This window comes from Microbulbifer mixtoriginis (SeqCode) (assembly GCF_052468275.1).
Genome location: NZ_CP174341.1, coordinates 1,779,724 through 1,837,394 on the forward strand (window position 1 = coordinate 1,779,724; position 57,671 = coordinate 1,837,394).

Annotated in this window: 48 protein-coding genes and 3 tRNA genes (2 of these 51 only partly in view); 25 read left to right on the forward strand and 26 right to left on the reverse strand. The window is 51.6% G+C overall.

Features of this window, described 5'->3' with window-relative positions:
- The 4 genes from ACJJIC_RS07730 to ACJJIC_RS07745 form a co-directional block, all read left to right on the forward strand.
- On the forward strand, positions 1-4,556 hold the 3' portion of the coding sequence (locus ACJJIC_RS07730; RefSeq protein WP_444910316.1) for an RHS repeat-associated core domain-containing protein. 439 nt of this gene lie to the left of the window's left edge; only the last 4,556 of its 4,995 coding nucleotides appear in the window; its start codon lies off the left edge, out of view; it ends in the stop codon at positions 4,554-4,556.
- A complete protein-coding gene (locus ACJJIC_RS07735; protein WP_444910315.1) occupies positions 4,546-4,947 on the forward strand; it encodes a hypothetical protein in 402 nt (133 codons plus the stop codon). The genes ACJJIC_RS07730 and ACJJIC_RS07735 overlap by 11 nt, the downstream gene beginning before the upstream one ends.
- 139 nt (positions 4,948-5,086) lie before the next feature.
- Entirely contained in the window at positions 5,087-5,737 is a 651-nt protein-coding gene (locus ACJJIC_RS07740) for a hypothetical protein (RefSeq protein ID WP_507012347.1), read from the forward strand.
- Between the two features lie 855 nt (positions 5,738-6,592).
- On the forward strand, positions 6,593-7,249 hold the full coding sequence (locus ACJJIC_RS07745; protein WP_444900030.1) for a hypothetical protein: 657 nt from the start codon (positions 6,593-6,595) through the stop codon (positions 7,247-7,249).
- A 495-nt stretch (positions 7,250-7,744) separates the two neighbouring features.
- Here ACJJIC_RS07745 and ACJJIC_RS07750 read toward each other — a convergent pair whose 3' ends face one another.
- Together ACJJIC_RS07750 and ACJJIC_RS07755 are read right to left on the reverse strand one after the other, a co-directional pair.
- On the reverse strand, positions 7,745-8,308 hold the full coding sequence (locus tag ACJJIC_RS07750; RefSeq protein WP_444900032.1) for an MAPEG family protein: 564 nt from the start codon (positions 8,306-8,308) through the stop codon (positions 7,745-7,747).
- Between the two features lie 454 nt (positions 8,309-8,762).
- Positions 8,763-8,909 (reverse strand): hypothetical protein, encoded by a 147-nt coding sequence (locus ACJJIC_RS07755; RefSeq protein WP_252083045.1) that lies wholly within the window; start codon positions 8,907-8,909, stop codon positions 8,763-8,765.
- A gap of 28 nt (positions 8,910-8,937) precedes the next feature.
- On the opposite strand from ACJJIC_RS07755, the gene ACJJIC_RS07760 reads away from it, so the two are divergent.
- Positions 8,938-9,687 carry a zinc metalloprotease gene (locus ACJJIC_RS07760; protein WP_252083044.1) on the forward strand — a complete coding sequence of 250 codons (750 nt, stop codon included), beginning with the start codon at positions 8,938-8,940 and terminating at the stop codon, positions 9,685-9,687.
- Between the two features lie 989 nt (positions 9,688-10,676).
- Here the strand turns inward: ACJJIC_RS07760 and ACJJIC_RS07765 are convergent.
- Positions 10,677-11,696, reverse strand: coding sequence for a Vgb family protein (locus ACJJIC_RS07765; protein ID WP_444900033.1), 1,020 nt, complete (start codon positions 11,694-11,696; stop codon positions 10,677-10,679).
- 406 nt (positions 11,697-12,102) lie between these two features.
- Between ACJJIC_RS07765 and ACJJIC_RS07770 the strand changes: the two genes are divergently transcribed.
- The 5 genes from ACJJIC_RS07770 to ACJJIC_RS07790 all read left to right on the forward strand — a co-directional run bounded on the left by ACJJIC_RS07770 (position 12,103) and on the right by ACJJIC_RS07790 (position 18,003).
- The gene (locus ACJJIC_RS07770) at positions 12,103-13,284 is read left to right on the forward strand and encodes an MFS transporter (RefSeq protein WP_444886992.1); all 1,182 of its coding nucleotides are present in this window, start codon (positions 12,103-12,105) and stop codon (positions 13,282-13,284) included.
- 53 nt (positions 13,285-13,337) lie between these two features.
- The gene (locus ACJJIC_RS07775; protein WP_445359707.1) at positions 13,338-14,150 is read left to right on the forward strand and encodes an alpha/beta fold hydrolase; all 813 of its coding nucleotides are present in this window, start codon (positions 13,338-13,340) and stop codon (positions 14,148-14,150) included.
- A gap of 126 nt (positions 14,151-14,276) precedes the next feature.
- Positions 14,277-15,659 (forward strand): S41 family peptidase, encoded by a 1,383-nt coding sequence (locus ACJJIC_RS07780; RefSeq protein WP_445356717.1) that lies wholly within the window; start codon positions 14,277-14,279, stop codon positions 15,657-15,659.
- Positions 15,660-16,073: 414 nt separating this feature from the next.
- On the forward strand, positions 16,074-16,781 hold the full coding sequence (locus ACJJIC_RS07785) for a SapC family protein (protein WP_444900037.1): 708 nt from the start codon (positions 16,074-16,076) through the stop codon (positions 16,779-16,781).
- 151 nt (positions 16,782-16,932) lie between these two features.
- Entirely contained in the window at positions 16,933-18,003 is a 1,071-nt protein-coding gene (locus ACJJIC_RS07790) for a sulfite exporter TauE/SafE family protein (protein ID WP_445356718.1), read from the forward strand.
- A gap of 151 nt (positions 18,004-18,154) precedes the next feature.
- On the opposite strand, the gene ACJJIC_RS07795 is transcribed toward ACJJIC_RS07790, so the two are convergent.
- The 11 genes from ACJJIC_RS07795 to ACJJIC_RS07845 form a co-directional block, all read right to left on the reverse strand.
- A tRNA-Gln gene (locus ACJJIC_RS07795) sits at positions 18,155-18,229 on the reverse strand.
- Positions 18,230-18,268: 39 nt separating this feature from the next.
- Positions 18,269-18,345: transfer RNA gene (locus ACJJIC_RS07800), tRNA-Met, on the reverse strand.
- 91 nt (positions 18,346-18,436) lie between these two features.
- Positions 18,437-19,390, reverse strand: coding sequence for a DMT family transporter (locus ACJJIC_RS07805; protein WP_445356719.1), 954 nt, complete (start codon positions 19,388-19,390; stop codon positions 18,437-18,439).
- Positions 19,391-19,453: 63 nt separating this feature from the next.
- Positions 19,454-20,545 carry a redox-regulated ATPase YchF gene (gene ychF / locus ACJJIC_RS07810; protein ID WP_252083035.1) on the reverse strand — a complete coding sequence of 364 codons (1,092 nt, stop codon included), beginning with the start codon at positions 20,543-20,545 and terminating at the stop codon, positions 19,454-19,456.
- Positions 20,546-20,750: 205 nt separating this feature from the next.
- Complete coding sequence (gene pth, locus ACJJIC_RS07815) at positions 20,751-21,347, reverse strand: aminoacyl-tRNA hydrolase (RefSeq protein WP_444900039.1); 597 nt, start codon at positions 21,345-21,347, stop codon at positions 20,751-20,753.
- A gap of 5 nt (positions 21,348-21,352) precedes the next feature.
- A complete protein-coding gene (locus tag ACJJIC_RS07820) occupies positions 21,353-21,976 on the reverse strand; it encodes a 50S ribosomal protein L25/general stress protein Ctc (RefSeq protein ID WP_252083033.1) in 624 nt (207 codons plus the stop codon).
- A gap of 190 nt (positions 21,977-22,166) precedes the next feature.
- Entirely contained in the window at positions 22,167-23,096 is a 930-nt protein-coding gene (locus ACJJIC_RS07825) for a ribose-phosphate pyrophosphokinase (RefSeq protein ID WP_286037025.1), read from the reverse strand.
- A gap of 363 nt (positions 23,097-23,459) precedes the next feature.
- Positions 23,460-23,534, reverse strand: a tRNA-Gln gene (locus ACJJIC_RS07830).
- Positions 23,535-23,544: 10 nt separating this feature from the next.
- Positions 23,545-24,447 carry a 4-(cytidine 5'-diphospho)-2-C-methyl-D-erythritol kinase gene (gene ispE / locus ACJJIC_RS07835; protein WP_444900040.1) on the reverse strand — a complete coding sequence of 301 codons (903 nt, stop codon included), beginning with the start codon at positions 24,445-24,447 and terminating at the stop codon, positions 23,545-23,547.
- A 64-nt stretch (positions 24,448-24,511) separates the two neighbouring features.
- Positions 24,512-25,150, reverse strand: a complete 639-nt coding sequence (gene lolB, locus ACJJIC_RS07840; RefSeq protein ID WP_444884011.1) for a lipoprotein insertase outer membrane protein LolB — start codon at positions 25,148-25,150, stop codon at positions 24,512-24,514.
- Positions 25,134-26,942: a tetratricopeptide repeat protein gene (locus tag ACJJIC_RS07845; RefSeq protein ID WP_445356720.1), complete on the reverse strand. Its 1,809-nt coding sequence runs from the start codon at positions 26,940-26,942 to the stop codon at positions 25,134-25,136. The genes lolB and ACJJIC_RS07845 overlap by 17 nt, the downstream gene beginning before the upstream one ends.
- A 234-nt stretch (positions 26,943-27,176) precedes the next feature.
- Between ACJJIC_RS07845 and hemA the strand changes: the two genes are divergently transcribed.
- The 4 genes from hemA to ACJJIC_RS07865 are packed head-to-tail and all read left to right on the forward strand — an operon-like array spanning position 27,177 to position 31,347.
- Entirely contained in the window at positions 27,177-28,454 is a 1,278-nt protein-coding gene (gene hemA, locus ACJJIC_RS07850; RefSeq protein WP_444884013.1) for a glutamyl-tRNA reductase, read from the forward strand.
- Positions 28,451-29,533, forward strand: coding sequence for a peptide chain release factor 1 (gene prfA / locus ACJJIC_RS07855; RefSeq protein WP_445356721.1), 1,083 nt, complete (start codon positions 28,451-28,453; stop codon positions 29,531-29,533). The genes hemA and prfA overlap by 4 nt, the downstream gene beginning before the upstream one ends.
- A gap of 38 nt (positions 29,534-29,571) precedes the next feature.
- Positions 29,572-30,402 (forward strand): peptide chain release factor N(5)-glutamine methyltransferase, encoded by an 831-nt coding sequence (gene prmC / locus ACJJIC_RS07860; RefSeq protein WP_444900043.1) that lies wholly within the window; start codon positions 29,572-29,574, stop codon positions 30,400-30,402.
- A 39-nt stretch (positions 30,403-30,441) separates the two neighbouring features.
- A complete protein-coding gene (locus tag ACJJIC_RS07865; RefSeq protein ID WP_444886984.1) occupies positions 30,442-31,347 on the forward strand; it encodes a cation diffusion facilitator family transporter in 906 nt (301 codons plus the stop codon).
- Between the two features lie 4 nt (positions 31,348-31,351).
- On the opposite strand, the gene ACJJIC_RS07870 is transcribed toward ACJJIC_RS07865, so the two are convergent.
- The 3 genes from ACJJIC_RS07870 to ACJJIC_RS07880 all read right to left on the reverse strand — a co-directional run bounded on the left by ACJJIC_RS07870 (position 31,352) and on the right by ACJJIC_RS07880 (position 35,262).
- On the reverse strand, positions 31,352-32,854 hold the full coding sequence (locus tag ACJJIC_RS07870) for a succinylglutamate desuccinylase/aspartoacylase family protein (RefSeq protein WP_445356722.1): 1,503 nt from the start codon (positions 32,852-32,854) through the stop codon (positions 31,352-31,354).
- Positions 32,855-32,940: 86 nt separating this feature from the next.
- On the reverse strand, positions 32,941-34,332 hold the full coding sequence (locus tag ACJJIC_RS07875) for an MATE family efflux transporter (protein WP_445356723.1): 1,392 nt from the start codon (positions 34,330-34,332) through the stop codon (positions 32,941-32,943).
- A gap of 216 nt (positions 34,333-34,548) precedes the next feature.
- Positions 34,549-35,262, reverse strand: a complete 714-nt coding sequence (locus tag ACJJIC_RS07880) for an alpha/beta fold hydrolase (protein ID WP_445356724.1) — start codon at positions 35,260-35,262, stop codon at positions 34,549-34,551.
- Positions 35,263-35,388: 126 nt separating this feature from the next.
- Between ACJJIC_RS07880 and ACJJIC_RS07885 the strand changes: the two genes are divergently transcribed.
- The 4 genes from ACJJIC_RS07885 to ACJJIC_RS07900 all read left to right on the forward strand — a co-directional run bounded on the left by ACJJIC_RS07885 (position 35,389) and on the right by ACJJIC_RS07900 (position 40,207).
- Entirely contained in the window at positions 35,389-36,006 is a 618-nt protein-coding gene (locus tag ACJJIC_RS07885; RefSeq protein ID WP_445356725.1) for an HvfX family Cu-binding RiPP maturation protein, read from the forward strand.
- Positions 36,007-36,055: 49 nt separating this feature from the next.
- Entirely contained in the window at positions 36,056-37,588 is a 1,533-nt protein-coding gene (gene rhlB / locus ACJJIC_RS07890) for an ATP-dependent RNA helicase RhlB (protein ID WP_444902967.1), read from the forward strand.
- Positions 37,589-37,852: 264 nt separating this feature from the next.
- Positions 37,853-38,530, forward strand: coding sequence for a hypothetical protein (locus ACJJIC_RS07895; protein ID WP_445356726.1), 678 nt, complete (start codon positions 37,853-37,855; stop codon positions 38,528-38,530).
- Between the two features lie 1,236 nt (positions 38,531-39,766).
- Entirely contained in the window at positions 39,767-40,207 is a 441-nt protein-coding gene (locus ACJJIC_RS07900; protein WP_444910308.1) for a hypothetical protein, read from the forward strand.
- Between the two features lie 124 nt (positions 40,208-40,331).
- Here the strand turns inward: ACJJIC_RS07900 and cysZ are convergent, their stop codons facing one another.
- The 5 genes from cysZ to gatC all read right to left on the reverse strand — a co-directional run bounded on the left by cysZ (position 40,332) and on the right by gatC (position 44,835).
- Entirely contained in the window at positions 40,332-41,171 is an 840-nt protein-coding gene (gene cysZ, locus ACJJIC_RS07905; protein ID WP_445356727.1) for a sulfate transporter CysZ, read from the reverse strand.
- 32 nt (positions 41,172-41,203) lie between these two features.
- Positions 41,204-41,503 (reverse strand): PA4642 family protein, encoded by a 300-nt coding sequence (locus tag ACJJIC_RS07910; protein WP_252083016.1) that lies wholly within the window; start codon positions 41,501-41,503, stop codon positions 41,204-41,206.
- A gap of 64 nt (positions 41,504-41,567) precedes the next feature.
- Entirely contained in the window at positions 41,568-43,019 is a 1,452-nt protein-coding gene (gene gatB, locus ACJJIC_RS07915; RefSeq protein ID WP_445356728.1) for an Asp-tRNA(Asn)/Glu-tRNA(Gln) amidotransferase subunit GatB, read from the reverse strand.
- Between the two features lie 11 nt (positions 43,020-43,030).
- Positions 43,031-44,476 (reverse strand): Asp-tRNA(Asn)/Glu-tRNA(Gln) amidotransferase subunit GatA, encoded by a 1,446-nt coding sequence (gene gatA / locus ACJJIC_RS07920; RefSeq protein WP_445356729.1) that lies wholly within the window; start codon positions 44,474-44,476, stop codon positions 43,031-43,033.
- A gap of 71 nt (positions 44,477-44,547) precedes the next feature.
- The gene (gene gatC, locus ACJJIC_RS07925; protein WP_444884020.1) at positions 44,548-44,835 is read right to left on the reverse strand and encodes an Asp-tRNA(Asn)/Glu-tRNA(Gln) amidotransferase subunit GatC; all 288 of its coding nucleotides are present in this window, start codon (positions 44,833-44,835) and stop codon (positions 44,548-44,550) included.
- A gap of 355 nt (positions 44,836-45,190) precedes the next feature.
- Between gatC and ACJJIC_RS07930 the strand changes: the two genes are divergently transcribed.
- The 7 genes from ACJJIC_RS07930 (at position 45,191) to msrB (ending at position 54,845) form a co-directional block, all read left to right on the forward strand.
- Positions 45,191-46,225 carry a rod shape-determining protein gene (locus ACJJIC_RS07930; RefSeq protein ID WP_445359708.1) on the forward strand — a complete coding sequence of 345 codons (1,035 nt, stop codon included), beginning with the start codon at positions 45,191-45,193 and terminating at the stop codon, positions 46,223-46,225.
- Between the two features lie 129 nt (positions 46,226-46,354).
- A complete protein-coding gene (mreC, locus tag ACJJIC_RS07935; RefSeq protein ID WP_444884021.1) occupies positions 46,355-47,197 on the forward strand; it encodes a rod shape-determining protein MreC in 843 nt (280 codons plus the stop codon).
- Positions 47,184-47,663: a rod shape-determining protein MreD gene (mreD, locus tag ACJJIC_RS07940; RefSeq protein ID WP_252083011.1), complete on the forward strand. Its 480-nt coding sequence runs from the start codon at positions 47,184-47,186 to the stop codon at positions 47,661-47,663. The genes mreC and mreD overlap by 14 nt, the downstream gene beginning before the upstream one ends.
- Positions 47,664-47,759: 96 nt before the next feature.
- Positions 47,760-48,371 (forward strand): Maf family protein, encoded by a 612-nt coding sequence (locus ACJJIC_RS07945; RefSeq protein WP_444884023.1) that lies wholly within the window; start codon positions 47,760-47,762, stop codon positions 48,369-48,371.
- Positions 48,368-49,855, forward strand: coding sequence for a ribonuclease G (gene rng / locus ACJJIC_RS07950; RefSeq protein ID WP_252083009.1), 1,488 nt, complete (start codon positions 48,368-48,370; stop codon positions 49,853-49,855). Before ACJJIC_RS07945 ends, rng begins: the two co-directional genes overlap by 4 nt.
- Before the next feature lie 78 nt (positions 49,856-49,933).
- Positions 49,934-54,205 (forward strand): YhdP family protein, encoded by a 4,272-nt coding sequence (locus tag ACJJIC_RS07955; RefSeq protein ID WP_445356730.1) that lies wholly within the window; start codon positions 49,934-49,936, stop codon positions 54,203-54,205.
- 106 nt (positions 54,206-54,311) lie between these two features.
- Positions 54,312-54,845 carry a peptide-methionine (R)-S-oxide reductase MsrB gene (msrB, locus tag ACJJIC_RS07960; protein ID WP_445356731.1) on the forward strand — a complete coding sequence of 178 codons (534 nt, stop codon included), beginning with the start codon at positions 54,312-54,314 and terminating at the stop codon, positions 54,843-54,845.
- 150 nt (positions 54,846-54,995) lie between these two features.
- Here msrB and yjgA read toward each other — a convergent pair whose 3' ends face one another.
- From yjgA to rapZ, 4 genes are all read right to left on the reverse strand, one after another.
- On the reverse strand, positions 54,996-55,505 hold the full coding sequence (gene yjgA, locus ACJJIC_RS07965) for a ribosome biogenesis factor YjgA (protein ID WP_252083006.1): 510 nt from the start codon (positions 55,503-55,505) through the stop codon (positions 54,996-54,998).
- 64 nt (positions 55,506-55,569) lie between these two features.
- On the reverse strand, positions 55,570-56,937 hold the full coding sequence (gene mgtE, locus ACJJIC_RS07970) for a magnesium transporter (protein ID WP_435583621.1): 1,368 nt from the start codon (positions 56,935-56,937) through the stop codon (positions 55,570-55,572).
- 106 nt (positions 56,938-57,043) lie between these two features.
- A complete protein-coding gene (locus tag ACJJIC_RS07975) occupies positions 57,044-57,313 on the reverse strand; it encodes an HPr family phosphocarrier protein (protein ID WP_445356732.1) in 270 nt (89 codons plus the stop codon).
- 20 nt (positions 57,314-57,333) lie between these two features.
- Positions 57,334-57,671 carry the final stretch of an RNase adapter RapZ gene (rapZ, locus tag ACJJIC_RS07980; protein ID WP_444886971.1) on the reverse strand. It continues 523 nt past the right edge of the window, so only the last 338 of its 861 coding nucleotides appear in the window; its start codon lies off the right edge, out of view — the gene reads right to left on this strand; the stop codon is at positions 57,334-57,336.

Sequence of the window (57,671 nt, forward strand, 5' to 3'; positions counted from 1 at the left end):
AACAGCGCTCGGGTCTAAAGAAGGTAGGTGCTTATATTAATCGAGGCGCTACGGGCCTGGGCAACGCTGCCTGGGGGCTGGCCGTTTGGGCTAAAGACGTGCTTGAAGTGGCTGCACTAATCCATCCTGTACGTCAGTCCTTTGAGCAAAATAAAGCGGTTGTCAATTACCTGCTCCATGATAAAAGTCTTGTAGAGTCTCAACGGGAATATTTATCGGCTGTTCAGCGAGAAGCGGTAGATGTACTCGGCTTCGACCCCTCTAAAATCACCAAGCAGCAATTTGATCTGGCCCTTGAGGTGGCTGAACTGATTTATGACGATCCGGCGCTACGCGATATCATCATCCGTTTTGCCAAGGATTACGCCAGTGCCCAGCACAGTTTAGAAATCACCGAAATGGCCGGTGGTGGAGCTTTTGAGATTATTCTCACCATCGTGTTGGCTGCGGCTACAGGGGGTATTGGTGCGGTAGCGGCTATGGCGAAAAATACGCGCCTGCTAACAGCCTTCCGTGGCATCGGCGACCTGATGATGGATTTTGCCAAGCTGAAAAAGCAGCGCAATTTGCTCTCCAAAAAACGCGGTGGCAATGCCAAGGGCAATGGAGCCAGCTTCTCCGATTTAAGCTCTTCAGAGGCTTCAGTGCCGTCATCTTCCAGCGGCCCCTCGTCAAGCAGTTCCTCCTCAAGCAGCACTTCCTCTAGTGGTAGCTCTAGTACTAGCAATAGCTCTTCTAGCGGTTCCAGCAATGGCAATCAAAGTAGCCAGGGTGCTGGTTCCGGCTCCAACACAGAGGGCGGGAGTCAAGCAGGTGGCAACTCCGCCTCCAACGAACCTGATAGAGCCAACAGTGAAACAGGCACAAACCAGAATGGTGGTACTTCCCAGTGCAATGCGAATGCCTGTGAGGGCGGAGAGCCTATCAACCTAAAAACCGGTGAGGAGCGTCTCACTCTGGTGGATACGGTATTAGATGGGCCTCTGCCACTCACTGTAGCGCGTACTTACCGCAGCAGTAACCCCAAAGACTTTGGTATGGGGCACGGCTGGACCCATACCCTGGGGGAAAAGCTGATATGGCGCCCCGGTAAAGCGGTGCAATTCCACGATGCCGAGGGCCGAGTGATTAACCTGCCGGCACCAGGAGATAGCGGTCGCAGCCACAACGTGGTGGAGCAGTTATCGCTTACTCGCGTTAATGATGAACATTGGATAGTTACCCCCTATGGTGCCCCCAATGGAGTGCAGAGGCACTTTAAAGCTATCGGGGATAAGGGGACTCTTAAGCTTGCAGAAATTCGCGATGGTTACGGCAACTTCTACCTGTTCCACTATATCGATGAGCGTTTAATCTGCATCGAGAGCAGTCTCGGTGAAGCCCTGCATATCAGTCCTCCGGAAGGGCAGGCAAAAAGTTTACATATTGGTGAACTGAAAAAAGAAACCCGCGATGGTCGTATTAAAGTTCTCGCAAAATATGAGTACAACAATGAAGGCGACCTGATCAAGGCCACCGATGCTGATGGCCACAGCGAGCAGTATCAGTACCGCCAGCATGTTATTAAGCAACGTACCCTAAAAACCGGCTACCGCTTCCACTTCGAATGGGATGCCGAAGGTCCCTCGGCCCGCTGTGTACGCCAGTGGGGCGATCCTATCGATGGACAGGCCACTTACAATTACCAGTTTGATTGGGATGATGACGGCAAGGGTGTCACCGTAACTGATACCCGCGGCGGTAAAGAGCGTTATCGCTTCAATGAGCGCGCCCTGCCCATTTATCATCGCGACCCTGAAGGTGCCGAGACCCTTTACAGTTACAACGACCTGGGCCAGATCACTAAGGTACAGCTGCCAAGCGACGATGGCAGCCTGCGTGAAGAGATTTATCAATACGACGATCAGGGACGTCTGGTACAGAAAACCGATGCCGCCGGCAATAAGCACCGCATTGAATACAATAGCGAAGGCCTGCCCGCAAAAGTTATTGACCCTGCTGGGAATAAGTGGCAACGCGAGTACAACAAAAAAGGTCAGATCGCTGCCACCAAAGATCCTCTCGGCAACAGTACCCAGTATGGCTATAACCCCGTTGGTCTGATCGGCAGTGTTACCGACCCACTGGGAAATACCACTCGCTACTTGTGGAATCCTGAAGGTAAACTCGCCGCGGTCAAAGACCCCATGGGCCGCGCCCAGCACTACCACTACGACAGCGCTCGTCGCCTGGAAGAAGTACAACACGCCCCTGGCCAAGTCACTCGCTACGAATACGATGCCCAAGATCGCATCCATGCGGTAATCACCCCAGATGGTGCTCGCACCCAATACAGCTACAACCCCCAGGGGTTACTGGCCGAAGTTACCGACTCCGAAGGTCGCAGCACCTGCTACGCCTACGACGGCCTCAGTCAGGTTAAGACCCGCACCAACCCGGACGGCAGCCGCCTTGAATATCACTACGACGGGGAGCGCAACTTAGTTGGCCTCACTAACGAGAACGGAGAGCGCTACCAGCTTAAATACGATCTCAACGAACGCCTGATTGAAGAGGTCGGCTTTGATGGCCGCGTGACCCGCTATGCCTATAATCGCGCTGGCCATTTAATCAGCTCCAGAGCCGTAACCGACACTGATACTGGTAAGGGTATCGACACTATCTTCGAGCGCGACCCCTTCGGCCGCCTTTTAGAAGAAGTCACTCCAGACGGTATTACCAACTTCCGCTACAACCGCAGCGGTCAGTTAATCGAAGCGGAAAATGCCCACCGTAAATTGCGTTGGGAGTGCGACGCCAATGGGCGTGTTGTGGCCGACTGGCAGGGCAAAGACAAACTGAGTCACCAATACGATGCTGTCGGTAATCGTATTGCCACAACATTACCCGATGGTGAAGTTCTGAACTTCGCTTTCAATCCCGCTGGCCAATTCCAAAGCCTGCACCGCCGCCCTGTCGGTGGTGACGCCGCTCAACTGATCACCAGCATCAGCCACGATGAACAGGGCAGGGAAAGCCAGCGCCAGCACGGTAATGGGCTGGAAAGCCAGAGAGATTACGATCCTCAGGGTCGCTTGCAAAAACTGCGCCTGGGCAAGGCAAACGGTCCGGTATCAGATCCGACTCAGCAAAATTCCATCCTGGAGCGCAGCTACCAGTACAACAAAGCTGGCCAGATCGCGCAAATTGAGGACAGCCTGCGCGGCACCCGCAGCTACCACTACGACGCCCTCGATCGGCTGACCCAGGTAGACGGCCCCAACCCCGAATACTTTGTGCACGACCCCGCGCACAATATTCTGGCCGCCGCCAACTCGAAAGACGAAGCCAAGCAGCAAGCCAGTGCCACCCAGGTCAAAGGCAACCGTTTAGCCTTCCGTGGTGATACCCACTACCGCTACGATATCCACGGCAATCGTATTGCCGAGCTACGCGGTAAAGGACAAAAACTGCAAACCCGCTACCACTACAACAGTCGCCAGCAGCTGGTACGTGTAGAAAAGCTCAAGGTAGAAAAGGGCGCAGAGCAATTCCAGCAGGTTATTCACTACCAATACGACCCCTTGGGGCGTCGTATCGGTAAAGCGAGTGAAAGCGAGCAAACCGATTTTCTCTGGGATGGCGACGTACTCCTGCAGGAAAATAAAGTCGATACCCAGACCCAGCAGGATCTCAATACCCGTACCTACTACTTTGAACCGGGTACATTTAAACCTGTTGGATTAAAAGAAAACAAACACGAGAAAGAGCAGGTTTATCACTACCATCTGGATCACCTGGGAACTCCAGATACCCTCACTAATCAGGATGGTGAAGTGGTATGGAGTGTTGCCTACAAGAGCTATGGCAATATTGCTCTGGTCCATGAAAATCAGATAGAGCAGCCGATTCGTTTCCAGGGCCAGTACTTTGATGAAGAGACTGGCCTGCATTACAACCGGTTTAGATACTATGATCCTCAGGTTGGGGAGTTTACTCAGCAGGATCCGATAGGGCTCCATGGTGGAGTAAATAACTATCAATATGTCCTTAATCCAATTAGGTGGATTGATCCATATGGTTTAAAAAGTAAAGATTGTCCACCCGAGAAAGATCATCAACTAGTTATTGGTGCTTACTCAAGTTCTTTAACTGGACATGCAGTTGTGGCTGTAATTGATCCAAGTGGAAATGAAATTTTAGCTGGTTTATCTATGGAGAATTATACTGGGCCTAAAGATTTATTTAATGCTTTGAAGGGATCGCCAGGATATATTCATTCTGGTACTTTGGCTGAAATATCTGCAAGAAATCCAGATTTTGCGACATTATCTACTCCAATTACAAGAGAGCAGGCTGATAAGGCACTTGAGAAAATTTATGAATATGCGGATAAAACAGAGTCAGGAGAATTTAAATACAATCTACTTAATCGACAGTGTGCAATTTTTGCTTGTGAGGTTAGTGAGGCTGCAGGAGTGACTCCTCCTGATGCAGGTAAGATAGTTCGTAGGCCGAAAAAACTACACTCCTCAATTAAAAAGCTAGTTAGTTCAAGTGAGAAGAATGATGGATAAAGCTTATGGATCTGACTTTCATGTTGAAATTTATTCTGAAGGCTGTTTGTGGTTGAAAAAGCCTACAGATGTTAATGAGGTTGTGTGCACAATAAGTAGTAAAGAAATTCAGTTGTCAGGGGGGAAGGGAGTGCTTCCAATGAAAAATATAAGGAAAATCCTTGCCAAAGAACGACCGGGTGGGAAGGCTGAATTTCGAGTTTATATGAAGGAAAATAAAACCTGGAATGAAAATATGAAAAAAAAACATCCTGTTCGATGGCGGCTAGGTTTGATAACTAAAAGTAAACCTAAAGAAATTATGCTTGGGGTGGCTAAAGCTGTAAAAGATAAAGATATTTTAATTGATTTTTTTCGTGAGGCTGGTATTTGTGTCGAGTCAGTTTCATAATTTTTCTTATTATGATCAGTATTCGGGCAGTATTTAGAATAAATGGGGTCAGAGTAAACTATTGTCGTTTAATTAACCTTTAAGCAGTTTTCTGATCACTGGCTAAGAATACGATGCTCAGGATTGCATCCATGCGGTAATCACCCCAGATGGTACTCGCGCCCAATACAGTTACAACTCCCAGGGGTTACTGGTCGAAGTTACCGACTCCGAAGGTCGCAGTACCAGCTACGCCTACGACGGCCTCAGCCAGGTTAAGACGCGCACCAACCCAGACGGCAGCCGCTTGGAATACCACTATGACGGCGAGCGTAATTTAGTCGGCCTAACCAATGAAAACGGTGAGCGCTACCAGCTTAAATACGACCTCAATCAGCGCCTGATTGAAGAAGTCGGCTTCGACGGTCGCGTGACCCGCTATGCCTACAACCGCGCCGGCCATCTGATCAGCTCCAGAGCCATAACCGACACTGATACTGGTAAGGGTATCGAGACCATCTTCGAGCGCGACCCCTTCGGTCGTTTGTTAGAAGAATTGACCCCGGATGGAATTACCAACTTCCGCTACAACCGCAGTGGGCAATTAATTGAGGCGGAAAATACCCACCGCAAACTGCGCTGGGAGTGCGATGCCAATGGGCGTGTTGTTGCCGATTGGCAGGGCAAAGACAAACTGAGCCACCAATACGATGCCGTCGGTAATCGTATTGCCACAACATTACCCGATGGTGAAGTACTGGACTTCGCCTTCAACCCCGCCGGCCACTGGGCAGCGAAACCGATCATCTGATCACCAGCATCAGTCACGATGAACAGGGCAGGGAAAGCCAGCGTCAGCTCGGCAATGGGCTGGAAAGCCAGAGAGACTACGATCTTCAGGGCCGTCTGTAAAAAACTGCGACTGGGCAAGGCCAATAGTCCGGTATCAGATCCGACTCAGTCAGACTCCATCCTGAAGCGTAGCTAGCAATACAACAAAGCAGGCCAGATCGCCAAAAGAGAAGACAACCTGCATGAGAACCTGCAATTGTAACTACTGCACCCTAGAGTGCCCCTCACTGAGGGCCTTGGTTTCAAGCAAAACTATAATACCTACTGTGGCTTCGATTACACAGGTCAGGATAAATTCCTATCAGCCGTAATACCGCTGTAATGTAGAGGATAAAGTAAATTGCATTACTATTGGACTTAATGAGATCTGTCAGTATGGATATGATTTCAATGAATGCTGGAGCGCAAAAGTCAACTCTAGTGGATTCGATGCCTATCATATCCACAATTGCTCTGATCGCTTAATAAGTTAAACTCATTGATGGATGCAGATACTGCTGGCAGGAGTAATGATTCTTCCATCAAGGGCGATCTTTTTTATCAATCATCTAAATAAATTACTTTGATTGGCGCTTATATTTTTATATACATTAGTACCGTGCCAGTCATCTAATTTTGGTGGGTTTTAAAAATGTAATAAGTGCTTTGTGTTTTTCAAGTGTCTTAGAATTGCAGAATACTTTCTGATGGGTTTGCTGGTTAAAGCTAATTCATTTATACAGAAGTACATGCCATTACATACAATATATTTTTATTGATTTATAAAGTTTTAAATTGTTTAATTTTAGTATTAAAAAACTGCATAGAGTTGACCATGAGCAATAGAGCTAAAATGTCAAAGCCATCTTCCCGACCAAAGATCCATAAGGAAGGGGTTTCAGAAAAGTTGATCGGGCGTTTTGATAAAGATTTACTAGGTTTCAGTAGGCATCATATTGTTGATATACAAGGAATGGGCGAGTTTTTCGATATTGGGCGCATGATAATCAAAAATCCAGCTTTTGATGGATCTAAAGTTGATTCTTTGCAGCGTTGTGTGGCCTCAGGAGGACCACTAAGCAATGCATCTAGATCTGCCCCAATTGGATTGTCAACCCAGCAGTCATTGAGAGATTGCTTTATGTGGTCGCCTATTAATTTATTTAGCGGTCCAAGTGCTAGGTTTAGAAGTGATGACCCTGAAAGTGGCTATGAACAGGTTAGGCCACTAAGTATGTCAAAAATTCGGTGGGAAGTTTTAACGGATATTCAGGCTTTTTTGGATCTATTTCCAAGAAGGCAAGGGCGAATTGATGGTGATATATTGAACTCTCAATTGGTAGTTCAATATATGGAGTTACTGGATAAGTTGGTAGGCTTAACAAAGACAGGTGAAGGTAGGATTCATATCTTTAATTATTCTGACTGGAAGCTGACAGGGACAAGGCGGGAAAATAGCTTTGGTTATCGATTAAAGAAGTCAGTTTACTAGTGCTTGGTTGATGTTAACCTTATCCTCAGTTGCGCTTGGTTGATGAGTACAATTTTCTGATACTATGAAGGTTTTACTGTGGTCTAAATTAGATAAAAAATAATTTTCCAAGTTTTTGGGTAGATTAGAGGTCTGAAGATTAAGTTCCCAAGTGAAAATGGTTGGTTGGAGTGTGGATGTTTATCGTTTATATAGCATTCACACAGGAATTAGGTGCCCATCTAGGAATATGGTCCCTATGGTCGGTTACATATGGTAATTGCTTCAGGTTTTTCCTGAATCTTATGCACCTGTACCCCTTAGAGGCACCAGCTAATGTTAAGGGTTCCAAAGACAAGGGCGCGATTTTATCTACGAAAATCTGTGTCAATTCAAGGGTCTAAAAAAATCCCTGATCGTATCGAGCAGCTTAAGCTGGTTTTCTGAGATTATTGGTCCCACTATGAATAATCTTGCCTAGCCTGTAAATACACATCTACTTAATCTAATATAAATCTAAACAAACCAAGCGTATATAAGATAGCTAGCTATTCCATACGTAGCTAATAGGCTAATGCTCATAAAAAGACCTCGCAAGCCAGTTTTTCCTGCCAGATAGGCGACTGAATGACCCAACCTGCCCACAGCAAAACCTATAATCCAGATAGCAGTGACTGTTAATGGCGGAGAAATTAATACAAAAGGAATCGCGAGCACAGTGAAGATGCAAGTGTTTTCAGTTAGGTTTCTGTGTGCATTATGATTTCGCTTAAGCTCACTAATTGCTAATCCAGATGTTACTTCCCTGTTATTGCCGCTTTCTTGCCATTCCTCTGGTGTGGAGTACATTTTGAATTTCACTCTAGTGATCTCCGTCGATGTCATTAACAGGCTGTGGTTTCCTGTCAATATCAGAGCCGAAATAATTATTATGTGTAAGTGTGATACAGAAGGCAGGCTGACTTTGGTCGATCCTATATCCGCAAGGGGTAAGTTAATAAAGGTTGAAATAATGAATAAGGCAAATGGATAGATGGTAACTAATTTTATTGCTTTTCTTTGCTTTTGATCGAGTTCCATTCTTTATTTTTCCTAGATTATTAATCTCTGTTGTTATCAGATTGATTGGCTTGTATCGAGTGCGTCAGGGGGCTTAGGTCATGTTTGAAATTTCTGTAAGGGAGGGAAGTTATAGTAGCTAACAACTATTTTTCAAAAAGAATTTTCGGATATTGACTCATCGTAAGGCAATGTTTTTAAGGTGTGAAAAGCATTTTTTAATATTTTTTCACCAGAAATGATTACCTGTGAAACTATTTTTCCTGTCTTTATTGTGTTTCTGGTGTGGAGTCTTCATTTGAAGTAGTCCTTGAATTTAATTCTTTTTATGCCATTTGGTTGAACTTGCCGCCTCATTAAAGAAACCAATGTCATTATTACTATTTTGAGAGTTGGTACTATTGACAGTAGTTGTCTTCAGCATGGAAGGTGAGCGGGCTGTCTGGGGTTATCAATTTAATAAAATAATTAAGGTTCAGGTTATGAGAAAAGCTAATCTTTCAACTTCAATAAAAACTGCATTATCTTTGTGTTTGCTAATATCACCTGCTATCAGTTTTGCTGAAAGTGATTCTTCACTTGAGCGTGCTAATGACAACGCTAAATTTAAACGTTGTGGCACTAATCACCCCTCTATTCAGGAGGCTGCTTTGAAAGAGCAGCATTTTACTGCGCTGCGCGGACAGTCTCGTAGTATAAGCAGTGGAACTCATACGCTACGTCCAGCGGGTTCTGTAACTATTGATGTATATTTCCATGTTATTACTGATAACGCCAATAATGGGTCGCTACCCAGCAATGTAATTAATGCGCAAATGGCAGTACTTAATGATGCTTATGCGAGTACACCATTTACCTTTAATCTGGTTTCAACTTCAGTAACGGCTAATAATTCTTGGTATAACGTTGGATATGGTTCCTCCGCAGAGCGCGCTATGAAAAGTTCATTGCGTGTTGGTGATGCGGGAGACCTGAATATCTATGTGGCTGATATCGGCGGTGGTCTACTTGGGTGGGCAACTTTCCCAAGCAGCTATTCTTCAGATCCGCTGGATGACGGGGTAGTTATTTTAACCGGTTCTGTGCCTGGTGGCGATGCAGCGCCTTACAACGAGGGCGATACTCTTACTCATGAGGTTGGTCACTGGTTAGGTTTGTATCATACCTTCCAGGGCGGCTGTGGTGGAAATGGTGATTATGTTTCCGATACTCCTGCCGAGAGGTCGCCGGCTTACGGGTGTCCAGTAGGTAGGGATTCCTGTACTAGGGGGCGGAACGCAGCCGGTCTTGATCCGATTACAAATTTTATGGATTACACTGACGATAGCTGTATGTACGAATTCACAGAGGGGCAGGCTACTCGCGCAGATGAGCAAAGCAGTACCTACCGCGGTCTATAATAATATTTTCGGGGGGATTATTCCCCCCGATACACTGATAATTATGAAAAGTATCCGATTTTTTATCCTATTTACTTTGATATCTATAAATACGGCTAATGTAACTGCCCAGAGGCTCGCTGTGCCAGACTATGTGGCTTGTAATAGGAACCAGCTGACTTCCTGGCAGGGAGAGGTGACAAAATTAGTGCGGACAGGAAACAGCATTAAAGTATGGATTTCCACTGATTACGACACCAAAGAATCATTAGAATTGACGATGCCTAGCTGGAAAGCACTTCTCGGTCAGTTCCGTTTACAAGGGAAAGAGTTTCTGGAGAGTGACTGGGGAAAGGTTACTGATCCACAAGCAGGACTTAGGCCTGGGATTCGAGCAGTAATTTGGTTGTGCGAGAATAAGGCCTATCCCACTGTGATCAATTGGCAGCCTCGGCCAGAGTAGGTGCCTGCATTCTTACTTTATGTGTAATCAAGATTTAACTAAATTTTTAGTGCCACCCTAATTAAGTCAAAGAAATCTTCTCTAATGGTTGGTGATTTTTAAATTAAAGGTTACAAGTCGTGGAAAAGTAACCCCTCAATAAGTTTCGGAAGCCTGCTCCTATATTGAGAGGCGTTTGTTGGGGGGAATATTTAAGAGGATTCTATTGCTGGAGTTCTCATCAATTAATTGATTTCTTTCTTCGTGCAGAATTTTCTGCATTTATATTTGCGCTAAGATCTACATCTACCTTGTAAATGTATTCTCGATTGGGTTGCTGGAGCTAACTGAGTAGTCCTCAAGTTCAACCCCTTGCTTGAATATAAAAATGAACATGTGGCTATTACTATCTGTATACTTCCTTCTGAGAAAAAAGAAGGATGTGAGCATCGCTTGGGCTAAAACACTGTGTTGAGGTCGTTAGATAGACTCCAGTTTTAGCAGGCTGCCCTTGGTGTTTCCTGCTGGGAGTTCCTTTTATAAATTTATCTGTAATTTTTTAAAAGACTCATTTTTTTGGTATTCCCTGATCTAGAAATCCAGAATCGACACCGAACCAAAAGCTTCCATCTTTATTGTTAAAATACATATATCGAATGTTGCCTCCGCTGGGTACAGTCGTTTGACTGACAAACTTTTGTGCTTCTGTATCAAAAGCAAAGATGATGTTAGGAATATCACCGGTGTCTGCTACCCATAGCCGGCCTTTGTTATCCATTGCGGTTCCGTAAGGGCGAGGGTTTTCAGTGGGGAGCTTCCACTCTTTGAATTCTTTTGTACTGGGCGTATATCTGCCAAGATAGCCCTCTGGATAGTCCACATACCAGATATTGTTAGATGTATCGATTTCCAGCCTGCGAGGCCGAGCGTTTGGTCGGGGAATTGAGATTTCGTTTACCACCATGGTTTTAGGGTCTACCCAAGCTAGTTTATTTGTACCAAATAAAGCAACCCAGGGGCGATCTTGGGAGTCTACCTTGATTCCATAAGGGCGTGCGTTGGCAGTTTGTGGTGTAGCTACTTTCACCTCTCCATTATTTACATCCAAAATGCCTATGCGATTGCTCTGTTGGGCTGTAAACCAAATATTGCCCTCACGGTTGAATACCAGTGTATGTGGATCATTTACACCTTTAGGCATTGGGTATTGAGTGATTTTACCGGTCTCTGCATCCATACGCCCAATATGAGCATTGCGGTTGCCCGCATACCAAACCATGCCCTGCTTATCTACTATCAAGTTGTGAGGGTGGGTTCCTTCAGGGACCTCGAATTTTTTAAACGTCTGATCAGACGGAGAAAATCGACCGACGTAGTTTCCGGCCTGTCCACAGAACCAAACTTGCTGCCTGTTATCCACATGGGGGTCTCTGGGCAGTCCCTGCCAGGGGACCTTCCATTCGTTTAATTTGAGTCCGTCTGGCAGTTTATTTTCTTGTGCCGCAGTATTTAATGACGTCGATAAGAAATATATGACGCAGATAGTGAGTTTTAGTGACAGCGCAGGAAGTTTTGGGGAGATGTTCATTTGCCAATTCCAGTGATTAAGCCGTCAAGGAGAATTTATACGTATATGCCGTAGTATGGGAAAATGGGTGATCTGAGTCCTGGTCAAAGCATAGGTGATAATTGATGCTTATTGAAAATGGTTTACAGGGTCAATGTTTCGCCGAAGAGTGATTGCAAACTGCTATGTAGCGATTAAGAATCTCATTGGGGCACTTGATCATATTTACGAGAGAGACACTGAAGTCTCAGAACTCTATTTGTGTAAGTTCTAACTGACCCAGTGGGGTTTAAATGAGAAGAGCCTTGTCTTTACTACAAGGCAGAATTAATAGCCGGTTTGGTGGTGATTGGCAGTCATCTTAAGCTCAATTTACACGCCAGCGTTGTATAGCGTATATTGCTGTCCTCAGTGTAGGAGTCCCGCTATGTTACAACGCCTCCGTCGACCGGAAATTCTGCTGTTGATCCTTGCAGCCTCAATGCCACTTTCTTTTTCTGTCTGGAATACCCTCCTTAATAACTTTGTGATAGCCAAAGCTTCATTTACTGGGGCTGATATTGGCTTGCTACAAAGTGTGCGGGAAATCCCAGGTTTCCTTGCCTTTACAGTGATCTTTGTTTTGCTGCTTATTCGTGAGCAGCGGTTGGCGCTTCTCTCACTTGTAGCAACCGGGATTGGTGTGATGCTGACCGGTTTTTTTCCATCTCTCACAGGTTTATTACTCACGACATTATTGATGTCGATCGGTTTTCACTTCTATGAAACCCTGCAAACCTCTCTGGCTTTGCAGTGGTTTCCAAAGAAGACTTCGGCAATCTGGATGGGTCGAATGGCTGCAGCTGGCTCTTTTGCCGCATTATTGGCCTATGGGCTAGTTTGGGGCTTGATGGATTTTGGCGGGTTGGACTATTCCTGGGTTTACCTGATTGGAGGAGGGAGCACAGTTATTATTGCCCTGGTGGCCTGGATACTTTTTCCTCAATTTCCCCAGCCCCATAGCCAGAGAAAGCAGTTGGTTGTACGCAAACGTTATTGGCTTTACTACGCTCTGACAATGATGAGCGGTGCACGTCGGCAGATCTTTATTGTTTTTGCTGGTTTTTTGATGGTTGAGAAGTTTGGTTATAGCGTAGGAGAAGTTGCTGCACTTTATACCGTAAACCACCTGTTGAATTTATATATTGCCCCGAAAATTGGCCAGTTTATTGTTCGCTTTGGTGAGCGCCGAATCCTCACTCTGGAATATATTGGTTTAGCACTAGTCTTTGCTGGTTATGCATTGGTGGAGAGCGCGATGATGGCAGCTGCGCTTTATATTATCGATCATCTGTTTTTCTCTATGGCCATTGCCATCAAGACCTATTTCCAAAAGATCGTGGATGAACGTGACATCGCAGCCTCTGCAGGTGTCAGCTTTACCATTAATCATATCGCGGCGGTTATTATCCCCGTTTTGTTTGGTTTGCTATGGCTCACCTCTCCAGCGATGGTTTTCTTTGCTGGATCTTTGATGGCTTTGGTTTCTTTGGGATTGGCTCAGCTGGTACCGGAACACCCCGGACCAGGCAATGAAGCGCGCTTAGGGCAGGGTGTTGCTGCCACATAGTGGCTCTATTATTTTTTAAGTTTGGATTCTTTGATCGTTATTATGGGTTGTATATGCATCAAATCCTCCTACTCATAGTGCTTGCACTTCCGCTATATGCTTTTGCGTCGCCGGAACAGATTCCTGTGGGTGAGTACCGTATTGAATATGAGATCAAAGGATCTGGTAAGGCTATCCTGTTTTTAGAAGCGGGGGGCTCGGCTGGCATGTCTGACTGGAATCCAATCTATGATAGGTTAGCAGAGCATGCACGAGTTATACGTTACTCGCGTGTTGGCAATGGTAATTCTACAGCCATCAAGAAACATTTTAGCTCTGAGGATTATGCTCAAGGGGCCAAGGCCTTATTGGAGGCTTTGGGGGTTAAAGAGAAAATTACTTATATTGCGCACTCCTATGGCGCTCATGTAGCCCGAACGTTTGCCGCACAGTACCCTGAAAGAATGGCAGCGTTGATGCTGATAGAGCCTTCTTCTGAGCATGATGTGGATATTATGCGATCTCTGAATTTGGAATTGGCCGAAGAGCAAATTGCTCAGGTAAAACTGGATGATATGAAGAACGGCATGTCGAATCAGTACCTGGATTTTTGGTCTAAACGCCCTTTACCTGACTATCCTCAAATCCCAGATATACCCGTCACAGTAATTGCTTCAATTAAAAAGTATGACAATCCTCCTCTTCTTTTCTTTACTGATGAGGCCCGGGATAGATGGGGGGAGTTACATTCAAATTGGGCCCATGCATTTCCACAGGGGCGGGTTGTTTTGACTGAGAAGAGCTATCACTATCCTCAAAATGATGAGTCAGAAATGGTGGTGAAAGAGATTTTGGCACTCACGTTAAAGGCTTATCCACAAGAATGAAAGTAAAGAAGCTACGCTTTAGGCTATCTACTTTTCACGATGAAATGTTCTTTTTTTAAGGTGAGCTGAGCTATCTACCTCATTTAAATCTGTAGCATGAGGCACCTTGGTTTTAGGACGTATATTATGTTAAAAAAAATAATTCTAGCATTTTCTATTGTGGCGGCCTCAGCGAGCACTACCTATGCAGATAGCATTGATGTAGTGCCCGATAACTTATCTGATGAAGAAAAGTTATACGGTCTTTCTTTGTTTTGGAAAGAGGTCAGTTACAATTTTGCTTTCTTCGATCAGGTTCCAGATCTTGACTTTGATGCGAAGTATCGCGAATTTATTCCTCGAGTTTTAGCTACAGAAAACAGCTATGAATACTATCGTGAGTTAAGTCGCTTTAACGCATTGCTTGAGGATGGTCACACCAATGTTTATTTCCCCAAAGATATGCCTGCTAAGTATGTCGGATGGCCGGCTATTCGCCTAAAGGAAGCTGATCAACAGCCGGTGATAATCGGGGTGGAGAGGAGCTTAGCACCTGAAATTCCTTTGGGGTCAACCATTGTTACTGTAGATGGCCAGGGTGTGCAGAAATACATGAAGGAACAGGTGATGCCTTATATCGCCAGCTCTACCAAACACGTTTTATGGGGTATAGCTGTGCGAGATCTGTTGGACGGCGTTCCGGGTTCCAAAGTTGAGCTCACTATAGAAACCCCTAAAGGTGAAATTAAGAAAGTACAGGTTGAGCGGGATGCGCGTGGGAGGAAGATTGATTACACCTCTATTGCACAACCTCAGTCGAATGGTGAGCCATTTGAGATTAAGTGGCTTGATGATGATATAGCCTATGTAGCTTTAAATACTTTTGGGAAACAGGCGGTTGTTGAGCAGTTTAAATCTCATTATGAAGATATTGCCAAATCAAAAGGGTTGATAATAGATTTACGCTTTAATGGTGGCGGCAATACCAGTCACGCAGGAGAGATTATCTCTTATCTGGCTGACCGAGATTTACCAGGTTCTGTCTGGAAGACTCCCAAGCATATCGCAGCCTATAAAGCTTGGGGTGCTTTCGCTGACCAGTTTGAGGAGATGGAAAAATATCGCCCTTATGGGGAGGGGAATGCTTGGGAAGTCGGTGGGGACCCTTCAGAAAAGCTTAAGGCTAAATTGGATAATAATCACATAGTGCCTACTTATGTGCTAATTGGAAGAAATACGGCATCGGCAGCGGAAGACTTCTTGATTTATGCTGACCCACTTGAGCACTTTACCATTGTTGGTGAGCCAACAAATGGTAGCACTGGTCAGCCAATATTTTTCGATCTTCCTGGAGGTGGTTCTTTTAGGGTTTGTACCAAGCGGGATACCTATCCAGATGGGCGTGAATTTGTTGGCTATGGAGTTAAACCGGATATTTTAGTTGAGCGTACAGTGAATGATGTCCGTAGCGGTACGGATATTGTACTCACTAGAGCGGTCAGTGAGCTGAAAGCTAAGTTAAACCTGTAGGTAGAGCTGCAGTCCTGTCGGCAACTTGTGATATGGGAAATTAATAACAAGTTGTCGGCCTATGCTTATATAACTTGGTAGCACCTTATCATTAGCGTGCCTGGAAGTTATTCGTCAGTGGGGTTGCAATATTTATCTAATCGCGTCACTGGGTCCTTTCGTATCTCCGCAATGACTTTCTTTCAAACAAGTTGTTGCGGCCTGCTTGAAAGTCTTCCTTATAATCCACTAAATTTGGTTTTTGGCATTTACAGCAGGCTTTGTTTGCCTGTTGGCCCGCTTACCTGTTTAATGCTGACTTTGGTTTCCGGCGACTACAGGAAAGCGCTTGTCATCGTTTATAAGCCAATTAAGTGGTACGTTAGGGTATCTCTGAAAATTAAGTAACTATAAAAGTAGCTAGGAGTTGTACTTATGGCACAGATCAAAGCTTTGGATAAAAAGGCACACGCCAACCTGAAACTCACCCAGGACATCACTTTTGACCATGTGAGCAGCAATCATATTTTGCCGCTGGTGGTTCAGGAAATTGTTCAGGCGGCCCAGAGCTATCCGATCCTGTTCGTAAAAGACCAGAATGCTGAGCAGTTTAAAGTGGTTGCCCTTACAGGCCTGCGTCCCGGTGAAAACCTGTTCTCTGGCGCTGAGGGCTGGAATGGCAGCTACATTCCTCTGCAGGTTCGCACCTACCCATTCGTGCTGGTGAAGAACCCAGAGAACACTGATCAGGCGGTACTGTGTATCGATGAAGACTCCAGTATGTTGAGTGAGTCCGCAGGTGAGGCTCTGTTTGACGGTGAGGGCGAGCAGACTGACTACCTGAAAAACCGCGCTCAGGCGGTGGTAGAAACTGCCCAGCGCGTATCTGTTACCGAGTCGTTTATCGAATTCCTGGTATCCAAAGACCTGCTGACCCAGAAGAAGCTGACTCTGCGTATTACCGAAGAAGATAAGCCCTACGATCTGACTGGTTTTTACGTGATTGACGAAGAGAAGCTGAACAAGCTGTCCGATGAAGACTTCCTGGAACTGCGCAAGCGTGGCGCTCTGCCGGCGATCTACGCTTCCATGATGTCCTCCATGCAGGTTCAGAATCTGATTCGCAAGAAGCGCCTGAACTAATCCTGTATGGCCCGGCAATTGCAGTTGCCGGGCTGCCTGCGCGTATCAGTATTACGAGATGTAGTTATCAGCAGTCATTATCCCTCCTTGATCCCGCCTTGCACTCGTACCACTATTAGCCCCTCTGACGTTTAAGTTCGCGAATAATAAAATGAAATACCTAGCGCGGCTCTCTCTCCGCTACTGGTTTGCCTGGTTGGCGTTATTTTACGGAGCCTGGCTGTTTCTCGTTATGCAGGGCGATAACTTGGCCCTGGCACTGGAGCATTGGTCTATGGCGCTTGCAATGGCGCTCGGCAGCTATGCCGCCGGTTCCACGCCCATGGGCGGAGGCACGGTGGGCTTCCCCGTGTTGGTGCTCTTATTTGATATGCCTGCCAGTCTCGGCCGCGACTTCAGTTTTGCGGTGCAGTCGATCGGTATGGTTAGTGCCAGCCTGTTTATTCTTTGTCGGCAGCAGCCGTTAGCCTGGTCGATGCTGCGCGGCGCCTTACTCGGTTCTTTATTGGCCATCCCCGCGGGCATATTGCTGTTTGCGCCGATGATTTCTGAGCTGTGGGTGAAGCTCTCTTTCGCGGTGCTTTGGGGTAGCTTTGGGATATTTCATTTGTATCGGCTCGCCGAGATCACCGACTGTGAGCACAAGGGTGATCCGCAGTGCCCAACGGATTTTCGTGTAGGTCTTCTGCTTGGGGCTTTTGCAGGCTTCTGTGTGGTCTCGGTAACCGGGGTTGGTGTGGATATGCTGGTGTACGCGGCTTTGGTGCTGCTGAGCCGCGTGGACCTGAAGGTAGCGATTCCCACCTCGGTAGTGATCATGGCCTTCTGCTCTGTACTCGGTGTGCTGGTGAAGTCGCTGGCCGGCGACTGGCAGCCAGGGGTTTTTGGTAACTGGCTGGCAGCGGCGCCGGTGGTGGCCTTGGGGGCGCCCCTTGGTGTTTTTGTTGTGAGCTTGCTGGGGCGCAAACCTACCTTGCTGATTGTGGCTCTACTGTGTGTTGTGCAGCTTGTGTGGACCTGTGTGTCTGAGCGGCAAGCCCTAAGCGGCCTGGGAGGACCTCTAGTGCTATTGGCGTTATTGCTGTGCTTACTGGGGTTCGAGTGGCTGCGGATATTGGGGTTGCGCCGAGCGCTCAGCCGTGGAACGGCCACAGTAATAGGATCTGGTTCAGAGGCTAAGGCAGTTGCAATAGAGGAGAGTATGGTACCGGGGATTAAATAAGAGTGCTTGGCGAATGCTGGCGCGCGACTGCGTGCCGGCGGCAAAGACTAGATGTTTTGCGATAAAAAATATCAGCTGTAGCTGGTAACTGTAAAGTAGCCTGGCTTTGAGTGCTGCCCTGATTCTGGCCTGCGGGATAAATTCTGGAAGATGGCTGGGGCGGAAGGATTCGAACCTTCGCATGACGGGATCAAAACCCGCTGCCTTACCGCTTGGCTACGCCCCAGTTTCAAGGTTCACAAAGAATAGTCTCTGTGATTTGAAATGGTAGCAAGGGGGAGACTCGAACTCCCGACCTCAGCATTATGAGTGCTGCGCTCTAACCGGCTGAGCTACCTTGCCATTTCTTTTGTTGTCTCGGCTGTCCCGAGGGCGCGCATTATTAATCGATGGGCTGGGTGTGTCAACACTTTTTTGTATTCTTTTCAGTTAGTTAGCGATTTTTTTCATCTGGAGCTGCAGAGCCCTTGGCGCGATGCCCGGAACGGATAGCGGCGAGGGCGGAACCCAACACCACCGCAGTGGCACCACTCCAGCTGATCCAGTTAAGCGGCTCCACCGCGATGTATTCGGGCCAGATACTGCTCACCAGGGTGCTGAACAGCAGCGTGATTACTGGTACCAGTGACAGAGTGGCACTGACACTGGAGGCTTCCCAGTGCGCCAGGGCCTTGCTAAAGGCGCCATAGGCGATCAGTGTGTTGGCGGTAAGAAATGCAAGTAGCAGCCAGTCCAGCCAGCCCAGATGGGCGACATCCAGTGGATCTGCCATGGGTAGGAAGCACAGGGTGCCAGCAATATAAATCAATACCAGCAAGTCCTGGGGTGTGGCGCGGCTGAGGATTTTCTTCTGGAAAAAGCCATATACCGCCCAGGATACCGCGGCGATCAGGATCAATCCGAGCCCCAGCAGGTAATCACTATCGGCGCCGCTCCCCAGCTCGGCGAGGCGCTGGTTGAAAAATAACAGTAGCCCCATCACCACTAGGGCCACACCGGCCCACTGTCTCGGAGAAAAGCGTTCATTAAGCCACAGAACACTGGAGATCAGCAGTAGTAGCGGGGCCAGCTGGATCACGATCTGTGCCGCACCAGGGGTGATGTGATTTAGGCCGCTGGCATAGGTGAGGTAATTCAACAGCAGCCCGGCCACGGCGAGTAGGGTGAACAGCAGCAGGCTGCGGCTGAACAGTGCCTTTAATTTCAATTGCCGTGCACGCCCGTAGTAGAGTCCCGCCAACAACGCCGCGCCAGCAAAACGATACCAGGTGGCGGTCTCAGGGCTGATGTGTTCCAGAAGGCCTTTGAGGGCGATAGGCAGGGCTGCCCACATAAAGACGGTGATCAGTGCCAAAGGCAGACCGATTTTCCAGTTTGATTGCGCCATGGATCTTACGCCGCAGAGACAGCCTCCCCGGGGTGGGGAGGCGAAAGATAGATAGCAGGGGGATTAGACGTTGAAGCGGAAGTGAATTACGTCACCATCAGCGACAACATAATCTTTACCCTCCAGGCGCCACTTGCCTGCGTCTTTGGCCCCAGCCTCGCCATTGTGATCGACAAAGTCACTGTAGCTAATCACTTCGGCGCGGATAAAGCCTTTCTCAAAGTCCGTATGGATCTTGCCGGCGGCATTGGGTGCGGTGGCACCTAGCGGGATGGTCCAGGCGCGCACTTCCTTCACACCGGCGGTAAAGTAGGTGTGCAGACCCAGCAGTTGGTAACCGGCGCGGATTACCCGGTTCAGGCCGGGCTCTTCCATACCCAGTTCTTCCAGGAATTCTTGCTTCTCATCGTCGTCCAGTTCGGCGATTTCCGCTTCAAGCTTGTTGCAGATGGGTACCAGTACAGCGTTCTCTTCAGCGGCGATGGCGGCAACGGCGTCCAGGTGCGGATTATTTTCGAAGCCGTCTTCGTGCACGTTGGCAATGTACATGGTGGGCTTAACCGTGAGCAGGCTCAGTTCACGCAGGTCCGTCAGTTCATCTTCGGACAGGCCAAAGGAGCGTAGCGGCTTGGCTTCGTTCAGGTGTGGCAGGATTTTTTCCAGCAGCGCTTTCATCTTGATGGCGTGCTTGTCCTGCCCCTTGGCGGCGCGGGTAAAACGTTGCAGAGCTTTCTCTACGGTGTCCAGGTCGGCGAGGGCCAGCTCGGTGTTGATCACCTCGATGTCGGATACCGGGTGTACCTGGTTGGCAACGTGGATAACGTTGTCGTCTTCGAAACAACGCACGACATGGGCGATGGCGTCGGTTTCGCGGATGTTGGCGAGGAATTTGTTGCCCAGACCTTCGCCTTTAGAGGCACCTGCAACGAGCCCAGCGATATCGGTGAATTCCATGGTGGTTGGAATCACTTTCTGGGGCTTGACGATCTCCGCTAACTTGTCGAGGCGGGGATCCGGTACAGGCACTACGCCGGCATTGGGCTCAATGGTGCAGAAGGGGAAGTTCTCTGCGTCGATTCCCGCCTTGGTCAATGCATTGAAGAGGGTGGATTTGCCCACGTTAGGCAGGCCGACAATACCGCAAGTAAAACCCATGGTGATATTTTTCCGTTTGCCTGAGGCGCGTAGCGCGCGCTCTGCTAATTGCGTTTGAAGTCCGGTAGTGATTACGCTGGCGGGAGTCTGGGCGGGCTGGGTAGCGCGGCCTCCGAATGATCCGGGCCAGCCGGGAAAATACCGGCAATTTGGCGCAGCACACTATCGAGATTTCCGGGGCAAAAGGCAAGCCGCCCGGTGGGATCTATTTGGCGGTGTGCAGCGTTTTCATGGCTGCGCCCCAGTCGCCGCTGGCGGCGGTGGGCAGCACGTCGATCGAGTGATCGATGGCGTTAGCCAGAGTTTCCTGTTCCGCCCTGGGGGCGCGCTGAAGGACAAAGCGCGCCACCTCGCTGGCGCTACCGGGGTGGCCGATGCCGAGTCGCAGGCGCATAAAGTCCCGGTTGTTGCCCAGAGCGGCAATAATATCCCGCAAGCCATTGTGTCCGCCGTGACCGCCGCCAGCTTTCAGGCGCGCGATACCGGGGGCCAGGTCCAGCTCATCGTGAGCGACCAATATGGCTTCCGGGGGAATTTTGAAGAAGTTCGCCAGCGGGCCTACAGCCTGGCCACTGCGATTCATATAGGTGGTGGGAATCAGCAATCGGACTTCCCGGTTGCCGATTCGCACACGGCCGGTGAGGCCGTGGTATTTGCTGTCGGAGCTGAGCTGAGTGCCGTGGCGGCGTGCCAGTTCGACAACAAAGTCGGCACCGGCGTTATGTCTTGTCCGGTCGTATTCCGGCCCGGGGTTGCCCAGGCCGACAATCAACTGGATCGGAGTATCCGGTGCCGCAGCCAAGGTGATTACTCTTCGCCTTCGCCAGCTTCTTCGGCTTCAGCTTCAACAGCGCCGCGAGGCTTGTGAATAGAAGCTACAACCAGGTTGTGGTCTTCGCCGTGGCTCAGATCCGCAGACTCAACACCTTCCGGCAGTTTCAGGTCGGAGATGTGCAGGATGCCATCCAGTTCCAGGTCCGCCAGGTCCACTTCGATGAACTCGGGCAGTTTACCGGCAGGAGCATTGACTTCCAGCTCGGTCAGGGTGTGAGAAACGATGCCGCCGGCCTTAACGCCTTTACAGGTTTCTTCGTTGAGGAAGTGCAGGGGCACTTTCACATGTACTTTGGTGCTGGCGGAAACGCGCTGGAAGTCAATGTGCAGAAGCAGCTGCTTTGCAGGGTGACGTTGCAGATCGCGCAGAATAACTTTCTCTTCTTTGCCGTCGACGTCGATGGTCAGCATGGAGGAGAAGAAAGCTTCGTTTTCCAGGGCCTTGAACAGGTCCTTTTGCAGCAGGGATACGGACTGCGGCTCAACTTCGCCACCGTAAACGATGCCGGGTACACGGCCTTCCAGGCGACGCAGGCGGCGGCTCGCACCTTTCCCTTCATCGCTGCGGGCAATGGCGTTCAGTTTGATATCAGACATGGGTAAAACCTCGGGTTGTCTGTCCAGAGAGACCTGCGACCGGACCGCTCTGGCGTTAGTGTAAATTGGGCGCTTGCCCAGAAGTAATAGCCCGGCAGTGCCGGGCGGGCGCGTATTCTACGGGAATCAGTCCCAAACGCAAAGTGCCCCGCTGCTGCGGGGCACTTTTCTATTTGCCGATAAGGAGTCCTTAGCGGAACATCGCAGAGAGGGATTCCTCATTGCTGATACGGCGCATGGACTCGGCCAGCATGGCAGATAAGGTCAGCTGGCGAATTTTTGGAGCCTTTTCCATTTTGTCACCCAGCGGGATGGAGTCGGTAACCACCAGCTCATCCAGAACGGAGTTGTTCAGGTTGCTGATGGCATTGCCGGAAAGTACTGGGTGGGTACAGTAGGCGACAACTTTCTCGGCGCCGTGCTCTTTCAGGGCGTTGGCGGCGTTGCACAAAGTGCCAGCGGTGTCGACCATATCGTCTACCAGCAGGCAGGTGCGGCCACTAACTTCACCGATGATGTTCATCACTTCGGCAACGTTGGCGGCGGGGCGGCGTTTGTCGATGATGGCTAGGTCGCAGTCGAGGCTCTTGGCCACGGCGCGGGCACGAACAACACCGCCAATATCGGGGGATACCACAACCAGGTTCTGGTACTTCTGGCGCTCGATATCGTCGAGCAACACGGAAGAGCCGTAAACGTTATCCACAGGCACATCGAAGAAGCCCTGAATCTGCTCGGCGTGCAGATCGACAGTCAGTACGCGGTCGATACCCACGCTCACCATCATATCGGCAACCACTTTTGCGGAAATTGGTACACGCTGGGAGCGCACGCGACGGTCCTGGCGGGCGTAGCCGAAGTAGGGAACCACTGCGGTAACGCGGCCGGCTGAGGCGCGGCGCAGGGCGTCAACCAGTAGGATTAGCTCCATCAGGTTTCGATTGGTGGGCTGGCAGGTGGATTGCACTACGAAAACGTCGCGACCGCGTACGTTGTCGGTAATTTCAACTGCAATCTCGCCGTCGGAGAAGCGCTTGACCGTGGCTTCGCCTAGGGGGATCGCCATATGGTCGACAATTTTCTGCGCCAGTTCCGGGTTTGCGTTGCCGGTGAAGACCATTAAGTCAGCCACTGCGAGTTCCTTTAATTCTGTCTTGAAGTGAGTTGAAGTGTAGATGCCGGCATAATTTGCTAGCAGTTAGGATGCGATAGCACCACTTTTTATAGGGGGCGATAGAGCGGATAGCGAAGCTGTTAAATGTGCTGGCCGTGGCTCCTGGTCACCCAGGTGGTTGCTTTGATATTCGGAAAGCCTCCGGGTCGACGGCAGGGAGTTGCATGCAAAACTGCCTTCGACATTATTCTTTAGAATTCGGGGATAGGCTTTTTGTAGCCCGCTACGAGTGGCCTCGGCCGGTTGGGTCAGTGTCGACTGAAACATGTCGGAACCGGTTTTTGCTGGTGCCACTGTATAAAAGGAAAATGGCTGGGGCGGAAGGATTCGAACCTTCGCATGACGGGATCAAAACCCGCTGCCTTACCGCTTGGCTACGCCCCAGTATCTTTCCTCAATTGCTTGAGGTTAATTTCGCGAGCTGCTGATGTGTCGGTGAAATCTGTACACCGGCCGCAACAAAACCCTGCCATTTTCGCGGTAGCCTGGCAAGTGCCGATCGGGCTGCTTGCTCAGTTTCGAAGGCGGCAAAAACGCAACCTCCGGTGCCGGTGAGTTGTGCTGGCGCAAATTGCTGCAGCCACTCTCGGGCATCGCGAACTTCTGGGTAGAGACTCTCAACAAGTTCCTGGCAGTCGTTACCGAAAAATGCTTCCAGTTTTTTACTGCTGAGTGGCGTTTCATTGAGCTGCCCCTCGCGAAGGGCCGCTAATGTAATTGCGTCGGAATCTCTTGTCAAACGGGAATCGGAAAAAATTTTTGCGGTACTCACCTGGCAACCGGGAGCAAGGACTAAATAGTGGCGTTTTTCTGTGCAAAGTGGTGTGAGTTTTTCTCCAACACCTTCGGCCCAGGCGGTGTGCCCTCGCACAAATACTGGAATATCTGCGCCGAGTTGCCGGCCGAGCTCGGCGAGGGTATCGATGGATAGATGGCATTGCCACAGATAGTTGAGGCCGAGCAGAGTGGTGGCTGCGTCGCTACTGCCGCCGCCGATACCGCCACCGTGTGGCAACTTTTTACTCAGGCGGATATCAGCACCGGGAAGCGATTTATTCTGCCACTGTACATTTTTGCGTAGCAACAGAGCTGCGCGGTAAACCAGGTTGTCCTGCTCAGGGACATCCAAAGTGCCCGCATCTACACGGATAACACTGTCGTCCCGCAGGGAGAACTCAAGACTGTCGCCGTAATCGAGTATTTGAAAGAGGGTTTGTAGTTCGTGGTAACCGTCGGGGCGACGGCCGAGTATACGCAGAACCAGGTTGAGTTTTGCGGGGGCGGGTAAGGTCAGCATGCGGGAATGTTGGGCCGGTTAATTCTGTTGGGCGCATCATACCCGCATGCCTGGGCTTCGGCATTTAAAAAGCCCAGTCCTTAATTACCAGAGTGACTTGTACCGGCCCGGCGGCACCGTTGGTCTGGGCTTTAATACGTGTGGGAAGTAGGTAAGGGCCGTTTTGGCGATAATCGCTGAACCGCAACGACCAGCCGGATTGTTGCAGGCTCTGTAGCTCGCCCTGGCCGTTGTGTTTTTCAGCGCCTCTTGGCCCGGGCGCGGGAAGACCGCGTACCCAGTAGAACATTTCCCTTGCGGGCAGTGGCCAGCCCAGAGTTTGCTGAGTGAGTTGGGCGGCATCGCGGGCGACTACCGGCGCTTCATTGCCGCGCACCAGGCTGACACCGCCAGCGGAACCGGAAATTATCGTGGTACCAGCACCCAAGGGGCCGCTTAAGTGAATACGAAAATTTTGCGGGCCACTCTGTTGCCAGGTCAAATTGGCACTGCCGTTATCTGCCGGAGAGCGCACGCCGAGTTTTCCTTTGATAGTCCACTGTTTGAGCTGGGCTACCGAGGTGGGAGCTGCAGTTTCGCCGGGGGGCTCCTGAGCAACGGGCTCTTTGGTCTTTTGGCCAGCACAGGCGGAAATTAGCAAAGTCAGTGCTGTTGCCAGGAGAAAATAAAACTTACGGGTAGCGGCGTCAGTTGTCGGATACATGTTGTTCCAGTGTTTCTTTGATTTGCAGTCGTTTCATCGCAGCCGGAATAATTTTGCTCTCTGGATTGGCGGCCAGCCCATCGTTCCAGACTTTGAGGGCCGCTTCGCGATCCCCCTGGACCCAGAGCACCTCACCCAAGTGGGCAGAGATTTCGTGATCCGGCAGTTTTTCCAGGGCTTTGCGCAAATATTTTTCCGCGTCGCGATAATTCCCCAGACGGTACTGCACCCAGCCCATACTGTCGATAATGGCTGGATCCTCCGGTTCCAGCTCCAGAGCCCGGCTGATAAGTTGCAGGGCTTCCTGGCGGCGGGTCTCATCGTCGATCAGTTTGTAGCCCAGTGCATTTAATACCGTGGCGTTATCCGGGTCGCGTTCCAGTAGTGTACGCAGGTCCTTCTCAAACGCTGCGGCATTGCCCAGCTGGTCGTTGAGCAGGGCGCGGCTATACATCAGGCGGCCGCTGTTACTCAGTTTAGAAATGGCCTGGTCTGCCACTTGTAGGGCCATCTGTGGCTCACCATTCCTGCGCAGCAGTTCGACCTCCATCAGGAAAAAATGTTCTACCTGTCCGGGGTGCCGCTCTCGCAACTTGGCAAACCACAGGCTGTTTTCACGGTGTTTACCACTGGCTGCGAGTAGCTTGGTGCCCTTGGTAATGGCCTCCACGTAATCGTTGCCGGGTTGCACTTGTTGGAAGTGTGCGGCGGCAGTGTCGTTGTCACCCCGCTTCTGCGCGAGTCCGCCCAGGTAAAAGTGTGCTGCCGATTCGTGTTGTTTTAGTTCCAGTAGACGGTCGAGCAGGGGTTTGGCTTCACCGAGCTGGTTGGTTTCATAGTGAATCAACGCCAGGGATAAAATCAGGTTGCCGTCCTCTGGACGCTGTTTAACTAATTCGGCGAATTGTTGGCGAGCAAGATTGAGGTCTTCGCGAATAAGCAGGCGCGCGTATTGTAGGCGCAGGCGGGTTTCCTCTGGATAAATTTTGACTAAATTTTCCAATAATTGAATGGCTTCGTTGCGCCTATCCAAGTCCACCAAAAGATGGCTTTGTAGCAGCGGTGCATCGATTTGTTCGGGGTGTTGTTCCTGAATGTGGCGTACCAGTGCGAGGGCGCGCCTGTACTGCTTCGCATCACGCAATACCATGGCGTAGGCCATAACGACTTCATCGTTATTGGGGTAAACCTCAGCCAGCCGGGCAAATTCAGCACGAAGTTGTTCATCGAGTTGTTGATGGCCGATGGCGGTGGCGGCGAGAGATTGCATCGGTGCTTTGCCGCCGAGAGCGAGCGCTCTCTCAGCGTGTTTCATGGCCTCTAAAAACTCTCCAGACAAGGTGAGCTCTGCGGTCAGTGCCAGTTGGGCATCCGCATTGTCCGGCTCCAGCTCAGCCCACAACTGTGCCGAACGCAGTGCGGCCTGACGCGCATTGAGAAAGCGCGCGATGCGGGTTGCACGCGCTGCCACGCCCGCATCTTTAGTAACTTCAGCCTGGTGGTAGTAGTTGGCCAGGGCCACATCGTACTGTTCGCGAATACCGGCGACTTCGGCTACCAACAGTGTGTAAAACGTATCTATGGGGAAGCTGCGCAATGCATCCTCCCCGGCGACGGCCGCCCCTTCATCGCGGTGCTGCTCCCGAGCTGAAGGCTCGGTTTCCTCATTGGTTGCCGTTTCAGGCGGCATTTGGGCGCAGGCACTCAGTAGATAGGCGAGGGATAGGCAGAGCGCACCGAGTGATAGTGTTTGGTTTTTGAGGAGGGGGAGCGGACGACGGGGTGGAAGCATAGATCGTATCCATACATGGCTGCTACTGGGATGCAGTGTCAGAGTGGCGTGTTTTAAACGTTTATCGCCATATAATTCTAGCCGTGAATCCGCTTCTGGAGCGCGGGCCCTGGGCCGGTTATTCAAATCAGCGCATAATTAAACCGCCTCATCAGCTTGCAAGCAAAGCGGTGGCCCGTGAAAATGCGCCCCGAATGCGGATGACGCGCCTCTAGATTTAGCCAACGGAATTCTATGCCAATTGTTACCCTGGGGATCAACCACGACAGTGCGCCAATCGAGGTGCGCGAACGGGTCGCTTTTGCGCCCGAGGTGATGTCCGGTGCCCTGGGGGATGCGCGCAAGGCGCTCGACTGCCGGGAACTCGCCATTCTTTCCACCTGTAATCGCACCGAAATCTACGGCAATGTGGAGGCGGAGCCGCTGCTGCAGTGGCTGGCCGAGTATCATCAGGTACCGCTGGAGCAGCTGCGAGGTTGCAGCTATATCCACAGTGGTGAGGCGGCGGTGCGCCATATGATGCGCGTCGCCTGTGGGCTCGATTCACTGGTCCTTGGAGAGCCGCAAATTCTTGGCCAGATCAAGTCCGCCTATGCGGTGGCGCGGGAGTCTGGCAGTGTCGGCAGCGAATTGCACCGGGTTTTCCAACGGGTATTTACCGTGGCGAAAAAGGTGCGCACAGAGACGGCGATTGGTGAAAACCCCGTCTCTGTTGCCTATGCGGCAGTATCCTTGGCTTCGCGTATTTTTACCGACCTGAAGCAACAAACTGCGCTGCTGATCGGTGCCGGTGAGACGGTGGAACTGGTGGCGCGCCACCTGTTAGATCAGGGCATTAAGCAGCTGATTGTGGCTAATCGGACTCTGAGTCGCGCGCAGTCTTTGGCGGAAAATTTTGGTGCTGAAGCAATACTGTTGGCAGATATTCCCGAGCACTTGTCCCGCGCCGATATCGTGATCAGCTCCACCGCCAGTCAGCTACCGATTTTAGGTAAGGGGGCGGTGGAATCCGCGCTGCGCAAGCGCCGTCACAGCCCCATGTTTATGGTGGATATCGCGGTGCCACGGGATATTGAAACCGAGGTCGGCGAACTGGACGATGTCTACCTGTACAGTGTTGACGATCTGCGCGGCGTGATCGATGAGGGGATGCGCTCCCGCGAACGCGCTGCCGAGGCCGCCGGGGAAATTGTAGATAGCGCTGCGGCAGAATTTACCAAAGAGGGGCGTGCTCTCGGAGCTGTGGACACGATTCGCAGCTACCGCCAGCGCGCACAGCAGATAAGTGGCACCGAACTTGAGCGGGTACTGCTGCAGCTTGATAAGGGCGATGATCCCAGGCGCCTGCTGGAGCAGCTGGCCCGTTCACTGACCAACAAATTGATCCATGCTCCCACGATCAGCCTGAAAAAAGCGACTGCGGATGGCGATCTGGAGCGGCTGCGTATCGCTCGCGAAGTGGTGGGGCTCGATGACCTCGCCGATACCGAATTAGAGAAAAAACAGAAATGAAAGAATCCCTATTGAACAAGCTGGAGAATCTGCAGGAGCGCCACGAAGAAGTTTCCGCGCTGCTTGGTGACGCCAGCATAATTTCCGATCAGGATCAGTTCCGCGAGCTATCGCGGGAGTACTCCGAGCTGGAAGAAGTGGTCAAGTGTTACGGCCGTTACAAACAGCTGAAAGAGGATATGGCTGCGGCGCAGGAAATGCTCGGCGAGAGCGACCCCGAGATGCGTGAAATGGCTCAGGAGGAGCTGCGTGAGGCAGAGGTCCAGGTAGAGCCCATGGAGCGCGAGCTGCAAACCCTACTGTTGCCCCGGGACCCCAATGACCGCAAGAATGTCTTCCTGGAAATTCGCGCCGGCACCGGCGGTGACGAAGCGGCGATCTTTTCCGGCGATCTTTTCCGTATGTACTCGCGTTACGCCGAAAAACAGGGCTGGCGTATTGAAATTGTCAGTGAGAATGCTGGCGAGCACGGCGGCTACAAAGAGATTATCACCCGTGTGGCCGGTGAAGATGTTTATGCCAGGTTGAAGTTTGAATCTGGTGCACACCGTGTGCAGCGAGTGCCGGAAACCGAATCCCAGGGGCGTATTCACACTTCCGCCTGTACCGTGGCGGTAATGCCGGAGCCAGACGAGCGCGACGCGATCGAGATCAATAAGGCCGATCTGCGTGTGGATACCTACCGCGCTTCGGGAGCTGGTGGTCAGCACGTCAACAAAACCGACTCCGCTGTGCGCCTGACGCACCTACCCACCGGCATCGTGGTGGAGTGTCAGGACGAGCGGTCCCAGCATAAAAACAAGGCCAAGGCGATGGCACTATTACAGGCCAAGCTTTCCAGCGAGCAAGAGGCGGCTGCTGCACAGGAGATCTCTGATGCCCGTCGTAGCCTGGTGGGTAGCGGCGATCGTTCCGAGCGCATTCGCACCTACAACTACCCCCAGGGGCGTGTAACCGATCACCGTATCGGTCTGACCTTGTACAAGCTCGATGAAGTGATGCAGGGTGCCCTGGAAGAGGTGATTGAGCCGCTGCGTACCGAACACCAGGCGGATCAGCTGGCGGCGATGGGACAGTAGTTGCTGTGTTGTGTGGCGATATTGGGTAGCGTTTTCCTATGAGCAGTGTGAAGGATAATCTCGCCCGCAGTATTGAACTTATCGACAGCGAGTCAGCGCGACTCGACGTAGAGGTCCTGTTGGCACATGTTCTCGGTCGTGAGCGCAGCTGGCTGTATACCTGGCCGGAGTACGAGCTGAGCACGAGTGAGCAGAGTGAGTTCGATGGACTGCTGACGCGCCGTAAAGAGGGTGAACCTGTGGCTCACCTGACCGGTGAGCGGGAGTTTTGGTCTCTCACCTTGAGGGTCGATGCCTCTACATTAATTCCCCGTCCGGATACTGAACTGCTGGTGGAAGCCGCGCTGGAACTCTGCCCTCAAGAGAAATTGCGCGCACTCGACCTGGGTACTGGTAGCGGGGCAATTGCCCTGGCATTGGCCTCAGAAAAACCGGGATGGCAGATTGTTGCGGCGGAGAAGTCTCCCTCCGCCCTGGCGTTAGCGGAGGATAACCGCAGGCGCCTCGGTTTCACCAATGTGCAGATCCTGGAAAGTGATTGGTTTACCCAGCTTCTGCCACAGCAATTTGGCCTGATCGTCAGTAACCCCCCCTATATCGATGCAGCGGACCCTCATCTGGCCCAGGGCGATGTGCGTTTCGAGCCACACTCTGCGCTGGTGGCTGAGCGCCATGGGCTGGCGGATATTGAAGAAATCGCCAATCGCGCGGGAAGATTTCTGCAAGACGGCGGCTGGCTGATGGTAGAACATGGATGGCAGCAGGCAGAATCCGTACGGGAAATTTTTATTGCTGCCGGTTACAGAGCGGTAGAGAGTCGCAAAGACTATTCCGGCTGGGAGCGCATAACCCTGGGGCGCAAAAACTAGTCGGGTGGTTATTGCTAGGAATTTAAAAGGAGGGAACTCATGCACGACCACGTTCACCATCGCAATGGAAATGGCGCCCTCCGCCCGTTAATTATCGCTCTGATTCTGACGCTTAGTTTTTCAATTGTGGAGGCCATCGGTGGATGGCTGTCGGGCTCCCTGGCGCTACTCGGGGATGCCGCCCACATGCTCACGGATACTTTTGCCCTGGCACTGGGTGCTATTGCTGCGGTGCTGGCAAAAAAGCCCGCAGACCGTGAATTGTCGTTTGGCTGGGGGCGTGCGGAAGTATTGGCAGCAGTGACGAATGGCCTGATTATGTTGCTGATTGTTGTGGGAATCTCCTTTATGGCGATCAACCGCCTGCGCAGCCCCCAACCGGTGCACGGCAGTACGGTGATGTTGATAGCTGCAGCGGGCCTGTTGATCAATATTCTGGCGGCTTGGGTGCTACTGCGTGGCGAGCGCACGCTCAATATTCGCGGCGCATTGCTTCATGTGATGGGGGATATGCTCGGCTCGGTAGCCGCCCTGGCTTCGGGTGCGGTGATTTACTTTACTGGCTGGGTGCCGATTGATCCGCTGTTATCGCTGTTGATCTGTTTTCTGATTTTGATTTCTTGTGTGCGTCTGCTGCGTGATGCGGTGGATGTGCTAATGGAGCGTGTTCCTCGGGAATTGAGCCTGCCAGTTGTGGGGGAAGCCCTGGCCGCGGAGGTAGGTGTGCGCTCAGTACACGATCTGCATATTTGGCGTCTGGATTCCAGTACCATCTCTCTGTCGGCACACATTGTGGTGGATGATTTAAGTGCTTGGCCCGCGGTGCTGGAGCGCTTGAGGAGGACCCTGACCAAGCGCTTTGATATCGAGCATATCACCTTACAACCGGAGCCCCTGGAGCAGCCCAGCCCCAGGATTATCGATAAAGTGAGTGGCCCGCAGTAGCGGGCTAGTCCTCGTCCCCTTGGAGGTCCGCAGCGCTATTGTCGGATACTCTTGTTTTTTGGGCATCTGGAGATTGGGGTTTTTGTGCAGCCGTCTCTTCTGGGATGACCTCTTCGGGCGGGCTGATTTGTTCCTGCGGAGCCTGGATACCGATGTGGTAGGCGGCGAAGCCAGGTTGCACCACCTGATCCAGCGCCATGCCGAGAATACGGCCGTTGTGCTGGGAGCGAATTTCTGTGCGCACATTGGTGATGGGATTGGTCACTGTGCCCAGTAGATCTCCCTTGCGCACAAACTCTCCCAACTGAACCTCACTAAAAATAATGCCGCCAGTGGAAGCCCGCTGCCAGGTGGAGTTGTAGTACACGGGCTCGGGATCACCCCATAGGCGGAACTTGCTTACCATACCCAGTTGGTTAAGCAGGGTGCGAATCCCTTTCACACTGTGGCTAACGGAGCGCTCGTCCAGTACCATCGGCGCGCCGGCTTCCAGGGTTACGGTGGGGATACCCGCATCCACCGCGGCGCGACGCAGGGTACCTTTGGCCCCGGCGCTGTGGAGTACCACAGTGGAGCCAAAACCCTTGGTCATTTTCACGATTCTGGGGTTGGTGAGGTCGCCGCGTAACTGCGGCAGGTTGGTGCGGTAAAAAGAGCCTGTGTGCAGGTCTACCACAGCATTGCAGTGGCTGATGACTTCGTGGAAAAAGGAGTTGGCAATCCGTGAGGCAGAGGAGCCATTAGGGTCTCCGGGGAAGTGCCTGTTCAGGTCGCGGCGGTCGGTGAGGTAGCGTGAGCTGCGGTGGAAGCCCTGCAGATTAACGATAGGCACGCCGATTACCGCGCCACTTAACTGTTCAGCATCGAGGTCGTACATGACCCTGCGCACCGTTTCTACGCCGTTTAATTCATCTCCATGGACCGCTGCGGTCAGGCAGAGTACCGGTCCCGGTTTGGCACCGTTGACAACCAGGACAGCGGTGGGGCTGTAGACACCTTCGAAGTGTTGACTGGGAGACCAGGCCAGGCGGGTGGAGGTTGCTGGGGCTACCTCGGCACCGAGCAAGCGCAGGGGTTTGGCCTTTTCCACTTCTATAGAAATATTACCGGTAGGGGATGATTCTGGCTGAGTGGATGTATCTACTGTGGGCCTGGTTTGCGGCTCTTTATTTGAAGGCGGTGCTTCCAGTTCATTGATGGGCTGGTCTAACTGCAGATTTTCCGCCTGGGGCAGTGATTTCTGAGGGGGGGCTTCCCCATTGGCCTGCGTATCAATAATTGGTTCCGCGGCGCCAGTGGGTGGGCCCAGCTCGGTAATCACCGGCTGGTCCAATTGCAAGTTTTCCGCCTTTGAGATGACGCCTTCCTGCTCTTTTTCCTGTGCCTTCACGCTGGGTTTTTCTTGTTCGCCGATGGTGGCACTCATTGCCCAGGCCTGGGCTGAGGCCAAAATCAGGGCAAGGCTCAACAGGCGCCGAGGCCCGTTGGGAAAAAGGCGCGGGATCATTGGGTAACTCCGATTAACTGCTTGTGCGGGCGGTGCCGGTTATTGTTGTTGCCCGGCACGCTTGGGGACTTGGAGCGCCAGTATAGTCAAAGCGTTCCCTGGGAATGTGAACCAACCTGTATTCCCCAGGTTTTGGCAATGGCTTTGCGGCTGGTTCGTCGCAGTCGAAGCGCTAATAGGATTGAGGCGGTGCCCAGGCCGATACAGACACCAGTCCAGTAGCCATAAACGCCCCAGAAGTTTTCACCCAGCCAATAGGCGCTGGAGAGCCCTACCAGCCAGTAAGAGAACAGCTGTATATACATGGGAACGCGGGTGTCTTTGTAACCTCGCAGTGCTCCCCAGGCCATGGCTTGAGCGGCGTCTACCAATTGGTAGGCGGCACAGAGCAGTAGTAGGTTGCTTGCCACTGCAATAATTTCCGCATTGTTGGTATAAGCCTGTACAAACAGGTGGCGAAAGGTGATCAGTAGTACACCTGTTCCGAGGGCATACACGACGCCACTACCAATCCCCACTTTACCGGCAAACAGTGCCCGCTTGGGGCGCTTCTGGCCGAGTAAGTGTGCCGTACGGATGCTCAGGGCCTGGGCTAGCGCCAGGGCTACCAGGTAAAAAATCGAGCCGATACTCATGCTGATTTGATGCGCTGCCACTATGGCTGCGCCATAGGGAGCGAGCAGAATCGTCAAGCTGGCAAAAAATGTGACCTCACTGGCAGCGCCGACACATACCGGCAGTCCTACAGCCAAAAGATGTTTCAAAATGGGCCAGTTGGGCCTGGGTGGTATCAGCTTTAGCTTGAGTTGGTGGTATACCGGATCTGTGGCGGCATGCCAAAACAGGGCGATAGCAATCAGGGTGCTTACCGCTGCGGTTGCCCAGCCACAGCCGGCACCGCCCATAGCTGGTATAGGGCCGGCGCCAAATACAAAGAGAATGTCCAGGGGGATATTGAGCAGGGCAGCGGCCAGATAAATACGCATGACTGGGCGCACCTGTCCCATACCCTCACAATAGCCGCGCAGTGCGGTTCCGAGGGCAAAGGGTAGGGTGCCTACCGTGAGTGCCAGGATATAACCCTGTAAAACCTGTCGAACAGGCTCCTCGGTTTTGATCCACTGGCTCCACACAGGCACGGCGAGCAGGGCAAGTAGCACTAATATGCCGCCGATCAAGCCAATCCAGAGAGCTTGGTGTAACTGGGCAGCACAACCTTCCTCATCGCGACTTCCGCGCAAGTGGGCAACAACCGGGGATACTGCAGCGAGCAGGCCGATCAGGGTAACTGCGCATACAGCCCAAATACTTGAGCCCAGCGCCAAGCCGGCCAGGTCTACCTCCCCGGCGTTACCGGCGACAATGGTATCTACAACGCCCATGCTCACCACTGCCAAGTTACTGACTACTAAGGGGCCCCCCAGAGTGGTGAGGTGGGAGAGTTCGGTGGAGATGGCGCGTCGGTAAATCTTGAGCAAGGGAAAAACCAAGTTTATTAAGGCAGAGCCTGTCGATGATTTTGGTATATCAGCCAAGTTCAGCCGGGACTGGGCAGAAAATGTTATTGAGGCAGTCGGTTGTGCCAAATGATCTTTAAAGCAGAGCGGGGGAGCTGGATGGGAGCTGACAGCAAGAATTTCCCGTCGCCATAAAGGCGGAATATTCTACGGCTAAATCATGTTTTCTCCCAGCGGCTACAGAGGAATTTCCTGCAATAATCTGGCGACTTTGTGCGGTGTGAGAAAGATACAACCGTGGCTGACGGCAACTTCTCGGTAGTGCCAGCCGGGAATCTTTTGAGCGCGCTCACCGCTTACATTGGCTGGGGGGTAGTAGGGCTTGGTGCAGCGAATAAAAGTACAGCTCGGTCCTTGCTCGGGGGGGAGTCTCATTTGGATGGGATCCAAGTAAGTTTTCACGGGGTGAGGGGTCATACGCCGGCGCAGCCAATTTTGAACATCCTGCTTCTTAATCCCCATTTGCGCCGGATCTATCGGTAAAAAACAGCGGGTGCCGTGAATTTCTTTTGCCTCTGCCAGGCGTTTTGTGAGGATATCTTGCGGTAGTTGTTCGGCAAAAGCGTGATCGGGATTGGGAATGGCACCATCCAGGTAAACGAGATGGCGAATGCGCTCGGGAAGTGTGTCAGCGGTGCCGGCGGCCGCCATGCCCCCAAAGCTGTGCCCCACTAAAATCACCCGGTTTAATTCCTCGAATTCGATTACGTTCACCAGGTCTTGGATAAAGGTATCCATACCTATTGTGGGTGAAAGTAAATGATGTCTCTCTCCCAGGCCTGTCTGGGTGGGGGTGAATACCCGGTGTCCGTTGGCAGTCAGCAGCCTGGCTACGGGGCCCCAGCACCATCCCCCGAGAAATAGGCCATGAACCAGCACGTAGGTATTCACTATGCATTTACTCCATTCCGCGATTCGGAAGAACAAGCTTAGTTGGAGGCAGTGTAAGAGATGCCTGGGCCGCTCGACTAAAGTGAACACATATACTGAAAAGAGAGTGAAAAGGATGGTTCTGTTATGAATACCCTGGGTCGTTGGTATGGCTGCTTTGTGCATTGGGTGCAGAAAATCGACTGGCTCGGGCCTCTGGCACTACGGATTTATTTGGCGCCGATTTTTATTTTGGCGGGCCTCAATAAAATGGGGGATATCAATAGTGTGGCCGCTTGGTTTGGTAACTCCGACTGGGGTCTTGGCCTGCCGGCACCACTGTTTATGGCTTGGGCGGCGGCATTGACGGAGTTTTTTGGCGGTATTGCCATCCTACTGGGGTTTGCCACTAGGTTGGTGGCGATCCCCTTAATGTTTGTGATGGCGGTGGCGGCGTTTACCGCACACTGGGAGAATGGATGGTCAGCCCTGCCTGATAAAACTCTGGTTGCTCCTTGGGAGTGGCGCGAGGACCTGATTGATGAAGCCATCACTCGCAAAGAGAAGGCTATAGAACTCTTAAAAGAGCACGGCAACTATGAGTGGTTATCCGAGAAGGGTAGCTTTACTGTTCTGAAGAACGGCATAGAGTTTTCTGCGACCTACTTCATTATGTTGTTGGCACTGTTATGTAGTGGGGCGGGGCGCTTCTTTAGTATTGATTATTGGCTGTGCCGCCACTGTAGTGGGCGAGAATCCACCTAGAGTGGTGGTATACTCGCCGATTATTTGAACATTTGAGCGAGTATTTCACTTGATAGGAAAGTTGTTCCGCCGTTCCTCCTCCTCTGAGGAGAAGACTCCCCACCAGGGAGACGAGCACTCCCAGCAGCGTAAAAGTGGCCAGAATCCCTCTAAAAAGCCTCGTGGAGGCCAAAAAGCCGAGGGAAAATCTGGCCAGAGCGAGGGAGGTTCGCGCCGGAGCGGCGGCAAAAGTTCCCAGAGGGGACGTCAGCGTTCTCGCTCTCCTAAGCCGGAGGCCCCGGCAACGCCCTGGTCCTTGGGTGATTTCAAGGTTCCAGAGCAAGAGGGTAAGGTCCGCTTCCATGACCTGGGCCTGCCGCCGGAGTTAATGCGCGGTATTCACGACCTGGGTTTCCAGTACTGCTCGCCAATCCAGGGCCATTCTCTACCTCACACCCTGAATGGCCACGACCTGGTGGGCAAGGCCCAGACAGGCACTGGCAAGACCGCAGCTTTCCTAATTACCGTTATTGATGATCTGTTGCGTCATCCCTTTGATGGTGAGCGTTACGCCGGTGAAGCCCGCGCCCTGATCATCGCTCCCACTCGTGAGTTGGTAATGCAGATCGCCGATGATGCCAAGGCGTTGTGCAAATACACCGACTTGGAAATCCATACCCTGGTGGGGGGGATGGATTACGATAAGCAACAGCGCAATCTGAATGAGCGATTAGTGGATATTCTAGTGGCGACACCGGGGCGCCTATTGGATTTTGTCGGCAACCGCGATTGCTTCCTGGATCAAGTGGAAGTGCTGGTGATCGACGAGGCCGACCGCATGCTGGATATGGGCTTTATTCCCCAGGTTCGTAGGATTGTACGCCAGACACCTCGCAAGACTCATCGCCAAACCATGTTTTTCTCTGCCACCTTCACCCCCGAAGTTGATGACTTAGTGGAGCAATGGACCGAAGAGCCGGTAGTGGTAGAAATCGAACCTGAACGGGTTGCCACCGATTCCGTCGAGCAGCATGTCTATCTGGCCGCTAGTGAGGAGAAGTACGCACTCCTCTACAATATTTTGCAGCGAGATGAGGTGGACAGCCTGATTGTCTTCGCCAACCGCCGCGACCAGTGTCGCCGCTTGCATGAACACCTGCTCGCCCACGGCATTTCCGCCGGTCTACTCTCCGGCGAAGTGGCACAGAACAAGCGTGTACGCACTCTCGACGACTTCAAGTCGGGTAAAACCAAGGTGTTGGTAGCCACGGATGTGGCCGGGCGCGGTATTCATATCGACGGCATTAGTCATGTGGTGAACTTCACGCTTCCCGAAGAGCCTGAGGATTACGTTCATCGCATCGGCCGCACCGGTCGTGCTGGCAAGACTGGAACATCGATCAGCTTTGCCTGTGAAGATGATGCTATGCGTCTGGAGCCGATCGAGCAGTTACTGGGGCAGAAGCTCAAATGTGAAGTCCCACCGGAAGAGCTACTACAGGAACCCCCGAGAGTCGAAGTGCGTCGCAGTGGTGGTGATAGGGACCATCGTGGAGGGCACGGTAACCGTCGCGGTGGTGGCCGGGGGCGTTCTCGCCATTGACTCCATCTAAGCTAATAGGCCGCTAAAGGCCTATTGGCGTTTCTAGTAATTGGAAACATACCTTATCTACTTAATAAGTAATGAGTGCATCAGTTTTTGCCTTTTTCCCTCTTCTGAGCTCCCTTTTCTCTCCTTGAACTACACTGGTAAAGATTTTTCCTGTTGTTGGGATCTTCACTCCGTGGGCTGCCCCATTTGTTCAGGTGTTTGACACAGCCTTGAATTCGGATGTTTTTTACCTGTGTAAAATCAAAAAGTATTCGAATGCGAACTCTCTTTCTACATATCGGTTTTCATAAAACTGGCTCTAGTGCACTGCAGCTTGCCCTAAAACAATCCACCAAATTATTAAGTTCAAAAGGTATAGAGTTTCTTTCCTTGGGGAAAAAGGGGAGTTCCTCTCGTACTGTCGATTTTCAGAAAAAAAATGGTCGAATGTCCTATCGTCTGAACCGGCGGCTTAGTGACTTACTGGCATCAAGCCGCGGTGATAATATCGTTGTGTCTGCGGAGCACCTGTGTTTCCTGCATACGTTTGAAGATATTGACAGTCTCTACAAGGAGTGTCGAAGATTTTTTGATCGCTGCCAAGTCGTTGTTTATTTGCGACGGCAGGATTTACAGGCATTCTCATTTAAAAGGCAGGCTGCACGGGCGGCAGCACCTGATGTCAGTCCCTCCAGCTTGTTATTTGGGCACTGTGAAGGCGCTTTCCCACATCTCAGTACTGACTTAATGATGTATTTTGACTATTTTTCAAAGTTAAAAATATGGGCTGCAGGTTTTGGGGAAGCAGCCCTGAATGTGCGGGATTTCTCTGCTGAGTTCTTGCGTGAAGGCGATGTAGTTAGTGATTTTTGCTCATTGCTTAGTGATCATTTTCTCAAGAAATCCTCCGGTTTGGCATTTAGTGATGACTTTTCTGGGCATACCGAAAAGTGAAGTGACTACTTAACCCTGCAAGACTTGTCAGATTGGCTTCCACAGATATTGGCTGTTGGTGTGAGAGGTTTTCGGGAGATGCGGGATCGTTTGCAGAGCAGTAATGTTAAGAAGAGAAAATTGCTTTGTGAGCCGGAGGACGCAGTGAAATGCTTATCTCTTTTGGCTAATTATGAGCTGGCTAGTCCTTCCCTGTTTAGTTTTTTGCGTGGCTGATTCTTTAGGGGTATTTCTCTGTGTTTGGGTTTTTTTGTTTGATTTTTGTCATGGAGTTAGATAGCTGGAGTAAGGGGTTTATGTCATTCCGTGAAAGTTTACTGGTTTTAGTAGTTGAGTGCTGTGCGTTATAAGTTGTAGGTTTAGAGTTGTGCATTCCTATTTTTTTATGGCTGGTCAGGCCTCAAATCTAATGGTGTAGAGGGTAATCGCCTCTGGGTTTTTTAGGTTTTGCGTAAAGCGCGTTATTACTCTAAATTTAATATTTATAGGGTTTTTAATTTAGAGGAATATGGCAGGTGCGCTGTCTGCGGGTTGCTGAAGAATGTGCCTGGGGTGGTGCGAAAAAATAATTAATTGTTTGATTTTTTAGGTGGGATTTTGTGACTTGGCGGATTGCAGTTCCTATTTTTTTGGTTTAAATCTTGCCATAGGTTCCCAAAATTTTAGGTCGATATAGGTTTTACTGAGGTGCGGCTTGCGGAGTAGGGCTATAAAAGTCGATATGGAGTGTGGGGCACATTGATGGGGGTGGTGAGCTTTTTTGCCCCTTCCTAGCATTGAAAGGTAAATGATTGCTCATATTGTCTGGTTATTTTCTATATGTTTGATTTTAATTTATCAGTTCTTAGTCAGCTTCTCATGGGGTGAAGGTGGTTGGTGTAGAGGGGGCGTATTGAATTAATTGGCTTAGCTTAAGCTGCCTGATTTATCCTTTTTTTGTGGGTGGTGTTGTTTGGCAGGCTTTGTCAAGCTTTATGTTGCTGAGTTGTATTTTAGATGCTGCTTGTGCAAACTATACGGAGTATTATTATTTGTTGGTGTATGTTACCTATGGTAAATCCTTTTTGGCGATTTGTCGCTGCCCGCAGGACCGTGTTTCGCAAATCTTCCTATCTTCGCAGGACCGGGTGGCTTGAGTCTTTCAAGCGAGGTTACCCTTGTGATGCTGAAGGTAATCCGCTGCCTTGGATGAATTATCCAGTTATACGCTTTCTCGAGGAGCGCTTAAATAAAAGTATGGATCTATTTGAGTATGGGAGCGGTTTTTCTACGCGGTTTTATGCGGAGCAAGTGGCTTCAGTAAAGAGTGTGGAAGATAATTCCAAGTGGTTTGAAATAATAACTAAAGAACTGCCGGCGAATGCTGAAGTACTCTTGCAGGCGGCCGATGATGATGGCGACTACTGTCGCTCTATTCATAAGTTTAAAAACCACTTTCAGGTGGTAATTGTGGATGGTCGAGATCGTATCAACTGTTTCAAGCAGGGTATTTTACGATTGGCAAGTGATGGAGTCATTCTTTTGGATGATTCGGCTCGTAGTAAATATGCCCCCGCTATAGAGCTTGGTAAGGCCGCCGGGTTTAAATTTCTGCACTTTGAAGGAATGAAGCCTGCATCAACAGGCTCGCACCGGACGACTTTATTTTATCGCTCCGAGAATTGCTTAGGATTATAAACCTTCTTGATAGTGTGTTATCCATTCCAGCATTAACTTTCAGTTTCATATAGAAAATACTCTTCTGTGAATAGTATTAGAGGTTTCGGTTTTGTGAATATTAGTTTGCTGGAATGGTTGATGCTCAGTTGGGTTGTGTTGCAGAGTGAGTTTCTGTTCCGGGATCTCCCTCCCTGCGCAGTCGCTCTACCCAGAGTGCGGTACCCCCTGCTACTGCCGCAGGCATAACAAAGATATTCAAAATGGGCACCATCTTGGCCAGCATTACGCTTCCACCAAAGGCGAGGCTGGTTAGTTTGCGCCTGCGTAGTACGCTCTTTAGTTCGTCAAAAGGACGCTGGTGGTTATCGAGAGGGTAGTCAACGTATTGTATTGCCATACACCAGGCACCCCAAACTGCAGCTAATACGGCAGGGATAATTATGGTCCAGCTGGTTACTGTGGATATCAGAAAAATGATCAGTCCCCAGAAAATAAAATAACCTAACTTGCGCAGTTCCCGTCCCAGTGTGCGCCATACCATCTGTATCATTGGTTCTGCAGGAGGTGCTTTACCGGTGAGAAGTTCTTCAACTTTCTCGGCCAGTAGGCCATTAAAAGGGGCCGCAATAATATTGGTGATTATCCCAAACAAATAGCCATAGGCGAGGAAAAATAAAAACAGCACCAAAATTGCAATGATCCAGGCGAGCCAACGAAAAACGCTGGCGGTCCAGGCGGCACCTTTGGCCATCACGGCTTCCCACCAGGACATATTGGTAGTGTCCACTGGGGTGTGTGACAGCAGGCTGCTGATAAACTCACTGAGACCACCGAGTTGGGTAATCATGATGCCGCTGATCACGATAAATAACACTAGGTTGATCAGCAGGGGAACCAGGATAAAGGGGCGTAGTTCACGCTTGGTTAATAGGCGGGCGCCGCGCATTAGCGCGTCAATACCATGGACTGGATTTGAAGTCATAAAGTTACCTCTCGCAAGTGCGCGGCGGCCAATCAGTGTTTAGCACCGGCGGCTTTTAGTATTTCTATGTACTCGCTGCTCTGGCGGTGTTCACTAATGCGGGTTAATAAGGTTTTTCCATCCGGATCCATACTGTTGAGGTCGTGACCTTCGGCGAGAAATAGTTGTACAAAAGTGGCAAAACTCTCCGCTTTCATACTGCGGTAGGCGCGTTCAAGTAAATGGAAATCCCGGTTGGTATTTTTTGGTGCTTCCCCCACTAGGAAACCGGCAATTCGCTCCTCGTCAAATACTTCACCGAGGACTTTTTGTTTGTCTTTTTTTAGGCTCAAAATCTTTTCCTTAGTTCTGTGAAAGAAGCCAGGTAGATTGAACCTGGCCGCAGGTTAAAAAGGTTTAAAGGAGAGCGTCGAGCTTATCCTTGAGGATCTTGTTGATCATCTGTGGATTCGCCTGACCCTTCGAGGCTTTCATGATTTGGCCGACAAAATAGCCCATCATCTTGGGCCGCTTGGATTCGTCGGCTTTGCAGTAGTTATCTACTTGTGCGCTGCTGGCAGCAATAACTGCCTCTACCATCTCTTCAATGGCACCGGTATCAGATACCTGCTTGAGACCACGCTTTTCGATAACTTCATCCGCACTACCCTCTCCCTGTGCCATAGCTTCAAAAACCTGTTTGGCAATCTTGCTGGAGATGGTGTTGTCTTTGATACGCATGATTAAGCCGGCGAGTTGCTGGGCGCTAACCGGGGAATCCTGTATAGAGATTTCCTGACGGTTCAGCAGTGCGGCTAACTCACCGGTAATCCAGTTAGCGGTGAGTTTTGGTTCTCCGCAGGATTTGCATACTGTTTCAAAGTAGTCGGCGCTGGCGCGCTCCTGAGTGAGTTGGTCAGCGTCGTAGGCAGATAAGCCGTACTCTGACTGGAAGCGCTCGGCTTTGGCATCGGGCAGCTCAGGAAGTAGTTCACGCAGTTGCTCGACATAGTTATCGGTGAGCACTACGGGTAGTAGGTCTGGGCAGGGAAAATAGCGATAGTCATTGGCAACTTCTTTACTGCGCATGGAGCGGGTTTCATTTTTATCCGCGTCGTACAGTCGGGTTTCCTGCACTATGTTGCCACCATCTTCGAGAATATCGATCTGACGCTCGGCTTCAACTTTGATAGCTCGCTCAACAAAGCGGAAGGAGTTGATGTTTTTAAGCTCGGTGCGAGTGCCCAGCTTTTCCTCTCCCTTTAATCGCACAGAGACGTTGGCATCACAGCGAAGAGAGCCTTGAGACATATCTCCATCGGAGATGCCCAAATAGGTGACGATACTGTGGATTTTTTTCAGGTAGGCAACCGCTTCGGCGGCGCTGCGCATATCGGGTTCTGAGACAATTTCTATCAGAGGTGTGCCCGCGCGGTTTAAATCGATACCAGACATGCCGTGGAAGTCTTCATGCAAGGATTTGCCCGCATCTTCTTCTAGATGGGCGTGGTGCAAGTGTACTTTTTTACTACTGCCATCCTCTAGATGAATTTCAACTTCGCCAGCCCCAACGATAGGTTGTTCCAACTGGGTTGTCTGGTAGCCTTTGGGGAGATCTGGGTAAAAATAGTTTTTACGCTCAAAAACAGAGCGTTTACCAATGTCCGCATTCATCGCCAGGCCAAACATAATCGCGTAGCGAAAGGCTTCTTCATTAGGGACAGGCAGGGTACCGGGCATGGCCAAGTCTACGGCGCAGGCCTGGCTATTCGGTGCCGCGCCGAAACGGGTACTAGCGCCAGAAAAAAGTTTGGATTGGGTGGATAACTGCACGTGAATTTCCAGCCCGATAACGATTTCCCATTCCACAGTCGATCTCCTTATACGGCGCTGGCTTGGTGCCAGTCGGTAACCTGTTGGTATTGATGCGCAACATTGAGCATGCGGGATTCGTCCAGATAGTTACCGGTAATCTGAAGCCCTACAGGCAAATTGTTTACCAATCCACAGGGGATAGACATGCCTGGTAGGCCCGCCAAATTGGTCGCGATGGTATAGATATCTTCCAGGTACATGGCTACCGGATCAGCCCCCTTGGCTCCCAACTCAAACGCTGGGGAGGGTGTGGTGGGCCCCATAATGACATCGACTTTTTCAAAGGCCTGTACAAAATCCTGCTTGATCAGTCGGCGCACCTGCTGGGCCTTATTGTAATAAGCATCGTAATAGCCAGCGGATAGCGCGTAGGAGCCAACCAGAATGCGGCGCTGGACTTCTTCGCCAAAGCCCTCACCGCGGGAGCGCATATATAAATCTCGTAAATCTTTGGGGTTTTCACAGCGATGGCCATAGCGCACCCCATCGAAGCGGGATAGGTTGGCGGAGGCCTCGGCTGGGGCTATGACGTAGTAAGCGGGAATAGCCAACTCAGTATGTGGCAGACTGATATCCACCAGCTCGGCCCCGAGTTTTTCAAACTCCTTAAGGGCATCTTGTACGCGGGCGGCTGTTTCAGCATTCAAGCCTTCTCCAAAGTATTCTTTAGGGACTCCGATTTTGAGGCCGGCGATAGAGTCGCTCAGTCCCGCGGTGAAGTCTTCATGCGGACGGTTCAGGCTGGTGGAATCTTTTGGGTCGTGGCTGACCATAGCAGACAACAGATAAGCGGCATCCTCAGCATTGCGCGCAATAGGGCCTGCCTGATCCAAGCTGGAAGCATAGGCGACAATACCCCAGCGGGATACACGGCCGTATGTAGGTTTAAGGCCGGTGGTATTGGTCAACGCGGCGGGTTGTCGAATGGAGCCGCCGGTATCTGTGGCTGTGGCTCCAGGTACTAGCAGCGCCGCTACTGCTGCAGCGGAACCTCCGGATGAGCCGCCCGGTACACAACGGGTATTCCAGGGGTTTTTTACTGGGCCGTAATAGCTGCTTTCGTTGGAGGAGCCCATGGCGAACTCATCCATATTGGTTTTGCCCAGAGTTACGGTGCCGGCGCCGTTGAGGTTTTCCACTATGGTGGCATCGTAAGGCGGAATAAAATTGTCCAACATCTTTGAAGCACAACTGGTGCGTACGCCATTGGTGCAGATGATGTCTTTATGGGCAACTGGCACTCCGCACAGGGTGGGTGCTTCGCCTTTGGCAATACGTTGATCGGCGGCTTCGGCCTGCGATAGGGCGAGTTCTTCGGTTACGGTAATAAAGCTGTTATAGCTGCTGTCTAGTTGTTGGATTCGTGCAAGTAGATGGCGAGTTAACTCCATACTGGAGAATGCCTTGCTCTGCAGGCCGCGGATCATCTCGGCGATAGTAAGCTGGTGCATGTTATTCCCTTAAAGGCTTTGGGCGGGCTCAGGGCGAAATCGAATAATTGGGTGCTTGCCTGGGGGCCTGTTCAGTCGATGACTTTGGGGACTAGATAAAGCCCTTCTTCAGATTGCGGGGCCAAGTTCAGGAAACTCTGGTGCTGGTCAGTCTCTGTTACCTTGTCGGCTCGCAGGGTCTGCACTTCATCCAGTGGGTGCGCCATGGGTGCGACCCCATCGGTGTTGACGGCCTGTAACTGGTCCACCAGTTGAAGAATATCGCCGAGGCGGCCGCTGACTTCCTCAATGGTTTCTTCGGATATGGCGATGCGAGCGAGTTCCGCCAGCTTCTCTACGGTTTGCGTATCCACAGCCATGGCAATAGAGCTCCTCCGGCTTCAGTTGCGAATCTGGGTTGCTCCGTATAAGGACGGGGCAGGGCCGGCAAATTTAGCACAATAGGCCGCTATTCTCACCGGCTCAGCTGTAGGGGGAAATCTGCAATCGATTAGCCGGGCTTCAGCCTTGCCCTGAACCGGTGCCGTTGTTAGAGTTTGCCCAATCCTGCCGGGCGCTCAGAGACTCCGGCGTATTGCGTAAATTCCGATTCGAAATGCGGCTCGGAACTCAGAATTATTTGCGCGGACTAACTAGGATTTGTATCCATAAAATAAGCCGCGCCCGCAGTGCCCGATCTGGGGGCTGACAATTAGTACAAGGTAATCGAATTCCATGTTTAAACGTTTGCGGGGCATGTTCTCCAGTGACCTCTCCATTGACCTGGGAACCGCCAATACGCTGATTTACGTTCGCGATCGCGGCGTAGTACTCGACGAGCCCTCTGTCGTCGCAATCCGTCACTACAATGGCCAGAAAATCGTTGAGGCAGTTGGAGTGGAAGCCAAACGTATGCTCGGCCGCACCCCCGGTAATATCACAGCGATTCGCCCACTGAAGGACGGGGTGATTGCCGATTTCCAAGTGACTGAAAAAATGTTGCAGCACTTTATCAAGAAAGTGCATGAAAACAGCTGGATGCGCCCAAGTCCCCGTGTGCTGGTATGCGTACCCTGTCAGTCCACCGAAGTGGAGTGTCGTGCAATTCGCGAATCTGCTTTGGGTGCCGGTGCCCGCGAAGTATCTCTGATTGAAGAGCCGATGGCGGCGGCGATTGGTGCTGGCCTGAACGTGGAGGAGGCCAGCGGTTCAATGGTGGTGGATATCGGTGGTGGTACGACTGAGATTGCCATTATCTCCCTCAATGGCGTGGTCTACTCCGACTCTGTGCGTATCGGTGGCGACCGCTTTGATGAAGCCATCGTCAACTATGTACGCCGCAACTACGGTAGCGTAATCGGTGATGCCACTGCTGAGCGTATTAAAGAAGAAATAGGCTGTGCGTACGCGGGCAGTGAAGTTCGTGAGATCGATGTACGCGGCCGCAACTTGGCGGAAGGGGTGCCCCGTAGTTTTACCCTGAATTCCGATGAAATTCTTGAGGCCTTACAAGAGCCGCTAACTGGTATTGTACAAGCGGTGAAAAGTGCCCTTGAGCAATCTCCCCCCGAGCTGGCTTCGGATATCGCTGAGCGCGGCATGGTATTAACCGGCGGTGGAGCCTTGCTGCGGGACCTGGATCGCCTGCTGATGGAAGAGTCAGGTCTGCCAGTGATCGTTGCTGATGACCCCCTTACCTGTGTTGCCCGCGGTGGCGGCAAGGCCCTGGATATGTTGGATCGCAGCCGTTTGTATCTGATGTCCAACTGAGTGGATTGAAGCTGGCGGGTTTTCCTAACAATTAGTGAGGTAGCCCTGCCGGCAGTTAGTTTCACGTTTCAGTGACATCCGATATATTGTGAGATCAATAATCATTGACCTGTACAAAGGTGGCTGCCCTTGAAACCGCTTTTTACCCGCGGCCCCTCCCCTGAGTTCCGCCTTCTATTATTGGTGCCGCTAGCAATCGCCTTGATTGTTGCAGACCACTACACCAATTGGTTCCAGTCTACTCGCGAGCGTCTTTCTGGTGTTACAGCGCCTCTTTACTGGATCACTGGTGCTCCAGAGCGTGTTGGCGATTGGGCTGGAGAGCAGTTTCGCTCTCGCGAGGAGCTGCTTGAAGAAAATGACCGTCTCAAGCGTCAAGTATTGCTGTTGGAGCAGCGCAGCCAATTATTGGCTGCGGTCAAGGCGGAAAATACGCGTTTGAAGGAGCTGATGAATTCGGCAGAAATGGTTGATGACCGGGTGCTGGTGGCCCAGGTTATCGGTGTCTCACCGGACCCCCTTGAGCATGTGCTGTTGATCGATAAAGGGCGCGATCATGGTATTGATGTGGGCACACCGGTGATGGATGCGAGTGGTTTGCTCGGGCAGGTGATTGAGGCTGGGGATGCGTTCAGCCGGATTCTCCTGATCACTGATTCCAGCCACGCAATTCCTGTCCAAGTGTTACGCAACAGTATGCGTGCCGTCGTTGAGGGCACCGGTGACCTCTATCGCCTCAAGCTCAGGCATCTTGCGAATACCAGCGATATCCGCGAGGGTGATCTGCTACTCAGTTCCGGTCTCGGTGGACGTTTTCCCGCAGGCTACCCGGTGGGCGAGGTTATGTCGATCTCCCGAGACCCCGGTCAACCATTTGCCGAGGCGGAAGTGCTCCCGCGCGGGCGTATGAGTCGCAGCCGCTTTGTTTTGGCGGTAATCGGGAGTGGGGGGCAGGGCCTTGCAAGCGAATAATCGCTGGTTTATCACGCTCACGCTCTTTCTCTCGATGTTACTTGTGGTTATGCCCTTACCACAGCAGTGGCTGTGGTTCCGCCCCGCGTTTCCGGCGCTATTGGTTATTTTCTGGGTTACTCGTATGCCTCAGGCCTTGGGCGTTGGTTTTGCCTGGCTGGTGGGTATCCTGGAAGATCTGATCAGCGGAGCCAGTCTCGGTACCCATGCATTGGCTCTGGCAGTTTTGGCCTATTTCAGCCTGTTAACCTACCAGCGTACCAGGGCCTTTAATCCAGCTCAGCAGCTTCTATGGGTGTTCGTTTTGGTGGGTATCCACCAGGTTGTGGGTAACTGGGTACATGGTTTGGAGGGAAAAACCGTTCCCGGCCTGACTTTCTTATGGCCGGCACTCACCACGGCCCTGCTATGGCCTTGGGTTGCTCCGCTATTGCATCGTCTCTGCAGTCGGCTGCAGGTTCGTTGAGCGTCTCGTCAGTCTGTAAATCAATGTAAAATTCTGATCATTTTTCGATCAGTATCGCTATAATCAGCCGCTGGCCCACAGGGAATATGTAGTACAGTGACAAATATCACCTCTTCGAATCGCCTTCTTCTTGCTTCGGGGTCGCCACGTCGAGCCGAATTGCTGGAGCAAATAGGCGTTGTGTTTTCCCAATGCCCGCCCTCGGTGCCTGAGCAGAAAGAAGCTTCAGAGACTCCCCAAGAATATATTCAGCGCTTGGCGCAGGAAAAATCTGTGGCCGGGTTATTGGCGACACCAGAACAGGCCGGGCTCTGGGCCCTGGGGGCCGATACAGTCGTACTTTGTGGTGAGCGTCTCCTGGAGAAACCGCGGGATTTTACTGACTTTGAGTCCATGATGTCGGCCCTATCGGGCAGAGAGCATTCTGTGCTGACTGCGATTTGTCTTCGCAGTCAGCACAGGCAATTCAGCTGTCTGGTGGAAACCCGGGTGCGCTTTCGCCAATTATCAGTCCAGAGTATTCAAGACTACTGGCACACCGGTGAGCCCGCCGATAAAGCTGGAGGATACGGTATTCAGGGAATGGGAGCCGCGTTAGTGGAGTCTATCAGCGGCAGTTATAGCAATGTGGTTGGCCTGCCCTTGGAGGCGTTAGTTCCGATGCTGGAACAGGCCGGGATTTCTTACTGGCAGGAGGCCAAGTCTTGAGTGAAGAATTGCTGATCAATGTTGCCCCAACAGAGACCCGAGTGGCACTGGTAGAAAATGGTGTGCTACAGGAAGTCTACCTGGAGCGCAGTGCACGTCGGGGCATTGTTGGCAATATCTATAAGGGCAAGGTGATTCGGGTATTGCCGGGGATGCAGGCGGCTTTTGTGGATATTGGCCTGGAGCGAGCCGGGTTTATCCATGCCTCTGATATCGCCCCCCTGGATGATGATGGAATGGAGTCCAGGGATGCTGAAGTTGCAGATATTCGCGCTCTTGTGCGGGAGGGGCAGCCCCTGGTCGTTCAGGTAGTAAAAGATCCTATTAGCAGTAAAGGCGCGAGACTGACCACCCACTTGTCAGTATCTGCCCGCTATCTCGTCTACATGCCGCAAACCCGTCATATCGGGATCTCCAATCGTATCGAGGATGAGGGAGAGCGCGAGCGCTTGCGTCAGCTTGTGGAGGCCGCCTCGTCACGTCTCGCCGAAGATGGCCTTTCCGCTGATGGAGGCTTTATTTTGCGCACCGTGGCTGAGGGTGTCAGCGAGGAGGAGTTGCTACGGGATATCCCCTTTCTTTACAAACTTTGGGGGGAGTTGGAGCAGCGCATCAAGGAGCGGGTAGTGCCCTCCGTAATTTACGAGGATTTGCCGCTATTTATGCGTGCCCTACGTGATCTTGCGCGCCCTTATACCGAGAAGATTCGTATAGACTCCCGCGAGGCGCACGGTCGCGCGGCAGAATTTGCAGGCAAGTATGCACCAGAAATAGCTGGGCGACTCGAGCACTATCCCGGTGAGCGTCCCCTGTTTGACCTGTATGGGGTTGAGGAGGAAATCCGCCGCGCCCTACAGCATAAGGTGACGCTAAAGTCCGGGGGGTATCTGATTGTCGAGCAAACCGAGGCGATGAGTACAATTGACGTCAATACCGGCGCATTTGTAGGTCATCGCAACCTGGAAGAGACTATCTTCAAGACGAATTTGGAGGCGGCAACGGCAATCGCCCGCCAGTTGCGCCTGCGCAACCTCGGGGGAATCATCATTATCGATTTTATCGATATGAAAGATCCTGAGCACCAACGTCAGGTATTGCGCACCCTGGAGAAGGCTCTCGAGCGGGATCACGCTAAGTCGAGTATTACCGGGGTTTCCGAACTCGGTTTGGTAGAGATGACCCGCAAACGTACGCGGGAATCTCTAGGGCAAATCCTGTGCGAGCCCTGCCCTGTGTGTGAGGGGCGCGGCACCTTAAAGAGTGCGGAAACAGTTTGCTTTGAGATCTTCCGGGAAATTATCCGTGAGGCGCGCGCCTACGATAGTGAAAAAATCATGGTTTTGGCCAGTCAGGTGGTAATCGATCTGCTGCTGGATGAAGAGTCGGCGAATGTCGCCGATCTGGAGGAATTTATTCGCAGGCCCATACAGTTCCAAGTAGAGCCCATTTACAATCAGGAGCAGTACGACATTGTTCTTGTGTAAATCATTATTAGCCTCCTCGCAGTTTTTCGATGCTGGTCGTTGCGATGCCTGCGACAGCACCGTGGAAGAGTGGGAGTGATGATGATCTTATTGCGCTGGCTTGCGCGAAAGTTTTGGCTGTTATCGGTAAGCTTGGTGATTGCCCTGGCAATCCTTGTTCAAACCGGGCGCCTGCTATCGCCTCAAGTTGAGGAATATCGCCCGCAGATCAGCCGCTGGCTCAGCGGTCAGCTGGGGGTTCCGGTACAGATGGACCGTATCTCCCTGCGCTGGGAAGCACTGCAAGTCTCATTACAGCTCGACGGCCTGCGCCTTGGGCAGAAGGGCGAGTTGCGTATGGGGCACGGCCTGTTCCAACTGGATTTGCTCGCCAGCCTATGGAATCGTGAGCTGGTGTGGAAAGACCTGCAAATGCACGCCTTTACTGCTGGACTCAGCCGGGATGAGCAGGGCGAGTGGCGTCTGGACGGCTTCCCCGATATCTCCCTAAAGCCTGACGGCAGGGTTGTGTCCAATCCCAAGGCAGCGGACCCGGCACGACTTTTCCAGTTGAGCCCCAAGGTCTGGATTAGCGATGCGGCAATCACTGTCAGGCTGCCTGATGAGCAGGTTGCCGAGCTCAACTTGCCACAAATTTCTCTGGAAAACCGAGGTGATTTTCATCGTCTTACGGCCCGCGCTTTTATCTCCCGCGAAGGCGAAGAGCAGGCTAGCAACACTGAGACTCTCCGCCTGGTGCTGGAGGGGCGTGGTAACCCGCGCAATAAAAAACAATTTTCACTGCGAGGTTATATGCAGCTCAATGAGCTGCTGTTGGACCAGGATATTGTGTCACTACTCCATCAGTTGACCCCTCTACCCGACCGATTTCATTGGAGTGGGCGTAAGTGGGCGGATGGACGCCTGTGGCTGCATAGCGATGCGAGCAGTGGTTATCGGTTGGTCGGACGAGTAGACCTTGCTCAGGTATCAAACTTGGATCAGCCAGAAGAGGCGCCGAAGAAAAGCAGTCAGGGCAAAAGTCAGCATGAAAGTAGTGATCTGGTACAAAACAGAGATCACATAATGGCACCTTTACGGGCGCTTTCTGGAGATATTTCTGGTCGCTGGCTGCCCGGTGAACATTGGCGTTTGGCTTTACAGGATACCCAAATCGATTGGCAGGGTTTGCAGATGCCGCCGCTAAACCTGCAGGTTAGTAACGACCTTCAGGGAGTAGCACTGTCCGCAGATGTGATCGATTTAGTGGGATGGAGCGATATTCTCACTCGGTTGGATGTTTTGCAGGGTGCTGCAGGCGAGTGGTTGACGTCCCTGAAGCCTTCGGGCCAGTTGCGACGCTTGCAGCTGCGCAAAGAAGCGCAAGGAGCGGTGAGCCTGAGTGCCAATTTGCACAATATCAGCACGCAGGCATTCCGCGGTGCGCCTTCAGTGGCCGGCTTGAGTGGCTACATGGAGTTTGCCGGTAACGATGGCCGGGTGGAATTGGATGGCTCGAACTTGCAAGCAGGGTTTCCAAATCTTTACTCCGAGGCATTCTCTTTTGAGCAAGCCAGCGGTACTTTGGCATGGAGCCTTAGTAAAGATTCGAATGAAATCAATGTCTTCTCTGGCCCTTTGCTATTAGATGGAAATCTGGGCGAAGTTCGCGGGCAGTTTTTGTTGTCCCTGCCTTTCCGTCCTCAGAGCCGTCCAACGGATTTACTCCTGTCGCTTTCTCTGCGTGATGCGGATGTTGGCGTTCAAGAGAAGCTGGTGCCGACAAATGTCAGTGAAGACTTGCGCAGTTGGTTGAATGAGGGGCTGGGCAACGGAAATCCCGGTCGGGTTGAGACTGCCGCATTTATTTACCGTGGCAGCAGTTATCGCAAAAATGGCAAGGATGAGTCTCTACGTGCGCTGGGGGTTCACAATAAGCGTCAAACAGTACAGTTGGCTGCAGACTTTTCTGGTGCCAATCTTAAGTATGCAGACGAGTGGCCTAAGGTTCAGTCTGTTGATGGCTTACTCAGGCTGGATGATGGCAATGTTTCTGTCAGCGCAGACAAGGCCCGTGTTTGGGGAGTGGATGCGCATAAAGTTTTAGTGGAAGTAACCCCACAGAAAGATAAAGGCTCACGTCTGGATGTGACCGCCCAGCTTCAGGGCCCGGCTGCTGATGGTTTGCGCTTGTTGCGCGAATCCCCTTTGCGCAAACAGCTCGGCAATGCTTTTGATGAGTGGTTGTTGTCGGGAGATATTCGCGGGCAGCTGAACCTCACTCAGCCCCTGGGTGGTGCTTCAGTATCACCAACTCAAAGAGTTGAATTGCAGTTGAGTCGTGGTGATTTACAGCTGCAAAATCTGCGCTTGCATGCTGAGGCACTGGCTGGTGATGTCATTTTTGACAGCGATACAGGACTCGAAGGTACTGAGCTGAAAGGTCAGCTCTGGGGGCGGCCATTAAATGCGAGCATACGTCATATAGGTGATGCCGATGCGCGCGATACGCAGGTGGTCGTGGATGGCAGTGCCAGTACTGAGTCGATCTACAGCTGGAGCCAGCGTCCCGAGCTGAGATGGCTTGAAGGTACCATGGGTTACCAGGCCCTTATTACCATCCCAGCAAAATCTAAAGAGGCTCCCTATGCTGCAGTTTTCGAGCTGACCTCAAATCTTGCTGGTGTGGCGGTAAACCTTCCGGAGCCCCTGGCTAAGCCCTCTGAAAGTAAAACGAATTTTGTATTGCGAGCCCCCATTGGTGATCAGGGCAGCTTATTTCACCTGAATTACGGTGAGCACCTGCAAGGGCAGTTTTGGCTGGTGGACGGAGCTCTTGAGCGAGCGGCTATTGCGCTCAATGCCGAGGCGAAACTACCTGAAGAAAGAGGGGTGAGTATCCTTGGCGATATTTCCAATGTTGATTTACCCCGCTGGGAAAAGCTATTGGGCGTTTACCGAGATGACTCATCGGTTGTCGAAGAGTCATCTGCTCGGCCCGAACAAGCACCATCACTGATTCATAAGGTGCAAGCAAGCAACCTGGATGGCCTGACTGCACTTCCCCAAAGTGGACAGACAACTGACAATGTTTCCAGTCCACTGCCGATTAGTCTCGACCTAAGTACAGATAGCCTGCAATTGGGAACAGTGGCTATTGAGCATATTCATGTCACTGGTGGAGGAGTGGGTTCAAAGTGGCAGTTAGATTTTGATAGTGAAATGGCGGCGGGAAGACTTTCGGGAACGCTCGGTGGGCAAAAACCTCTGCGTTTAAAGTTGGCGCATTTACGCCTTCCTGCTCCTGAAGAGAGGCAGACTATTTCCGGCGCTACATTGGCTGAGCAGCCCTTTGCGGAAGAGTTGTTGGACCCCTGGGCCGATTTTAATTTTCAGACGTTGCCAGCCCTGGATTTCAGTACGGAAAGTCTGCGAGTGGGGGATGAGGAGCTCGGGCGCTGGTCTTTTGACGTTCGGCCATCCGAAGACCGCCTGGTTCTAAGCGATATTCGCGGTAGTGTCCGCGGGTTTCACCTGCAGGGGCGTGGTGGTGGTGAAAAAGCCTTGGGAGCGCAATTGATGTGGATGCGTGATGCGGAGGGCAATAATTCCTCTCAATTTATTGGGCGCCTGGCAGCCGATGATCTCGCTGATATTCAGCGTGAGATGGGGCATGAACCGCTTATTGAAAGTAAGTCTGCGACCTTTGATACAGCCTTGCGCTGGGATGGGTCTCCGGCCATGGCCAAGGGTAGTTTGCTCTCGGGAGATTTGAAAATAGATATTCGTGATGGCCGCTTCCTTCGTTCCACCGGTACTGCTGGCTCAACGGTCTTGCGGTTGTTATCGCTGTTTAATTTCGATACCTGGGCGCGCCGCTTGCGCTTGGATTTCTCCGACCTTTATAAGAGTGGTATGGCTTTCGACCGAGTGCGTGGAGAGGTCGTGTTCGAAGGGGATGGGCAGTTGTTGATTGCAGTGCCTATTCAGGTTGAGGGGCCAACCAGTGAGCTGCAGATGGCGGGAAGGGTCAATTTATTGCGGGAAGATTTGGATTTGACCCTGGTGGCAACTTTGCCAGTAAGTAACAACCTAGCCCTGGTTGCCGCTCTTGCTGGGGGATTGCCGGCAGCGGCAGGGGTTTATCTCATTAGTAAAGCGTTTAAAAAGCAGGTGAAGAAGATGGCCAGTGTAAGTTATCGCATCAGCGGTGACTGGGCTGACCCACAAATGCGTTTTGAGAGGCTCTTTGATGGAGATGGTGCAGAGCGTCAGGGGGCCGCCTCTGAGGCTGCTGGGAAACAGGCAAAACCGGATCAGGGAATCAGTCGTGCACCAACGCCTCCTTTGGCGGATGAAGCGGGCTCTTAGCCTGCTTATTGGGAGGATACACTTCCAGAAAGAGCTCAACTGCTTGTGCATCTAGTTCTCTATCCTATTAGGTAGGTATAACTGAGTGAGGACAGGAGTTTGCAAGATGGTGAGGTCCCCGGCCTTATGGCCCCTGTTGGTGTTTGCCCTGGTTCTATCGGCCTGCTCTGAGGCTGATGACCAAAGAATCCAGAATATGACAGTGGCGGAAGCCAAATCACGTATAGCCGAAGGCCGAGGGCTAGAGCAGATTCCCAAGTCGGTATGGAAGCAGCTACTCCCCGAGGACCGTTACAAGGTTCTCTGGCAGGGAGATACGGAGCGGGCTTTTAGTGGCAAATTGTTATACAACGAAAAAGAAGGTGTTTATGTCACCGCAGGCTGCCGTCTGCCGGTTTTTAGTTCAAAGCACAAGTTTAAATCGGGTACTGGTTGGCCCAGCTTTTGGGATGTGGCCTATCCGCAGAATATCGTATTAAAGGATGATTTCAGCTGGGGGCTCAGGCGCACAGAGGTATTGTCCAAATGCGGAGAGCACCTGGGGCATGTGTTTAAGGATGGTCCACCACCGACAAACCTGCGGTATTGCTTGAACTCGCTGGCCTTAGATTTTGAGCCGGCCGGGGATGTCAAACAATAATCGCTAGATCTCATACTATCTTTGTCTGATTTTTGGTTTGAGCGAGACTCTTTTGTAGTTTTAATTGATGCAATTTGGCTTTGGTATAAGTCAATTGAGTTTATGGGCGGAGCAGGGCCGCCCGTGTGACATGCGGTGGGTGAATGAGAACTACTGTGATGCCTGAATAAAGAAATCACGCAGGTAGCGGAACAGCTTGCGCTGATTGCTGGGTGGTTTGCTGTTTTTGATCTCGCGCAGGGAGTCGCGTACCAACTGCCGTAAATGCTGGTGGTCTATCTGGGGGTACTGGTCAAAAAAGGTACCCTGGGCACTATTACCTTCTTCGAGTAGGCGTCTGCGCCAGTCTTCGGCCATTTTATCGAAGCGCAGGTGCTGCTGGTCTCGCTCTTTAAACTTATTCAGCACGGCTTCTATCGCTTCGTGATCTGCACTGCGCATCAGCTTGCCAATATACTGCATTTGGCGACGGCGAGCCTCGTTGGACTTGATTCGCCCCAAGGTGTCTATTGCCTCGCGCATATCCTCATCAATGGGCACCTCGGCGAGCTGGGCTTTAGATAGTTCGGTTAATTGCTTCCCCAGGGCCTGCAGCTCGTGCATCTCCTGTTTTACCTGCGTCTTGCTCTTGGGCAGGTCTTCATCATCGTATTCGTACATCTTCAGTTCCGTATAAAAGTTCCGGATCGTACCGGCTCTGTTTGAGCGGGGAGTGTATTGCCTTTCAGCCAAAATACCAGGTGGCGAGGCCAAGGAAGGACATGAACCCCACCACATCGGTGACGGTTGTCAGTGCGACACTACCGGCTAATGCCGGATCGATTTTTATTGCCCGCAATACAACCGGTAAGATTGCTCCTGCCATCGCTGCCACAATCAAATTGATTACCATGGCCGCAACAATAATGACCGCAATGGTAATGTCGTCAAACCAGAGTGCAGCGATTAGCCCCATCACCAGAGACCAAAGCAGGGCATTAAGGCATGCAGAGCCGAGTTCCCGCGAGAGTAGCCAACTGAGGTTACTTTTGCCAATCTGGCCCAGAGCCATACCCCTGATCACCACGGTGAGTGTCTGGCTGCCGGCCACCCCCCCCATACTTGCGACAATCGGCATCAATACCGCCAGGGCAACGACCTTTTCCAGCGTATTCTGGAACAGACTGATTACCCATGAGGCCAGAAGGGCTGTGAGCAGATTAATACCGAGCCAGAGGGCGCGCCTGCGCGCAGTGCGCCTTACCGGAGCAAAGGTGTCCTCTTCTTCATCGAGGCCCGCCATACTCATCAGTGAGTGGTCAGCGTCTTCGCGAATAACATCGACGATATCGTCGATTGTAATTCGACCCAGCAGGCGGTTGTGTTCATCCACTACTGGTGCGGTGATCCAGTCATACTTTTCAAACAGCCGGGCCACCTCTGTATCGCGCATATCGGCGGGAATTGGCTCCACATCAGTATTGACGACCTCGCGTACCGTGACAGAGGGGTCTGTGGTGAGAAGCTTTGAAAGCGGTAGCAGCCCGATATATTGGCCGCGTCGGTTGACTACAAATAAGCTATCGGTGGATTCCGGCAGTTGCTCATGGCGGCGCAGGTAGCGCAGCACCACATCCAGGCTTAAGTTGGGGCGCACCGAGATAGTATCGGTGTCCATTAAGCCGCCAGCGGTATTCTCATCGTAAGCGAGTACGCTTTCCACCCTCAGGCGGTCGGTTTCGCTCATTGCTGAGAGGACTTCAGAGACAACACGTTCGGGGAGCTGCTGAAGGATATCGGCGATATCGTCCGCATCCAGCCCCTCCATAATCTCCACCATCTCCTCGGTATCCATGGTATCGAGGATTTGACTGCGCACTTCATCGGTGAGCTCTTGCAGTACCTCACCTTCGACATCCCGATCGATCAGGTTCCACAGAACTTGGCGAATACGCGGGGGGGAGCTTTCCAATAGCTGCGCAATACTCTGCGGGGTCAGGGTTTTGAGCATGCGCCGGACTTCCTGCCCGGTGCCACTATCGAGGGCGGCGAACAACTCGCTGAGCTGGTTTTGCGCGCGGAACTTGATTTCGGCTTGGGGTGGGCTGGACACGATAAATCCTTACTGCTCAGCGGTGTTTAGGGAGTAGAGGCGATAAGAAAGTCGCGGCGTTATTACGCCATGGCGGACTCTATCCAGAGCCGCTCGCCTTTGCAAATTACTCGGCTTCTCCAAAGCGCTCTGAGACGAGAGTGCTGATAGCTCCGAGTGCGTCACTCTCATCACGGCCCTCAACCTCCAGCTCCAACTCTGTGCCCTGCCCGGCGGCAAGTAACATAAGCGCCATAACGCTCTTGCCATCCACCGATCTATCGCCACAGTGCACTTTGATGTTGGAGGAAAAGCGGGCAGAGGTTTGGGCAAACTTACTGGCTGCGCGAGCGTGCAGCCCGAGCTTGTTAATGATGGTGAGGCGCAGTTTTTGCATAGGTAGCGGATTTGTATGGACTATCTCTGTTGTTCGCGATGACGGACTTGAATATTGCCAAATTTGTGGAGAAAAGTGCGCGCCAGTTGTTCAACCATATAAACTGAGCGGTGTCTCCCTCCGGTGCAGCCAATGGAGATGCAGGTGTAGCTGCGATTGCTCTCCTGGAAAGAGGGCAGCCAGTTCTCTAGGAAACCGGTGATATCTGCTTCCATCTTGTTAGTTTTGGGGTGGGAGCGTAAAAATTCGGCTACTTCATGGTCCAGTCCGGTTTTTTTCCTAAGATTGGGTTCCCAGTAGGGATTTGGTAAGCAGCGCAAGTCGAACATCAGGTCGGCATCCACTGGCACTCCATATT

Bases quoted from the DNA above. Each gene is read 5' to 3' on its own strand.
- ACJJIC_RS07735 (WP_444910315.1), top strand. From the start codon at position 4,546: ATGATGGATAAAGCTTATGGATCTGACTTTCATGTTGAAATTTATTCT.
- ACJJIC_RS07745 (WP_444900030.1), top strand. From the start codon at position 6,593: ATGAGCAATAGAGCTAAAATGTCAAAGCCATCTTCCCGACCAAAGATC.
- ACJJIC_RS07750 (WP_444900032.1), bottom strand. From the start codon at position 8,308: ATGGAACTCGATCAAAAGCAAAGAAAAGCAATAAAATTAGTTACCATC.
- ACJJIC_RS07765 (WP_444900033.1), bottom strand. From the start codon at position 11,696: ATGAACATCTCCCCAAAACTTCCTGCGCTGTCACTAAAACTCACTATC.
- ACJJIC_RS07770 (WP_444886992.1), top strand. From the start codon at position 12,103: ATGTTACAACGCCTCCGTCGACCGGAAATTCTGCTGTTGATCCTTGCA.
- ACJJIC_RS07775 (WP_445359707.1), top strand. From the start codon at position 13,338: ATGCATCAAATCCTCCTACTCATAGTGCTTGCACTTCCGCTATATGCT.
- ACJJIC_RS07780 (WP_445356717.1), top strand. From the start codon at position 14,277: ATGTTAAAAAAAATAATTCTAGCATTTTCTATTGTGGCGGCCTCAGCG.
- ACJJIC_RS07785 (WP_444900037.1), top strand. From the start codon at position 16,074: ATGGCACAGATCAAAGCTTTGGATAAAAAGGCACACGCCAACCTGAAA.
- ACJJIC_RS07790 (WP_445356718.1), top strand. From the start codon at position 16,933: ATGAAATACCTAGCGCGGCTCTCTCTCCGCTACTGGTTTGCCTGGTTG.
- ACJJIC_RS07805 (WP_445356719.1), bottom strand. From the start codon at position 19,390: ATGGCGCAATCAAACTGGAAAATCGGTCTGCCTTTGGCACTGATCACC.
- ychF (WP_252083035.1), bottom strand. From the start codon at position 20,545: ATGGGTTTTACTTGCGGTATTGTCGGCCTGCCTAACGTGGGCAAATCC.
- ACJJIC_RS07820 (WP_252083033.1), bottom strand. From the start codon at position 21,976: ATGTCTGATATCAAACTGAACGCCATTGCCCGCAGCGATGAAGGGAAA.
- ACJJIC_RS07825 (WP_286037025.1), bottom strand. From the start codon at position 23,096: ATGGTCTTCACCGGCAACGCAAACCCGGAACTGGCGCAGAAAATTGTC.
- ispE (WP_444900040.1), bottom strand. From the start codon at position 24,447: ATGCTGACCTTACCCGCCCCCGCAAAACTCAACCTGGTTCTGCGTATA.
- lolB (WP_444884011.1), bottom strand. From the start codon at position 25,150: ATGTATCCGACAACTGACGCCGCTACCCGTAAGTTTTATTTTCTCCTG.
- ACJJIC_RS07845 (WP_445356720.1), bottom strand. From the start codon at position 26,942: ATGCTTCCACCCCGTCGTCCGCTCCCCCTCCTCAAAAACCAAACACTA.
- hemA (WP_444884013.1), top strand. From the start codon at position 27,177: ATGCCAATTGTTACCCTGGGGATCAACCACGACAGTGCGCCAATCGAG.
- prfA (WP_445356721.1), top strand. From the start codon at position 28,451: ATGAAAGAATCCCTATTGAACAAGCTGGAGAATCTGCAGGAGCGCCAC.
- prmC (WP_444900043.1), top strand. From the start codon at position 29,572: ATGAGCAGTGTGAAGGATAATCTCGCCCGCAGTATTGAACTTATCGAC.
- ACJJIC_RS07865 (WP_444886984.1), top strand. From the start codon at position 30,442: ATGCACGACCACGTTCACCATCGCAATGGAAATGGCGCCCTCCGCCCG.
- ACJJIC_RS07870 (WP_445356722.1), bottom strand. From the start codon at position 32,854: ATGATCCCGCGCCTTTTTCCCAACGGGCCTCGGCGCCTGTTGAGCCTT.
- ACJJIC_RS07885 (WP_445356725.1), top strand. From the start codon at position 35,389: ATGAATACCCTGGGTCGTTGGTATGGCTGCTTTGTGCATTGGGTGCAG.
- ACJJIC_RS07895 (WP_445356726.1), top strand. From the start codon at position 37,853: ATGCGAACTCTCTTTCTACATATCGGTTTTCATAAAACTGGCTCTAGT.
- ACJJIC_RS07900 (WP_444910308.1), top strand. From the start codon at position 39,767: ATGGATCTATTTGAGTATGGGAGCGGTTTTTCTACGCGGTTTTATGCG.
- cysZ (WP_445356727.1), bottom strand. From the start codon at position 41,171: ATGACTTCAAATCCAGTCCATGGTATTGACGCGCTAATGCGCGGCGCC.
- gatA (WP_445356729.1), bottom strand. From the start codon at position 44,476: ATGCACCAGCTTACTATCGCCGAGATGATCCGCGGCCTGCAGAGCAAG.
- gatC (WP_444884020.1), bottom strand. From the start codon at position 44,835: ATGGCTGTGGATACGCAAACCGTAGAGAAGCTGGCGGAACTCGCTCGC.
- ACJJIC_RS07930 (WP_445359708.1), top strand. From the start codon at position 45,191: ATGTTTAAACGTTTGCGGGGCATGTTCTCCAGTGACCTCTCCATTGAC.
- ACJJIC_RS07955 (WP_445356730.1), top strand. From the start codon at position 49,934: ATGATGATCTTATTGCGCTGGCTTGCGCGAAAGTTTTGGCTGTTATCG.
- msrB (WP_445356731.1), top strand. From the start codon at position 54,312: ATGGTGAGGTCCCCGGCCTTATGGCCCCTGTTGGTGTTTGCCCTGGTT.
- yjgA (WP_252083006.1), bottom strand. From the start codon at position 55,505: ATGTACGAATACGATGATGAAGACCTGCCCAAGAGCAAGACGCAGGTA.
- ACJJIC_RS07975 (WP_445356732.1), bottom strand. From the start codon at position 57,313: ATGCAAAAACTGCGCCTCACCATCATTAACAAGCTCGGGCTGCACGCT.